The sequence below is a fragment of the Citrobacter sp. CK189 genome, assembly GCF_030333505.1.
Classification (GTDB): domain Bacteria; phylum Pseudomonadota; class Gammaproteobacteria; order Enterobacterales; family Enterobacteriaceae; genus Citrobacter_B; species Citrobacter_B koseri.
The window spans coordinates 612,576-670,246 of sequence record NZ_JAOWFV010000040.1 but is presented as its reverse complement, the minus strand read 5'-3'; the positions used below and the strand labels follow the sequence as shown (position 1 = coordinate 670,246).

The 57,671-nt window shown below is 54.9% G+C and carries 50 protein-coding genes and 1 pseudogene (1 of these 51 only partly in view); 29 read left to right on the top strand and 22 right to left on the bottom strand.

Translation table 11 applies throughout. The features are described from left to right. The 3 genes from pyrH to rpsB form a co-directional block, all read right to left on the bottom strand. A protein-coding gene (gene pyrH / locus OGV83_RS21405) for a UMP kinase (RefSeq protein ID WP_012133987.1) crosses the window boundary here: on the bottom strand, positions 1-496 show its 5' portion. The gene continues 230 nt to the left of window position 1, outside the view; 496 of the gene's 726 nt are visible here — the first part of the coding sequence; the start codon lies at positions 494-496; its stop codon lies beyond the left edge, outside the window. A gap of 147 nt (positions 497-643) precedes the next feature. Then, positions 644-1,495 carry a translation elongation factor Ts gene (gene tsf, locus OGV83_RS21400; protein ID WP_024130688.1) on the bottom strand — a complete coding sequence of 284 codons (852 nt, stop codon included), beginning with the start codon at positions 1,493-1,495 and terminating at the stop codon, positions 644-646. A gap of 134 nt (positions 1,496-1,629) precedes the next feature. After that, on the bottom strand, positions 1,630-2,355 hold the full coding sequence (gene rpsB / locus OGV83_RS21395) for a 30S ribosomal protein S2 (protein WP_012133990.1): 726 nt from the start codon (positions 2,353-2,355) through the stop codon (positions 1,630-1,632). Positions 2,356-2,679: 324 nt separating this feature from the next. Between rpsB and map the strand changes: the two genes are divergently transcribed. From map to OGV83_RS21375, 4 genes are all read left to right on the top strand, one after another. Continuing rightward, positions 2,680-3,474 carry a type I methionyl aminopeptidase gene (gene map / locus OGV83_RS21390; RefSeq protein ID WP_012133991.1) on the top strand — a complete coding sequence of 265 codons (795 nt, stop codon included), beginning with the start codon at positions 2,680-2,682 and terminating at the stop codon, positions 3,472-3,474. Positions 3,475-3,580: 106 nt separating this feature from the next. Further along, the gene (glnD, locus tag OGV83_RS21385; protein ID WP_110494659.1) at positions 3,581-6,253 is read left to right on the top strand and encodes a bifunctional uridylyltransferase/uridylyl-removing protein GlnD; all 2,673 of its coding nucleotides are present in this window, start codon (positions 3,581-3,583) and stop codon (positions 6,251-6,253) included. Between the two features lie 30 nt (positions 6,254-6,283). Beyond that, positions 6,284-7,108 carry a 2,3,4,5-tetrahydropyridine-2,6-dicarboxylate N-succinyltransferase gene (gene dapD, locus OGV83_RS21380; protein ID WP_012133993.1) on the top strand — a complete coding sequence of 275 codons (825 nt, stop codon included), beginning with the start codon at positions 6,284-6,286 and terminating at the stop codon, positions 7,106-7,108. A gap of 109 nt (positions 7,109-7,217) precedes the next feature. After that, positions 7,218-7,604 (top strand): DUF3461 family protein, encoded by a 387-nt coding sequence (locus OGV83_RS21375; RefSeq protein ID WP_024130689.1) that lies wholly within the window; start codon positions 7,218-7,220, stop codon positions 7,602-7,604. A 90-nt stretch (positions 7,605-7,694) separates the two neighbouring features. Here the strand turns inward: OGV83_RS21375 and cdaR are convergent, their stop codons facing one another. From cdaR to dgt, 3 genes are all read right to left on the bottom strand, one after another. After that, entirely contained in the window at positions 7,695-8,852 is a 1,158-nt protein-coding gene (cdaR, locus tag OGV83_RS21370) for a DNA-binding transcriptional regulator CdaR (protein WP_049011619.1), read from the bottom strand. Between the two features lie 157 nt (positions 8,853-9,009). Beyond that, on the bottom strand, positions 9,010-10,431 hold the full coding sequence (gene degP, locus OGV83_RS21365) for a serine endoprotease DegP (protein WP_012133996.1): 1,422 nt from the start codon (positions 10,429-10,431) through the stop codon (positions 9,010-9,012). Between the two features lie 132 nt (positions 10,432-10,563). After that, the gene (gene dgt, locus OGV83_RS21360) at positions 10,564-12,078 is read right to left on the bottom strand and encodes a dGTPase (RefSeq protein WP_012133997.1); all 1,515 of its coding nucleotides are present in this window, start codon (positions 12,076-12,078) and stop codon (positions 10,564-10,566) included. An 83-nt stretch (positions 12,079-12,161) separates the two neighbouring features. Here dgt and mtnN point away from each other — a divergent pair, with 83 nt between their 5' ends. Genes mtnN through OGV83_RS21345 form a run of 3 tightly spaced genes read left to right on the top strand, consistent with a single transcriptional unit; the run spans position 12,162 to position 14,313 of the window. Next, positions 12,162-12,860: a 5'-methylthioadenosine/S-adenosylhomocysteine nucleosidase gene (gene mtnN / locus OGV83_RS21355; RefSeq protein ID WP_012133998.1), complete on the top strand. Its 699-nt coding sequence runs from the start codon at positions 12,162-12,164 to the stop codon at positions 12,858-12,860. Next, positions 12,853-13,653, top strand: coding sequence for a vitamin B12 ABC transporter substrate-binding protein BtuF (btuF, locus tag OGV83_RS21350; RefSeq protein WP_012133999.1), 801 nt, complete (start codon positions 12,853-12,855; stop codon positions 13,651-13,653). The genes mtnN and btuF overlap by 8 nt, the downstream gene beginning before the upstream one ends. A 36-nt stretch (positions 13,654-13,689) precedes the next feature. Beyond that, entirely contained in the window at positions 13,690-14,313 is a 624-nt protein-coding gene (locus tag OGV83_RS21345) for a TRIC cation channel family protein (RefSeq protein WP_012134000.1), read from the top strand. Positions 14,314-14,418: 105 nt separating this feature from the next. Here the strand turns inward: OGV83_RS21345 and erpA are convergent, their stop codons facing one another. The 3 genes and pseudogenes from erpA to clcA all read right to left on the bottom strand — a co-directional run bounded on the left by erpA (position 14,419) and on the right by clcA (position 16,265). Continuing rightward, positions 14,419-14,763 carry an iron-sulfur cluster insertion protein ErpA gene (erpA, locus tag OGV83_RS21340; protein WP_012134001.1) on the bottom strand — a complete coding sequence of 115 codons (345 nt, stop codon included), beginning with the start codon at positions 14,761-14,763 and terminating at the stop codon, positions 14,419-14,421. Continuing rightward, a pseudogene (gene yadW / locus OGV83_RS21335) lies at positions 14,756-14,815 on the bottom strand (small protein YadW). The gene erpA and the pseudogene yadW overlap by 8 nt, the downstream one beginning before the upstream one ends. 28 nt (positions 14,816-14,843) lie before the next feature. Then, positions 14,844-16,265: a H(+)/Cl(-) exchange transporter ClcA gene (gene clcA, locus OGV83_RS21330; RefSeq protein ID WP_047458831.1), complete on the bottom strand. Its 1,422-nt coding sequence runs from the start codon at positions 16,263-16,265 to the stop codon at positions 14,844-14,846. Between the two features lie 170 nt (positions 16,266-16,435). Here clcA and hemL point away from each other — a divergent pair, with 170 nt between their 5' ends. Beyond that, a complete protein-coding gene (hemL, locus tag OGV83_RS21325) occupies positions 16,436-17,716 on the top strand; it encodes a glutamate-1-semialdehyde 2,1-aminomutase (RefSeq protein WP_049011622.1) in 1,281 nt (426 codons plus the stop codon). 70 nt (positions 17,717-17,786) lie between these two features. Here the strand turns inward: hemL and fhuB are convergent, their stop codons facing one another. From fhuB to hrpB, 6 genes are all read right to left on the bottom strand, one after another. Next, the gene (fhuB, locus tag OGV83_RS21320) at positions 17,787-19,769 is read right to left on the bottom strand and encodes a Fe(3+)-hydroxamate ABC transporter permease FhuB (protein ID WP_286464559.1); all 1,983 of its coding nucleotides are present in this window, start codon (positions 19,767-19,769) and stop codon (positions 17,787-17,789) included. Then, the gene (fhuD, locus tag OGV83_RS21315) at positions 19,766-20,656 is read right to left on the bottom strand and encodes a Fe(3+)-hydroxamate ABC transporter substrate-binding protein FhuD (protein ID WP_024130692.1); all 891 of its coding nucleotides are present in this window, start codon (positions 20,654-20,656) and stop codon (positions 19,766-19,768) included. Before fhuD ends, fhuB begins: the two co-directional genes overlap by 4 nt. Next, positions 20,656-21,453, bottom strand: coding sequence for a Fe3+-hydroxamate ABC transporter ATP-binding protein FhuC (fhuC, locus tag OGV83_RS21310; RefSeq protein ID WP_012134007.1), 798 nt, complete (start codon positions 21,451-21,453; stop codon positions 20,656-20,658). The genes fhuD and fhuC overlap by 1 nt, the downstream gene beginning before the upstream one ends. A 48-nt stretch (positions 21,454-21,501) precedes the next feature. Then, a complete protein-coding gene (gene fhuA, locus OGV83_RS21305) occupies positions 21,502-23,676 on the bottom strand; it encodes a ferrichrome porin FhuA (RefSeq protein ID WP_071257599.1) in 2,175 nt (724 codons plus the stop codon). 350 nt (positions 23,677-24,026) lie between these two features. Next, positions 24,027-26,567 carry a bifunctional glycosyl transferase/transpeptidase gene (gene mrcB, locus OGV83_RS21300; RefSeq protein WP_012134009.1) on the bottom strand — a complete coding sequence of 847 codons (2,541 nt, stop codon included), beginning with the start codon at positions 26,565-26,567 and terminating at the stop codon, positions 24,027-24,029. A gap of 170 nt (positions 26,568-26,737) precedes the next feature. Beyond that, positions 26,738-29,167, bottom strand: a complete 2,430-nt coding sequence (gene hrpB / locus OGV83_RS21295) for an ATP-dependent helicase HrpB (RefSeq protein ID WP_286464557.1) — start codon at positions 29,165-29,167, stop codon at positions 26,738-26,740. Between the two features lie 73 nt (positions 29,168-29,240). Between hrpB and thpR the strand changes: the two genes are divergently transcribed. The 16 genes from thpR (at position 29,241) to OGV83_RS21215 (ending at position 43,989) form a co-directional block, all read left to right on the top strand. Next, positions 29,241-29,771, top strand: coding sequence for an RNA 2',3'-cyclic phosphodiesterase (gene thpR / locus OGV83_RS21290; RefSeq protein ID WP_012134012.1), 531 nt, complete (start codon positions 29,241-29,243; stop codon positions 29,769-29,771). A 33-nt stretch (positions 29,772-29,804) separates the two neighbouring features. Then, positions 29,805-30,509, top strand: coding sequence for a DNA/RNA nuclease SfsA (gene sfsA / locus OGV83_RS21285; protein WP_012134013.1), 705 nt, complete (start codon positions 29,805-29,807; stop codon positions 30,507-30,509). A gap of 177 nt (positions 30,510-30,686) precedes the next feature. Then, entirely contained in the window at positions 30,687-31,142 is a 456-nt protein-coding gene (gene dksA, locus OGV83_RS21280) for an RNA polymerase-binding protein DksA (protein WP_001155232.1), read from the top strand. Positions 31,143-31,287: 145 nt separating this feature from the next. Further along, complete coding sequence (gene gluQRS, locus OGV83_RS21275) at positions 31,288-32,184, top strand: tRNA glutamyl-Q(34) synthetase GluQRS (protein ID WP_012134014.1); 897 nt, start codon at positions 31,288-31,290, stop codon at positions 32,182-32,184. A 69-nt stretch (positions 32,185-32,253) separates the two neighbouring features. Further along, positions 32,254-33,651 (top strand): polynucleotide adenylyltransferase PcnB, encoded by a 1,398-nt coding sequence (gene pcnB, locus OGV83_RS21270; RefSeq protein ID WP_204267647.1) that lies wholly within the window; start codon positions 32,254-32,256, stop codon positions 33,649-33,651. Then, the gene (gene folK, locus OGV83_RS21265; protein ID WP_286464555.1) at positions 33,648-34,127 is read left to right on the top strand and encodes a 2-amino-4-hydroxy-6-hydroxymethyldihydropteridine diphosphokinase; all 480 of its coding nucleotides are present in this window, start codon (positions 33,648-33,650) and stop codon (positions 34,125-34,127) included. The genes pcnB and folK overlap by 4 nt, the downstream gene beginning before the upstream one ends. Before the next feature lie 120 nt (positions 34,128-34,247). Next, positions 34,248-35,039, top strand: coding sequence for a 3-methyl-2-oxobutanoate hydroxymethyltransferase (gene panB / locus OGV83_RS21260; RefSeq protein ID WP_012134017.1), 792 nt, complete (start codon positions 34,248-34,250; stop codon positions 35,037-35,039). A 118-nt stretch (positions 35,040-35,157) separates the two neighbouring features. Next, positions 35,158-36,012, top strand: a complete 855-nt coding sequence (gene panC, locus OGV83_RS21255; protein WP_286464553.1) for a pantoate--beta-alanine ligase — start codon at positions 35,158-35,160, stop codon at positions 36,010-36,012. A 92-nt stretch (positions 36,013-36,104) separates the two neighbouring features. Continuing rightward, entirely contained in the window at positions 36,105-36,485 is a 381-nt protein-coding gene (panD, locus tag OGV83_RS21250) for an aspartate 1-decarboxylase (protein ID WP_012134019.1), read from the top strand. A gap of 420 nt (positions 36,486-36,905) precedes the next feature. Further along, positions 36,906-37,496, top strand: a complete 591-nt coding sequence (locus OGV83_RS21245; RefSeq protein ID WP_024130696.1) for a fimbrial protein — start codon at positions 36,906-36,908, stop codon at positions 37,494-37,496. An 80-nt stretch (positions 37,497-37,576) separates the two neighbouring features. After that, the gene (locus tag OGV83_RS21240; RefSeq protein WP_047458866.1) at positions 37,577-38,320 is read left to right on the top strand and encodes a fimbrial chaperone; all 744 of its coding nucleotides are present in this window, start codon (positions 37,577-37,579) and stop codon (positions 38,318-38,320) included. A gap of 64 nt (positions 38,321-38,384) precedes the next feature. After that, positions 38,385-40,985 carry an outer membrane usher protein gene (locus OGV83_RS21235; protein ID WP_286464552.1) on the top strand — a complete coding sequence of 867 codons (2,601 nt, stop codon included), beginning with the start codon at positions 38,385-38,387 and terminating at the stop codon, positions 40,983-40,985. Between the two features lie 27 nt (positions 40,986-41,012). Then, positions 41,013-41,645: a fimbrial protein gene (locus tag OGV83_RS21230; RefSeq protein ID WP_071257592.1), complete on the top strand. Its 633-nt coding sequence runs from the start codon at positions 41,013-41,015 to the stop codon at positions 41,643-41,645. Between the two features lie 26 nt (positions 41,646-41,671). Next, on the top strand, positions 41,672-42,238 hold the full coding sequence (locus OGV83_RS21225) for a fimbrial protein (RefSeq protein ID WP_012134024.1): 567 nt from the start codon (positions 41,672-41,674) through the stop codon (positions 42,236-42,238). An 18-nt stretch (positions 42,239-42,256) separates the two neighbouring features. Next, entirely contained in the window at positions 42,257-42,865 is a 609-nt protein-coding gene (locus OGV83_RS21220) for a fimbrial-like protein (RefSeq protein WP_012134025.1), read from the top strand. 8 nt (positions 42,866-42,873) lie between these two features. Next, entirely contained in the window at positions 42,874-43,989 is a 1,116-nt protein-coding gene (locus tag OGV83_RS21215; RefSeq protein ID WP_200024024.1) for a fimbrial protein, read from the top strand. A gap of 55 nt (positions 43,990-44,044) precedes the next feature. Here the strand turns inward: OGV83_RS21215 and OGV83_RS21210 are convergent, their stop codons facing one another. The 3 genes from OGV83_RS21210 to OGV83_RS21200 all read right to left on the bottom strand — a co-directional run bounded on the left by OGV83_RS21210 (position 44,045) and on the right by OGV83_RS21200 (position 46,282). Then, on the bottom strand, positions 44,045-44,485 hold the full coding sequence (locus tag OGV83_RS21210; protein ID WP_248622833.1) for a PTS sugar transporter subunit IIA: 441 nt from the start codon (positions 44,483-44,485) through the stop codon (positions 44,045-44,047). 103 nt (positions 44,486-44,588) lie between these two features. After that, on the bottom strand, positions 44,589-45,359 hold the full coding sequence (locus OGV83_RS21205) for an ABC transporter permease (RefSeq protein WP_012134028.1): 771 nt from the start codon (positions 45,357-45,359) through the stop codon (positions 44,589-44,591). Further along, positions 45,356-46,282 (bottom strand): ABC transporter ATP-binding protein, encoded by a 927-nt coding sequence (locus OGV83_RS21200; RefSeq protein ID WP_012134029.1) that lies wholly within the window; start codon positions 46,280-46,282, stop codon positions 45,356-45,358. Before OGV83_RS21200 ends, OGV83_RS21205 begins: the two co-directional genes overlap by 4 nt. A 232-nt stretch (positions 46,283-46,514) precedes the next feature. Here OGV83_RS21200 and can point away from each other — a divergent pair, with 232 nt between their 5' ends. After that, entirely contained in the window at positions 46,515-47,177 is a 663-nt protein-coding gene (gene can, locus OGV83_RS21195; RefSeq protein ID WP_012134030.1) for a carbonate dehydratase, read from the top strand. 86 nt (positions 47,178-47,263) lie between these two features. Here the strand turns inward: can and hpt are convergent, their stop codons facing one another. Then, positions 47,264-47,800, bottom strand: a complete 537-nt coding sequence (gene hpt, locus OGV83_RS21190; RefSeq protein WP_024130701.1) for a hypoxanthine phosphoribosyltransferase — start codon at positions 47,798-47,800, stop codon at positions 47,264-47,266. Positions 47,801-48,005: 205 nt separating this feature from the next. On the opposite strand from hpt, the gene OGV83_RS21185 reads away from it, so the two are divergent. Further along, on the top strand, positions 48,006-50,396 hold the full coding sequence (locus tag OGV83_RS21185) for a glucose/quinate/shikimate family membrane-bound PQQ-dependent dehydrogenase (RefSeq protein ID WP_134769740.1): 2,391 nt from the start codon (positions 48,006-48,008) through the stop codon (positions 50,394-50,396). A 203-nt stretch (positions 50,397-50,599) separates the two neighbouring features. On the opposite strand, the gene cueO is transcribed toward OGV83_RS21185, so the two are convergent. Beyond that, positions 50,600-52,150, bottom strand: a complete 1,551-nt coding sequence (cueO, locus tag OGV83_RS21180; RefSeq protein ID WP_286460381.1) for a multicopper oxidase CueO — start codon at positions 52,148-52,150, stop codon at positions 50,600-50,602. 167 nt (positions 52,151-52,317) lie between these two features. Between cueO and OGV83_RS21175 the strand changes: the two genes are divergently transcribed. The 3 genes from OGV83_RS21175 (at position 52,318) to speD (ending at position 54,460) form a co-directional block, all read left to right on the top strand. Continuing rightward, positions 52,318-52,665, top strand: coding sequence for a YacC family pilotin-like protein (locus OGV83_RS21175; protein ID WP_012134034.1), 348 nt, complete (start codon positions 52,318-52,320; stop codon positions 52,663-52,665). A gap of 118 nt (positions 52,666-52,783) precedes the next feature. Continuing rightward, positions 52,784-53,650 carry a polyamine aminopropyltransferase gene (gene speE, locus OGV83_RS21170; protein ID WP_012134036.1) on the top strand — a complete coding sequence of 289 codons (867 nt, stop codon included), beginning with the start codon at positions 52,784-52,786 and terminating at the stop codon, positions 53,648-53,650. Between the two features lie 15 nt (positions 53,651-53,665). After that, positions 53,666-54,460 carry an adenosylmethionine decarboxylase gene (gene speD / locus OGV83_RS21165; protein ID WP_012134037.1) on the top strand — a complete coding sequence of 265 codons (795 nt, stop codon included), beginning with the start codon at positions 53,666-53,668 and terminating at the stop codon, positions 54,458-54,460. Positions 54,461-54,493: 33 nt separating this feature from the next. On the opposite strand, the gene yacL is transcribed toward speD, so the two are convergent. Together yacL and acnB are read right to left on the bottom strand one after the other, a co-directional pair. After that, complete coding sequence (yacL, locus tag OGV83_RS21160; RefSeq protein WP_012134038.1) at positions 54,494-54,856, bottom strand: protein YacL; 363 nt, start codon at positions 54,854-54,856, stop codon at positions 54,494-54,496. 176 nt (positions 54,857-55,032) lie between these two features. Then, positions 55,033-57,630, bottom strand: a complete 2,598-nt coding sequence (acnB, locus tag OGV83_RS21155) for a bifunctional aconitate hydratase 2/2-methylisocitrate dehydratase (protein WP_047458888.1) — start codon at positions 57,628-57,630, stop codon at positions 55,033-55,035. Positions 57,631-57,671 lie beyond the last annotated feature (41 nt).

Genomic DNA, 57,671 nt, shown 5'->3' with positions numbered 1-57,671 from the left:
TCGTGGCTTTCAGCACCACATCCGCTTCAATTTCGATACCGCGCAGGCAAGCCGCAGAGTCGGTGGTGAAGAAGGGGTTGCCGGTGCCCGCAGACAGGATAACCACACGGTTATTACGCAGCAGACTAATGGCTTCTGCCCAGCTGTAGTTGTCACACACGCCATTCAGCGGAATAGCGGACATCAGGCGGGCGTTCACATAGGCGCGGTGGAGCGCATCGCGCATCGCCAGACCGTTCATCACGGTGGCCAGCATGCCCATGTGGTCGCCCACAACGCGGTTCATACCCGCTTTCGCCAGACCAGCACCACGGAACAGGTTACCGCCACCAATCACCACACCAACCTGAATGCCCAGTTCCACCAGTTCTTTGATTTCCTGAGCCATACGATCCAGTATGCTTGCATCAATACCGAAGCCTTCCGAACCCTGCAAAGCTTCGCCACTCAATTTAAGCAGAATACGTTTATAGACGGGTTTTGCATTGGTAGCCATGTTTCTTTCCTGAGACTGTCAACGATTGAGATGAGTTAATTCCGGCGACATTGTATGTCGCTTTTCAGCGCAGCCACTATAGGGGTTGGCTGAATTTACAAGATGGACGCAAAAAGAAGCCGCCCTCAGGCGGCTCCTTTTCGACAATTAAGACTGCTTGGACATCGCAGCAACTTCTGCTGCAAAGTCAGTCTCAACTTTCTCGATGCCTTCGCCCACTTCAAAGCGGATGAAGCCAGTTACGTCGGCGTTGTGCTCTTTCAGCAGCTGACCAACAGATTTGCTCGGTTCCATAACGAAAGGCTGACCGGTCAGAGAAACTTCGCCGGTGAATTTCTTCATGCGGCCTTCAACCATTTTCTCTGCGATTTCTTTCGGCTTACCAGACTGCATCGCGATATCCAGCTGTACCTGGTATTCTTTCTCTACCACTTCAGCAGACACGTCTTCCGGCTTAACGAACTCAGGCTTGCTTGCAGCAACGTGCATTGCCAGCTGTTTAACCAGCTCTTCGTCAGCGCCTTTAGCCGCAACCAGAACACCGATGCGCGCACCGTGCTGGTAAGAACCCAGAACGTCGCCTTCCAGGGAAGCAACACGGCGAATGTTGATGTTTTCACCGATTTTTGCCACCAGAGCAACGCGCTCTTCTTCGAACTGTGCTTTCAGCACGTCAACGTCAGTGATTTTGCCAGCAACAGCGGCGTCCAGCACTTTGTCAGCAAATGCCTGGAAACCAGCATCTTTAGCAACGAAGTCAGTCTGGCAGTTAACTTCCAGAATGATGCCGTAGTTGCCGTCGATTTTGGTTTTGATCACGCCGTCAGCAGCAACGTTGCCTGCTTTTTTCGCTGCTTTGATCGCACCGGATTTACGCATGTTTTCGATTGCCAGCTCGATGTCGCCATTCGCTTCAGTCAGTGCTTTTTTGCAATCCATCATGCCTGCGCCAGTACGCTCACGCAGCTCTTTTACCAGGGATGCGGTAATTTCAGCCATTCTAAAATCCTCGGAAGATTTGATCTGCCCGGCATCAAACCGCACAGATTTAAAAGTGAAAAAGGGGCCTAAAGGGCCCCTAACCAAACGTGATACTACCTGGTTTATAAGGGGGCTCGAACGAGCGTGCCTTATTATTCAGCTTCTACGAAGCTTTCTTCCGCCTGAGAAGCCAGATCCTGAGAACGGCCTTCACGAACGGTTGCAGCTACAGCGCCCAGGTACAGGCTAACAGCACGGATTGCGTCGTCGTTACCCGGGATAACGAAGTCAACACCGTCCGGATCAGAGTTGGTATCAACGATAGCAAATACCGGGATACCCAGGTTGTTTGCTTCTTTGATAGCAATGTGCTCGTGGTCAGCATCGATAACGAACAGTGCGTCCGGCAGGCCGCCCATGTCTTTGATACCGCCCAGGCTGTTTTCCAGTTTCTCAAGCTCACGAGTGCGCATCAGCGCTTCTTTTTTGGTCAGCTTTTCGAAAGTACCGTCCTGAGACTGAGTTTCCAGGTCTTTCAGACGTTTGATGGACTGACGAACGGTTTTCCAGTTAGTCAGCATACCGCCCAGCCAGCGATGGTTCACGAAGAACTGGTCGCAGCTGTTAGCAGCGTCTTTCACCGCTTCGCTTGCAGCACGTTTAGTACCAACGAAAAGGATTTTACCTTTGCGAGAAGCAATCTTGTTCAGTTCAGCCAGCGCTTCGTTGAACATCGGTACCGTTTTCTCAAGGTTGATGATGTGAACTTTGTTACGCGCACCGAAGATGAACGGCTTCATTTTCGGGTTCCAGTAACGGGTCTGGTGACCGAAGTGAACACCAGCCTTGAGCATGTCGCGCATGGAAACAGTTGCCATGATTAAAACCTCTATATATAAAAGTTGGGGTTATGCCTCCACGTATCCCATATTACCGACCCCAAAGGGCACCCCGGAATATGTGCCGATACGTGTGTGTTGTTACACAAAGTGAGATTTGTCGCTTCAGTCCATCTTGTGTAGTCTTCGAATGGAACGGAAGTCCGGCGCGCTTTATACCACAAATACGCCGCAGACACCAATAATTGTTGGCTCGATGTGCTGTTAATGATTCTCAATTTGGCAGGCTACGCTTTGGACTGATACCATTGACAGCACTTACACAATTATTGTCGAAATAATCGACACCGATGGACAGAATTCATGGCTATCTCAATCAAGACCCCTGAAGAAATCGAAAAAATGCGCGTCGCTGGCCGCCTGGCCGCTGAAGTGCTGGAGATGATCGAACCGTATATCAAACCGGGCGTCAGCACCGGGGAACTGGATCGCATCTGCAACGACTACATCGTCAATGAACAACACGCGATCTCCGCTTGCCTCGGCTACCACGGTTATCCGAAATCCGTTTGCATCTCCATTAATGAAGTGGTGTGCCACGGTATCCCGGACGACGGCAAATTGCTGAAAGACGGCGATATCGTCAATATCGACGTAACCGTAATCAAAGATGAATACCACGGCGATACGTCGAAAATGTTTATCGTCGGCAAACCGACGATTCTGGGCGAGCGCCTGTGCCGTGTAACCCAGGAAAGCCTGTATCTGGCGCTGCGAATGGTCAAACCGGGCATCCGTCTGCGCACGCTGGGCGCGGCCATTCAGAAATACGCGGAAGGCGAAGGTTTCTCTGTCGTTCGCGAATATTGCGGTCACGGGATTGGTCGCGGCTTCCATGAAGAACCGCAGGTTCTGCACTACGATGCGGACGACGGCGGCGTGGTTCTGCAACCGGGAATGACGTTCACCGTTGAACCGATGCTGAACGCCGGTGATTACCGCATCCGCACCATGAAAGACGGCTGGACGGTAAAAACCAAAGACAGAAGCTTGTCTGCACAGTACGAGCATACTATTGTGGTAACCGAAAACGGCTGTGAAATTCTGACGTTACGCAAGGATGACACCATCCCGGCGATTATCACGCACGACGCATAAACTTTTGCCTGATGGCGCTACCGCTTATCAGGCCTACAATCAGCGTTTACCCGTAGGCCGGATAAGGCGTTAACGCCGCATCCGGCTTTTTAATGGGTGGCGCATAATGAATACTCTTCCTGAACAGCACGCGAATACGGCTCTCCCCACCCTACCCGGCCAACCGCAAAATCCGGGAGCCTGGTCGCGTGACGAGCTTACCGTCAGCGGAATTAAAGCCCACATTGATATTTTCCAGCAGTGGCTGGGAGACGCTTTTGACAGCGGGATTTCCGCAGAGCAATTGATTGAAGCCCGCACCGAATTTATCGACCAGTTGTTGCAACGACTGTGGATCGACGCCGGATTCGGGCAAATTGCCGATCTGGCCCTGGTGGCCGTCGGCGGCTATGGCCGGGGCGAGCTGCATCCGCTTTCCGACATTGACCTGCTCATCCTGAGCCGTAAAAAGCTGCCCGACGCTCAGGCGCAAAAAGTCGGGGAACTGCTGACCTTGCTGTGGGATGTGAAGCTGGAAGTTGGGCATAGCGTGCGCACACTGGAAGAGTGTCTGCTGGAAGGGCTGTCGGACTTAACCGTCGCCACCAATCTGATTGAAACACGTCTGCTGATCGGCGACGTGGCGCTTTTTCTGGAGCTGCAAAAGCATATTTTCAGTGAAGGTTTCTGGCCGTCGGAGAAATTTTTCGCCGCCAAAGTCGAAGAGCAAAACCAGCGCCACCAGCGCTATCACGGCACCAGCTATAACCTTGAACCCGATATTAAAAGCAGCCCCGGCGGCCTGCGTGACATCCACACCCTGCAATGGGTGGCTCGCCGTCACTTCGGCGCAACGTCTCTCAATGAGATGGTCGGCTTCGGCTTCTTAACCCAGGCAGAACGCGCCGAGCTAAACGAGTGCCTGCATATTTTGTGGCGCATTCGCTTCGCGCTGCACCTGGTGGTCAGCCGTTACGACAACCGCCTGCTGTTCGACAGGCAGCTCAGCGTTGCCCAGCGGCTCAACTACACTGGCGAAGGCAACGAGCCGGTTGAGCACATGATGAAAGACTATTTCCGGGTCACGCGTCGGGTCAGCGAACTGAACCAGATGCTATTGCAGCTGTTTGATGAAGCAATCCTCGCCCTACCCGCCGATGAAAAACCGCGCCCGATTGATGACGATTTTCAACTGCGCGGCACGCTGATCGACCTGCGCGATGACGATCTGTTTATCCGTTCGCCGGAAGCGATCCTGCGGATGTTTTATACGATGGTGCGCAATAGCACCATCACTGGCATCTATTCCACCACGCTGCGCCATCTGCGCCATGCCCGCCGCCACCTGACCCAGCCGCTGTGCTACATCCCGGAAGCGCGCTCTCTGTTTCTCAGTATGCTGCGTCATCCGGGCGCCGTCAGCCGCGGTTTGCTGCCAATGCATCGCCACAGCGTGCTTTGGGCTTACATGCCGCAATGGTCGCATATCGTCGGCCAAATGCAGTTCGACCTGTTCCATGCCTACACGGTGGATGAGCACACTATTCGCGTGATGCTGAAGCTGGAAAGTTTCGCCAAAGAAGAGACCCGCCAGCGCCATCCGCTGTGCGTCGATCTCTGGCCGCGCCTGCGGCAACCGGAACTGATCCTGATCGCGGCGCTGTTCCATGATATCGCCAAAGGGCGCGGCGGCGACCACTCGGTACTCGGCGCGCAGGACGTGCTCAAATTTGCCGAACTGCACGGCCTGAACTCACGCGAAACGCAACTGGTCGCCTGGCTGGTACGCCAGCACCTGCTGATGTCGGTTACCGCCCAGCGGCGCGATATCCAGGACCCTGAGGTCATCAAACAGTTCGCCGAAGAGGTGCAAACGGAACACCGTCTGCGCTTCCTGGTATGCCTGACGGTCGCTGACATTTGCGCCACTAACGAAACGCTGTGGAACAGCTGGAAGCAAAGCCTGTTGCGCGAACTGTACTTCGCCACCGAAAAACAGCTACGTCGCGGCATGCAAAACACGCCGGATATGCGCGAACGCGTGCGCCATCATCAGCTTCAGGCGCTGGCGCTGCTGCGAATGGACAATATAAACGAAGAGGCGCTGCATCAAATCTGGACACGCTGCCGCGCTAACTATTTCGTGCGCCATAGCCCGAATCAGCTGGCCTGGCATGCGCGTCATCTGTTACAGCACGATCTGACCCGACCGCTGATTCTGGTCAGCCCACAGGCCACGCGCGGCGGAACGGAGATCTTCATCTGGAGTCCTGACCGCCCTTATCTGTTTGCCGCCGTTTGCGCAGAACTGGACAGGCGCAATCTGAGCGTTCATGACGCGCAAATCTTCACCACCCGCGACGGCATGGCGATGGATACTTTTATTGTGCTGGAGCCGGACGGCAGCCCTCTCTCCGCCGACCGTCACGAAGCCATCCGTTTTGGACTGGAGCAGGCGATTACCCAGAGCAGCTGGCAGCCTCCGCAGCCGCGTCGCCAGCCGGCCAAACTGCGCCACTTTACCGTCGATACCGAGGTCACTTTTCTGCCTACTCACACCGACAGAAAATCGTTCCTTGAACTTATCGCTCTCGATCAGCCGGGCCTGCTGGCGCGGGTCGGGCAAATTTTTGCCGATCTGGGAATTTCGCTTCATGGCGCCCGAATTACAACCATTGGCGAGCGAGTAGAAGATTTATTCATAATCGCGACAGCCGACCGGCGTGCCCTTAATAATGAGCTACAGCAGGAAGTGCATCAACGGTTGACAGCGGCCCTCAATCCAAACGATAAAGGGTAGTGTGTTTATTCATATGGAAAGAGTTTAACAATGCAGCAGTTACAGAACGTTATTGAGTCCGCTTTCGAGCGCCGTGCCGACATCACTCCGGCGAATGTAGATACCGTGACCCGCGAAGCGGTTAACCAGGTCATTTCTCTGCTGGATTCCGGTGCGCTGCGTGTGGCAGAAAAGATTGATGGCCAGTGGGTGACTCACCAGTGGCTGAAGAAAGCGGTTCTGCTCTCTTTCCGTATTAACGATAACCAGGTTATCGACGGTGCGGAAAGCCGCTACTTCGATAAAGTACCGATGAAATTCGCCGACTATGACGAAGCGCGCTTCCAGAAAGAAGGCTTCCGCGTAGTGCCGCCTGCCGCTGTGCGTCAGGGCGCGTTTATCGCACGCAACACCGTGCTGATGCCATCCTACGTAAACATCGGCGCATTCGTTGATGAAGGCACGATGGTAGATACCTGGGCGACCGTAGGTTCCTGCGCGCAGATTGGTAAAAACGTACACCTGTCCGGCGGCGTCGGCATCGGCGGCGTACTGGAACCGCTACAGGCGAACCCGACAATCATCGAAGATAACTGCTTCATCGGCGCGCGTTCTGAAGTGGTTGAAGGGGTGATCGTTGAGGAAGGTTCCGTCATCTCTATGGGCGTGTACATCGGTCAAAGCACCCGTATTTACGATCGCGAAACGGGCGAAATCCATTATGGCCGCGTACCGGCAGGCTCCGTTGTGGTTTCCGGCAACCTGCCGTCGAAAGACGGTAAGTACAGCCTGTACTGTGCGGTCATCGTGAAAAAAGTCGACGCGAAGACGCGCGGCAAAGTCGGGATCAACGAGCTGTTACGTACCATCGACTAACAATGATTTGAAAAAGCGGGCTGAGCCCGCTTTTTTTACATCTGTGGCTGGCGGAAAGAGAACTTTTCGTTAATTATTCATAGGTTATGTTGAGATGAAGGGTACCGCTATGTATGACAATCTGAAAAGTCTGGGCATTACCAATCCTGAAGAAATCGATCGTTACAGCCTGCGGCAAGAAGCCAACAACGATATCCTGAAAATCTATTTCCAGAAGGATAGAGGCGAGTTCTTTGCCAAAAGCGTAAAGTTCAAATATCCCCGCCAGCGTAAAACCGTCGTCGCCGATGGTATCGGACAAGGTTACAAAGAGGTGCAGGAGATCAGTCCTAACCTGCGCTATGTGATCGATGAGCTGGATCAGATCTGCCAGCGTGATCGCACGGAAGTCGATCTCAAACGTAAGATCCTGGATGATTTACGTCATCTGGAAAGCGTGGTCGCCAACAAGATCAACGAAATCGAAGCGGATCTGGAAAAACTAACGCGTAAGTAATCTGTGTGTTGCCGGATGGCGGCGTGTTACGCCTTATCCGGCCTACAGGTAACTCCCGGTAGGCCTGATAAGCGTCGCGCCATCAGGCAATCAATGCTGCTCGTCCAGTTGCAACGCGACATACAGCAACAGCCGATCGTCAAAATTGCCCAAATCCAGCCCCGTCAACTCAGAGATGCGGTTCAGACGGTATTCCAGCGTATTACGGTGAATAAAGAGCGCCTTCGACGTTGCCAGCGGCTGCACGTTATGGCGAAACCACGCGGCCAGCGTCCGGCGTAACAGCCCGTTATTATCCATCGCTTTCAGCTTTGAGAGCGGGCGCGCCAGCTCATTGGCCTGCCAGCCACCACGCAGGCTGTCCAGCAGCACTGGCAGCATCAAATCCTGGTAAAAGTAGCTGCGTTGCTCCGGCATACGCTGCTTGCCCACCATCATGGTAGTACGCGCAGTGCGCCAGGAACGGGCGATACTGCCCGGGCCGGTAAAATAGTTCCCCAGCGCGACCCGAAAGCGCAATTGCCCGTTCTCTTTCATCCGGGCAATCAACTGCTCAATACGCTTGCGATGGTCGTCCGCATCCCAGCGCCCAAACTGATTCAGCGCCGGTTTCAGCACAACCATTTCCGTCAAAGAAACGATAGCAATCAAATTGTTGCGTTCAGGCGTCGTTAACGCATTTTGCAACTGCTGCAACTCCTCCATCGCGCTGTCAACGCCAAGCTGCCCGCTGTCCACTTCAACCACGGCAGCCACACGCGGTTGGTTCAGGTCGATACCCAGCCGCTGCGCCCACTCCGTCAACGCTGGCGTATTTTCCTCAGCCTGAATCAGGTTCATCACCAGTTCTTCACGCAGACGGCTATCCTGGGCCAGCAGATGCATCAGCCGCGACTGCTCCAGCATCATTTCGGCAGTCATACAGACCAGCTCACCGTATTTTCGCAGGTGTTGCGGCTCACCGGTTAAACCAATAACGCCGACGATCTCCCCTTCCAGGCGCAACGGCAGGTTGATCCCCTGGCGCACGCCGTGAAGATGCCGCGCCACCGCATCATCAATATCGACCACGCGCCCCTGCGACAGCACCAACAGCGCGCCTTCGTGCAATTCACCAATGCGCTCCCGATCGCCGCTACCAATAATACGCCCACGGGCATCCATTACGTTGATATTGGTATCGATGATGCGCATTGTGCGCGCCACAATATCCTGTGCCATTTTGGTATCAAGATGCCAGCCAGCCATAATCCCCTCCTGTGAGCAGAGCTCAAGCATAGGGAAGATGCTAACCTGCATCATTGTGCATCTGCACAAACTAAAGCAGAGAAGTATGGAGTTGTGGGGGGCCTCACAGAATGTGAGAAATGCCCTTTTCCCGGACAGGAAAAGGGCAAGAGAGGAATTACTGCATCAGCAGATAGATGGTGCTATCGCCGCGCTGAATATTCAGCGCCAGAACAGAAGGTTTGCTGTCGAGGATTTTACGCAGCTCAGCGATGTTCTTAATCGCCTGCTGGTTGGCCCCCACAATCACATCCCCTTTCTTCAGGCCAATCTGCGCAGCCGGCGTATTCGGCTTCACGTTGCTGACAACAACGCCTTTATCCTGGCCTTTGTTGCTCATTTCCGCGCCTTCAATACCATTGAAGATGGAGCTGGAATCAACCTGATTCTGGCTGCTCTGTTGCAGTTCCAGGTTGACAGTCACCGGCTTGCCATCACGCAGCAGACCAAGGCTGATTTTGCTGCCTACCGGCATCGTACCCACCTGGGCGCGCAGCGCGGCAAAGCTGCTGATCGGCTTACCATTCAGGGACGTGATCACATCCCCGGCTTTAATACCGGCTTTCGCCGCAGAAGAGTTCGCCATCACCTGGCTGACAAACGCGCCGCGCTGGGCATCGACTTTCATCGCCTTCGCCAGTTCCGAGTTTAGCTCCGTCCCCATGATACCCAGCTCACCGCGTTTAACCTGGCCATACTCCACCATCTGGGAGGTCAGGTTTTTCACCATGTTGCTGGGGATAGCAAAACCAATACCGATGTTGCCGCCGTCCGGCGCAAGAATCGCGGTGTTAATCCCGATCAGTTCGCCGTTCAGGTTCACCAGCGCGCCACCGGAGTTACCACGGTTGATGGCGGCATCCGTCTGGATAAAGTTTTCGTAGTTTTCCGCGTTCAGACCGCTACGGCCCAGTGCGGAGACGATACCGGAAGTCACCGTTTCGCCCAGACCAAACGGGTTGCCGATAGCGACGGTATAATCCCCCACGCGCAGCGCGTCGGAATCCGCCAGCTTAATGGCCGTCAGATTTTTCGGGTCCTGAATTTGAACCAGCGCGATATCAGAGCGCGGATCTTTACCGACGACCTTGGCGTCAAATTTACGGCCATCGCTCAGTTGAACTTTGATGACCGTCGCGTTATCCACCACATGGTTGTTGGTGACGACATAACCTTTTGCGGCATCAATAATGACGCCGGAGCCCAGCGCCATAAATTTCTGTTGCTGACCGCCGCCCTGACCCCCGCCCTGGCAGAACGGAGAACTCTGGAACGGCGAACCGTCCTGGCAGAATGGCGAATCATCGCCAAAGAACTGCTGGAAATTACGCGGCATGCGCGGCGTGTTGACGGTTGTGCTACCTTCCACGTTGATACTCACCACCGATGGCATCACTTTTTCGAGCATCGGTGCCAGACTTGGCATCTGCTGGGCAGTCGTTGCCGAAGACGCCGTCTCAGCCGCCGTTGCAGACAGGGGGGACAGCGCCAAACCTAAACTCAGAGCCAGTGCACTCATTGCTAATGTGGTTTTTTTCATGTGTTTCAATCTCGATTAACAGATAACGCAAAATTGCTGTGTACGTCAGATTCGTTTTATAGCGCGAAGTTCCAGAATAAAGTTTCTGGAAAAAGTAAAAATTTATTGTCCATCTTTACAAAAGCGTATTTATTATTCAACCGCCATCAGACGCCGGTATTCATCCCAGGCGTACAGATCCGTCATCCCGCTGATATAATCCTGGATCAAACGGCAGCGATAATAATATTCCAGCGTGGGATACTCCGGCGCCTCCGGCGATAATTTACTGACGGCCTCCACGTAAGCCAGGCGATGGCGCGTAGAGAGCTTCTGGAATAAACGAGATTCTATTGGAAAACGCTTCACCCGCTCTTTTTCAACCAGTTCCCTGAAATCGACCAGGGACATACGTAATAACGGTTGGTAAATTTCTAATAACCCGCTGATGACGCGGTAGCCCTGTAATTCCAGTTGTTCAACATCCGGGTGGCTAAACACATGTTTTATCGCCACATTTTTATATAACTCAAGCAACTGGCTGAAGCTGCTGGCGTCTTCCAGCAGCGCATGATTGAAACTGCCGTCAAAGATTTGCGGCAGATTATCAATAAAACGCTGAGCGGCGTAGGGCACCAGTTTATTTAGCGTATTCACGCGCAAATACATAAAGAACTGATCTTCCGTACTGCGACTTAGCGAATTTGAGCGAGATTTTTCCCAGGCATTCTCAACAACCTGAGTAAACAGCGATCCTTTTTCATGGTGGCCCCATGCTTCGTAAAGATGGTGATATAACTGCTCAACGCTGAAGATTCTTTTCTCGACGGCATCTTCCAGATCGGCCACGCAATAAGAGATATCATCGGCGGCCTCCATAATCCATGTTAATGGGAAGCGGCTGTAAGGCGCTAACGCAAGTTCTTTACGTAACCTCTCAATATACGGCGCTTCAGAGAGATAATACCCCGGCTTCTTCATTAAATAACGGTGCGTCGCGGGCGTTTCTCCTCGCCACCATGCCGGGCGAGTGTATTTTAAAATGCCGCCCACCTGCGCCCAGGTCAGATTCATGCGCATTAATGTATGCACCAGGCGGATGCCCTGCGCGTTGCCCTCGAAATGACATAAATCCTGGCGCACCTTGCGACGAATATCATTCAAAGACTCCTCGCCTTCACGCAGACGCAGCGCCGCCACCGCGCAGCGGTCGTCGCTAAGCGGCTGGCTTTCCGCATCCGCCGGGTGCAGGCGCTGGCGAAACCAGTCATTGATCGCCGCCTCGCCGAAATGACCAAACGGCGGATTGCCAATGTCATGCATCAGACAGGACATTTCCACAATGCTCTCAAAGGGGCCGGTCAGTTCATCCAGACCGTATTGTTCCAGCAGCTTTAACTCTTTTAACCGGCTCAGGATCTCTTTCGCGATATAACGCCCGACCTGCTGCACTTCCATAGAATGCGTCAACCGCGTCCGAACGGCGGCGTTACGCTCCAGTGGAAAGACCTGCGTTTTTTGCTGAAGCCGACGGATCGCCGGGGAATTGATGATGCGTCCACGATCGCTTTCAAAGATCCGCAGGATCTCATGTTCGGTCTTCACACCCTGCGGTGAACGATAACGACGATGCCAGTTAATTTTATTTCGGAAATCGATCTGTGCCATGTCCTCTCCCGCCTGAGAAATGCGCTTCCCCTTAAGCGCATGATAGACTATGCCCTCAAATCTGGCTTATCGCGAGTAAATCTATGAAAATCGGCATCATTGGTGCAATGGAAGAAGAAGTTACGCTGCTGCGTGACAAAATCGAAAACCGTCAGACGATCACCCTGGGCGGTTGTGAAATTTACACCGGCCAACTGAACGGGACCGAGATTGCGCTGCTGAAATCCGGCATCGGTAAAGTCGCGGCGGCGCTGGGCGCAACGTTGCTGCTGGAACGTTGCAAGCCGGATGTCATTATTAATACCGGTTCCGCTGGCGGTCTGGCCCCGACGCTGACAGTCGGCGATATCGTCGTTTCCGATGAAGCGCGTTATCACGACGCCGACGTTACCGCGTTTGGTTATGAATTTGGTCAACTCCCTGGCTGCCCGGCAGGTTTTAAAGCCGACGACGCGCTGATCGCGGCGGCGGAATCCTGCATCGCAAAACTCAACCTGAATGCGGTTCGCGGACTGATCGTCAGCGGCGACGCTTTCATTAACGGCTCCGTGGGCCTGGCGAAAATCCGCCACAATTTCCCGCAGGCGATTGCCGTGGAAATGGAAGCGACTGCGATCGCGCATGTCTGCCATAACTTCAACGTGCCTTTCGTGGTAGTTCGCGCCATCTCTGATGTGGCCGATCAGCAATCCCACCTCAGCTTTGACGAATTCCTGGCCGTAGCCGCGAAGCAGTCCAGTCTGATGGTTGAAACACTGGTGCAGAAACTGGCACATGGCTAAATTATTCTCCAGGGCGCTGGCCGCCCTGCTTTTAGCCCTTCCGCTGTGGCTTTGCGCCGCACCGCGCGTCGTTTCCCTCTCCCCTTCCAACACCGAACTTGCCTTTGCCGCAGGGATCACGCCCGTTGGCGTCAGCAGTTATTCCGACTATCCCCCGCAAGCGAAAAACATCGAAGAAGTCTCCACCTGGCAAGGGATGAATCTGGAACGTATTGTGGCGCTCAAACCCGACCTGGTCATCGCCTGGCGAGGGGGCAATGCTGAACGGCAGGTTAACCAGCTGGCGTCCCTGGGCATTAAAATCATGTGGGTGGATGCCGTAACCATTGAGCAGGTCGCCGACGCACTGCGCCAGCTTGCCGCATGGAGTCCTGAGCCAGAAAAAGCCAGACGCGCGGCGCAAACGCTGCTGGACGAGTATGCTGCGCTAAAGTCGCAGTACGCTGATAAACCGAAAAAACGCGTTTTTCTCCAGTTTGGCGCGAATCCGTTATTCACCAGCGGAAAAGGCTCCATCCAGCACCAGGTTCTTGAGGTCTGCGGCGGAGAAAATATTTTTGCGGGCAGTCGCGTCCCCTGGCCGCAGGTCAGCCGCGAGCAGGTGCTGGCCCGACATCCGCAGGCGATTGTCGTTACCGGCGATGCGGGCGAAATTCCTAAAATCGAACAATACTGGCAAAACCAGCTAAAAATCCCGGTTATACCGCTGAATGGTGACTGGTTTGAACGCGCGAGCCCGCGTATCATCCTCGCCGCAAAACAACTCTGTAATGCGCTTTCACAAGTAGAATAGAACCTGCGCAGTCAGGTTCTCAGTGGGGATTCGATAATGCTCGTCTATTGGCTGGATATTGTAGGCACAGCTGTCTTTGCTATCTCTGGCGTATTGCTGGCCGGAAAGTTGCGTATGGACCCGTTTGGCGTACTGGTGTTGGGCGTCGTGACCGCAGTGGGCGGCGGGACGATCCGCGATATGGCGCTGGATAACGGGCCCGTCTTTTGGGTCAAAGATCCGACCGACCTGGTGGTGGCGATGGTCACCAGCATGCTCACCATTTTGCTGGTGCGCCAGCCGAGACGATTGCCTAAATGGATGCTTCCCGTGCTGGATGCCGTCGGCCTCGCGGTGTTCGTCGGTATCGGCGTCAATAAGGCGTTCCTTGCTGAAACAGGCCCGCTGGTCGCCATCTGTATGGGCGTGATTACCGGCGTCGGCGGCGGGATTATCCGCGACGTGCTGGCGCGTGAAGTGCCGATGATCTTGCGCACGGAGATTTATGCCACGGCCTGTATTATCGGCGGCATCGTGCATGCGACGGCGTTTTATACCTTTTCCGTGCCGCTGGAAAGCGCCAGTATGATGGGGATGGTTGTGACGTTAATGATTCGTCTGGCCGCAATTCGTTGGCATTTAAAATTACCGACGTTTGCTCTGGATGAGAACGGGCGTTGATTTCACTGCCCGATGGCGCTGACGCTTATCGGGCCTACATTCAGGAACGCAGCAACACGCACCGTAGGCCGGATAAGACGCCCTGCGTCGCCATCCGGCAATACATCAGATACTAAAGGACGAACCACACCCGCAGGTGCTTTTCGCATTCGGGTTGGTGACCACAAAGCGGGAACCTTCCAGACCTTCGGTGTAATCGACAGCGCCGCCTACCAGATATTGCAGGCTCATCGGGTCAACCACCAGGCCAACACCCTGCTTCTCGATGGTCATATCACCTTCGTTCACCTGATCATCAAAGGTAAAACCGTACTGGAAACCGCTGCAACCACCGCCGGTGATATACACGCGCAGTTTCAGATTCGGGTTATCTTCGTCAGCGATCAGGCTTTTTACTTTCTTGGCTGCTGCTTCAGTAAATTGCAGTGGCAGCGCTACGTCATCACTCATTTTTTGCTCCAAACGACATTGGCAATTGGGCAAATTATAACCCAATCGTTATGGCATTATCTAATACCCTGGTATTTCATTCAAGTATTCTCACCAGCGGCCGACCGCTGGCTTTTTGCCGCCTGCTCCGCATCCTGTTTCGCCAGCGTGCGCGCAAGGATGGTGGAGTATAGCGGTTTTCCGCCCATAAATTGTGCTAATAGTGTTGCGCCAAGACAGGTAATAATCATTGGCAAAATGAGCTGATAGTTATCGGTCATCTCCAGCACTAACACGATTCCCGTTAAAGGCGCACGCACCGACGCCGCCAGCAACGCGCCCATTCCGGCAATCGCAAATGTTCCGGCCTCCAGATGGTACTGCGGAAAACACGCCGCAGCCGCCATACCAAATGCGGTGCCGAGCAACGTCCCCAGCGCTAGCATTGGCGCAAAAATTCCGCCGGGCGCACCGGATGAGAAACAAAGCAGCGTGGTAAGGACGCGGGCGATAAAAATAAACAGCAGCAGGCCTACGCTGTAATTCCCCGCCGCCGCAATGGGGATCAAATTAAATCCACCGCCCGCCGCTTCCGGCTCAATTAAGCCGAGAATGCCGCACAGGCCGCCGATCGCGCCGCCCATCAGAACCCACTTTTTGATTTCACCGCCGTGAAAACGCTGGAACATATCCTGAGTGCGCAATACCAGGTGATTGAACAGCGGCCCGACGCAGCCAAAAATCATACCGAGGATTAAATATAACCATAGCGTATTAACCGGTGCGTTTGAGAGCTTCCCGACCTCAATAATCGGCGCTTCACCGTTAAAAATACGAAACACAATGCTCGACATGATCACGCCCGTAAACACGGCTTTGATCGAAATTAAATTGTAGCGAAACTGCGGGCGCATCTCTTCGATGATAAATAAGATCCCCGCCAGCGGCGCGTTAAAGGCTGCCGATAACCCTGCGGCCGCACCGGTTGCCAGTAAGGTGTGACGCGCCTCGGCGCTACGCATACGGAAGAGGTCCAGCACCATCCGCCCGATATTGCCCCCGATTTGTACCGTCGGCCCTTCCCGCCCCAGCACCATGCCAGCGCCCAGCGTTCCCATACCGCCCACAAATTTCACCGGCAGCACGCGCCACCAGCGAACAGGACGCAACTCTTCCAGCGCGCCTTCTATTTCCGGGATGCCCGACCCACCGGCTTCTGGCGCAAACTTACGCACCAGAAAATAACCGACCATCGCCAGCAGCGCAGAGAGGATAAAGGCCAGCGGCCAGACCAGAATCGCGTAATCGGCCGTCTGAACGAGCGCGCCGATACGTAAGTTCTGCACCCAGGTCACGGCTTTCTCAAACGCAACGCCAATAAGACCCGTGACGGTGCCGACCACCGCCGCCGTTAATAAGATGGCCAGCGGCGTTTTATCCCGCTGAAGTAGTCTGCGGATCAGATCCCCGCGCCGTAAGCGCACAACTTGCTGTGCTTCGAAAGTGGGAGTGTCTGTGTTCATCAGATGATCATTAATTGGTAATACAAATACAGAAGCGGCATTGTACCCGCCTGTTTCGGGAAAATCCCCTGTAAATCGTCATGTTTCAAATGCGCAAAATGTTCATAACCTTCTGTGAATAACTTAGAATAAAGGGCATTCACTTTTTCTACGAACCAGGAACCCCATCCATGAGCAAGTCTGAAAACCTCTACAGCGCAGCGCGCGAGCTTATCCCCGGCGGCGTCAACTCCCCTGTTCGCGCCTTCACTGGCGTGGGCGGCACCCCGCTGTTTATCGAAAAAGCAGACGGCGCGTATCTGTATGATGTCGATGGCAAAGCGTACATCGATTACGTCGGCTCCTGGGGTCCGATGGTGCTGGGCCATAACCACCCCGCCATCCGTAATGCAGTGATTGAAGCCGCTGCGCGCGGGCTGAGCTTCGGCGCGCCGACCGAGATGGAAGTTAAAATGGCGGAGCTGGTCACCGAACTGGTGCCGACTATGGACATGGTGCGGATGGTGAACTCCGGCACCGAAGCCACAATGAGTGCGATTCGCCTGGCGCGCGGCTTCACCGGTCGCGACAAGATCATCAAATTTGAAGGCTGCTACCACGGCCACGCCGACTGCCTGCTGGTGAAAGCGGGTTCCGGCGCACTGACGCTGGGCCAGCCGAACTCACCGGGCGTTCCGGCTGATTTCGCCAGACATACCCTGACCTGCACCTATAACGATCTGGCTTCTGTACGCGCGGCGTTCGAACAATATCCGCAAGAGATTGCCTGTATTATCGTCGAGCCGGTGGCGGGCAATATGAACTGCATCCCTCCGCTGCCGGAATTCCTGCCGGGCCTGCGCGCCCTGTGCGACGAATTCGGCGCGCTGCTGATCATCGACGAAGTGATGACCGGTTTCCGCGTGGCGCTGGCGGGCGCACAGGATTATTACGGCGTAGTGCCGGATCTGACCTGTCTGGGCAAAATCATCGGCGGCGGTATGCCGGTAGGCGCATTTGGCGGACGCCGCGATGTGATGGACGCACTGGCGCCGACTGGCCCGGTTTACCAGGCGGGAACGCTTTCCGGCAACCCGATTGCCATGGCGGCGGGTTTCGCCTGCCTGACCGAAGTCGCCCAGCCGGGGATTCACGAGACGCTGGACGAACTGACGACCCGACTGGCAGAAGGCCTGCTGGATGCCGCGCAGGAAGCCAATATTCCACTGGTGGTGAATCACGTCGGCGGTATGTTCGGCATCTTCTTTACCGACGCGGAATCCGTAAACTGCTATCAGGATGTAATGGCATGCGACGTTGAGCGCTTCAAACGTTTCTTCCACATGATGCTGGATGAAGGCGTTTACCTGGCGCCGTCCGCCTTCGAGGCAGGTTTTATGTCCGTGGCGCACAGCATGGACGATATCAACAACACCATCGATGCCGCGCGTCGGGTATTTGCGAAGCTGTAAATCATCATTGCCGGGTGGCGCTTACGCTTACCCGGCCTACATATGGCGCCGTAGGCCGGATAAGGCACCATTACCGGCTCTGCTTGCGTAACAGATAAATAAAATACGGCGCGCCGATAAACGTCGAGAGCAATCCCGCCGGGATTTGATACGGGAACAACACCATTCTGCCGCACCAGTCAGCGAAAACCAGCAGTATTCCCCCCGCCAGCGCCGACATAATCATATGCGGCATCGTGCGGCGAAAACCGAGCATCCGCGCGATATGCGGCGCCATCAGCCCAACGAAGCTCAGCGGCCCAATGGTCATCGTCGCGGTCGCCGTCAGACAGGCCGCCAGCAACAACAGCCCAACACGCGATGGCGTCAACGCGATACCCACCGCCCGCGCCGTCTCGCCGCCCAGCGGTAAAATGGTTAACCAGCGACGACACAGCGGCGTAATCGCCAGCAGAATCACCATCACAATGCCGGTGCGTACCACCTGTTCTTCCGACGCGTTGTAGGTCGAACCGGAGATCCAGGTCAGCACTCCCGCCATGCGCGGATCGCCGCTCGCCTGTAACATCATCAACAGCATCGTAAACGCCGTACTGAGCGCCATCCCCGCCAGCAGCATACGGTGCGGAGAAAAGCCCCCGCGTCCTGCCGCGACCATGATGATCAGCAACGTCGTCGCCGCGCCGATGCTCCCGGCAGGCAGCAGCCAGCCAAAGGCGTTACCCGGCACCAGGAACAGCATCAGCACCACGCCGAACGCCGCGCCGGAGCTGATCCCCAGCACTTCCGGGCTGGCCATCGGGTTTCCGGTCAGGCGTTGAATAATGCACCCCGCCACCGCCAGCATCACGCCCGCAATCAATGCCGCCAGAATACGCGGCCAGCGCCAGGGCATCAGTTCATCCAGCAGCGCGCCGCTCGCCCAGTTCCAGCCGTGCGCGTCACGGCCAAAAGAGAGCGCCACGAACACCGCTAACAGCAGCACGACACCGCCTGCCAGCGCAAAACTCAGCACATGCTGGCGTTCCGCCGCTACGCGGTCATTGGCGTTCATTGCCGGCGCGCTCATGCTGCGCAGACGCGGCAGCAGCCACAGCAACAGCGGCGCGCCAATCAGCGCTGTCACGGAACCCGTGGAGACCTCCATCCAGACGCGGGTCAGCCACAAAATGGTCTGATCGGAAAGCCAGAGGATCAGCGCGCCAATCAACGGCGCCAGCATCAGGCGCGCCAGTAAGCGACGCGCGCCAAGCATTTTCGCCAGCAGTGGGGCGAACAGGCCGATAAAGCCGATAATCCCAACGGCGTTAACCAGCATCGCGCTGAGCACGATCGCCAGCGATAAAGCCGCCAGACGCGCCAGCGACAAGGCCAGCCCCAGATTGCGCGCCACGCCGTCATCCAGCCCCATCAGGGTCATCGGACGCAGCAATAGCAAAGTGAGCATCACACCGCCCAGCAGCTGCGGCCACAGCCTCTGCACCCCGCTCCAGTCGGTTTGCGTCAGCGTTCCGGTGCTCCACAGGAACATGCTTTGCAACTGGTCGTGGTGGAAAATCACCATCAGCTGGTTAATCGCCCCGCAATACAGGCTCACCACCAGACCGGCGAGAATCAGCGTAACCGGTGACAGGCGTTTTCCCCAGGCGACGCCAAACACCAGCGCCCCCACCACGCACGCGCCTGCCAGCGCCGCAAATTGCGTGGCCATCGCGCCGGGAATCGCCCATAGCGTCGTTACAGTAATCCCGAGCTGCGCCCCTGTCGCCACGCCGAGCGTCGTTGGCTCCGCCAGCGGGTTACGCAGCACCTGCTGGAACAATACGCCCACCAGCCCAAGTCCGGCCCCGACCAGCAAGGCGATCGCCAGGCGTGGTAGCAGGCTATAGTGGAAAATCATTTGCTCAATGCTGTCGATATCCGGCGACCAGAACGCTTGCTGCCACTGGCTGCGCGGCAATGCGATGGAGAAGTTAAACCAGGTCAGCCAGGCAGCGGCGATAAATAACACCGCCAGCAGCAACGCCGGAAATAGCGCAATACGTCGGCTCACGCTTTACCTCCCAGCGCATTATCCAGAATGCGCACGAAACGCATGCTCGACAGCGTCGCGCCATAAAACCAGACGGCAGGCACGCGCTGAAAACGTCCGGCGCGCACAAACGGCATCGCCTGCCACAGCGGCGTCGCCATCAGCGCAGCCATATCCGGGTTATTGCCGTGATCAAAACAGAGGACGTCAGCGTCTTTATAGGCCGCCAGCCGGTCGATACCAACCGCAGTGCTGCCCCAGAAATTGGTTTCCCCCTGCCAGGCATTGCGAATGCCGAACGCGTCCAGCGTCTCCTGGAATAAGCAGTTCGGGCCGAAAACCAGCATATGGCGCGGATCGAGCAACGTCATCAGCAGCAGAGGCCGGTCGCCACGCCGGGCAAAGCGCGGTTTCTGGCTGTCGATAAAGCTATCGTATTCCGCCAGATGGCGGCTGGCCGCAGACTCAAGATTAAGCAGTTGCGCCATTTCAATTAACGACTGACGCGCTACCGCTAACGGTTTTTTGCCGTCGCTGAAGCTAAAACCGCGCCCCGGCGCGATACGCGCCAGCTTTTCAGGCGAAGGGCCATAGCCTGCCGACCAGACCATAAATGAGGGCTTCATTTCGGTCAGCAGTTCCAGATTAGGTTCGGTACGCAGCCCAACGTCAATGACCGACTCCGGCAATGCGGGCTCGTTAACCCACAGGCGATAATTGGGAATATCCGCCACACCGTAAGGCATGATGCCGAGCGCTAACAGCAACTCTACCGGCAACCATTCCAGGGCGACAATACGATGAGGATCGACGGTTGCGGCCCGGGCTTGCCCCATTTGCCAGAGCAGAGGAGAAAGCGCCATCGCCGTTAACAATCGACGTCGGGTAATAGAATGTAAGCCGCTCATTAATAGACAAAACTCACGGGTGCGGCGCCAGCCGGATGCGGCAAAATGCCCATCGGGATGCCATAAATCAGCTCCAGCGTTTCACCACGCATCAACTCTGCTGGCGTTCCCTGGGCAATCATTTCGCCACCGCGCAGCGCCACCAGATAATCACAGTAGCGGGCCGCCATGTTGATATCGTGCAAAACGGCAATCACCGTCAGCCCACGCTGCTGGCTTAAGCGGTGCACCAGCGCCAGCACATCAACCTGATGCGCGATATCCAGCGCGGAGGTGGGTTCATCGAGTAGCAGACAGCGGCTATCCTGAGCCACCAGCATGGCGATCCACGCCCGCTGACGTTCCCCACCGGAGAGGCTGTCCACCAGACGGTGCGCCAGTGGTTTTAGTCCCACCAGCGTAATCGCCTCTTCCACTTTTTCTCTGTCGGTTACGCCAAAACGACCCAGCGCGCCGTGCCACGGATAACGCCCAATCGCCACTAGCTCGCGCACCGTCATCCCTTCCGCCTGCGGAAGCTGCTGCGGCAGATAGGCGACCTTGCGGGCAAACGCTTTACTGTTCCAGCTGTTCAACGGCTGATCGTCGAGCAACACGTCGCCTTCCGACGGCGGTTGATGCCGCCCCAGCATTTTCAGTAAGGTTGATTTACCTGAACCGTTGTGACCAATAAGCCCGGTAACTTTACCCACCGGAAAGGTCAGCGAAAGAGGATGCAGAAGCGTGCGGCCAGGCACACGAAAGGAGACATTACGTAGGGCGAAAGTCGTGTCGGGACGGGTTATGTTTTCCTGCATAGCGGCCAACTTGTAAAGCGGGCACGGCGAACCGTGCCCAGAGAGAAATTAGAAACGGAAGGTTGCGGTTGCAACGACCTGACGCTCCGCGCCCCAGAAGCAGCCATAGGTAGCAAAACAGCTGGAGACATATTCACGATCAAGCAAGTTTGTTACATTTACTGCAACACTGGAACCCGCCATCCCCAAACGAGCCAGATCGTATTTCACAACTGCATCCATCACAGTTGAACTACCGACCTTAAAGGAGTTCTCCGGATCGCCATAGCTGGAGCCAACTAAACGGCCACCAGTCCCCAGCGTTAAGCCAGAAAGGTAACCTTCGTAAAAGGTATAGTCGCCCCAAAGCGAAGCCATATGTTTCGGCACCTGAACAGGGGTTTTGCCTTTCAGCGTTGTGTCTTCCGTATATTCAGCATCCGTATACGTATAAGACGCTGTCATATTAATGTTCGCATTAACTGCCGCTTTCGCTTCTAACTCAACGCCACGTGAACGCACTTCACCTGCCGGAACCTGAGCAAACGGATTACTTGGATCAGAAGTCAGATTGTTCGTTTTGGTCAGTTCATAGACAGCAGCAGTGACTACAACAGGCAGATCTTTCGGCACATATTTCACACCAGCTTCATATTGCTTACCTTTAGAGGGAGCATAAGCAACGTTGTCCGCAGGTGTAGCAGCCCAGGCTTTAGACGGGTTCGGTTCGAAAGACTCGCTGTAACTGAAATATGGCGTAATGCCATTATCGAAGAGATAATTTATCCCGGCACGCCAGGTAAATTGCTCATCGTTACGTTCAACTTTCTGGTTGCTGGAACGAATTGTTGTTGCCTGCTCAGACCAATCATAACGCCCTCCCAGAGTTGCAACCCATTTATCCCATTCCAGTTGATCCTGAACATACAGGCCAGTCTGATGTTGAGTATTTAACTGGAAAGGTTTCGCATCCGGGAACACGACATCCTCATATACAGGATTATTCATATCTAACGGAGGCGCTGTACCATAAGCGTTGTCGATATCGTTACGCAGACGAGAATAGTCAACACCCGTCAGCAGAGTATGCGCCACATCACCTGTAGCAAACTTGCTTTCCAACTGTGTATCTACGCCAAAATCATTATAGTTTTCATTCGCGACAATACTCTGTCGGGTCAGTTGGTTGCCAACAGCACCAAAACCGTACACTGTTTGCTGAGATGTCTTAATTTGGCTATAACGTAAATTTTGGCGCACGGTAAATGTGTCATCGAAACTGTGCTCAAAGCTATACCCGACCATTCTTTGGTAGCGAGAATAGGTATTGTTAGGAGCAGCATCGGTAAAACTTACTGGAATACGAGAACCGTCAGGTAAGGGTTCTACCGTCCCCTCTTTCGGCAACCAGCCATAAAAACCCGTTGAAGGTTCATTCTGGATATTTGCACGCAGTGTCAGGTTTGTTTTCTCATCCGGTTTCCAGCTAAACACGGGAGCAATGGCATAACGCTTCTGCTTCGCAAAATCCTGTTGCTCATCGTTTGAGCGAGCAAGCCCTGTTAAGCGATAAGAATAGACGCCATCATCATCCAGAGAATCGCTGAAATCAAAACCAGTCTGGAACAGATTGTCTGTTCCCATTTTAAATTGAATTTCTTTTAAAGGCTCTGACGTCGGGCTTTTGCTTACCATAGAGATCAAGCCGCCCGGATTACTTTTTCCATAAAGAACGGACGTCGGTCCACGCATCAATTCCACACGTTCAAGCATATAGGGATCAACAACAGCAGAACTGTAGTAGTCACCCTGTAATTTGATGCCATCCAGGTAATTGTTCGGGGTTGGGCCTGGCGTGTAAAAACCACGAATAATAACAAAATCATAGGTGGTAGAAGCGCCGCGTGTTGAAGCGGCAGCCCCTGGAGTATATGCCAAAGCCTCTTTTACTGAGCCTGGCTGATGAATATCCATCTCTTCACGAGTCACCACCGAAACAGACTGTGGTGTTTTCTCAATCGGGGTATCGGTCTTGGTGGTGGTTGCGGATCGTTTGGCCGCAATCGTTGGTGATGGTCCCCAGGCACTTTCCTGCTGGGCAGGTGCAGCGGTTACGGTGATAGTTTCTTCTTTCGGTTCAACCGCCGCCTGTGCATAGACAGACATGCCGCTAACCGCTGTGGCTACTACGACTGCGATTTTACGCAGCGAAGAGTTTGGCTGAGCAGTTTTAAGACGCGCCATTGGTATATCTCTAATGAAAAGTGAATGATAACGTAAACGAGAATTATTCTTATGACCGCAGCATAATATTCGAAACGTTGGCGCGATAGCAAGCAATACGCGCCCCTATCAAAACTAAGGGGTTAAGAAATAACCAGATGAAAAGGAAGGGTTAATGATTTAGGCTGGAATGTTATTCTGCGGAAATTTGCCGGATGGCGGCGCTAGCGCGCCTTATCCGGCCTACGGTTCGCGCCTGTTTTTGCCATCTTGCCGGATGGCGACGCTGGCGCGTCTTATCCGGCCTACAAGATCCAATGCGTTTATTGGTTCTGTAGGCCTGATAAGCGCAGCGCCATCAGGCGCAACGGTTAGTTACTACCAAACATATCCTTGATCCACCCCGCCACGCCGTCGCTGTCTTTCTTCTCCTGCTGCGCCGGTTGCTGCTGTTGAGGCTGCTGTTGCTGCGAAGAAGACTGATCGAACGGATTCCCGGTCGGCTGCTGCTGTTGCATCATTTCGCCCTGCTGGCACAGCGCGTCCGGGTCGGTCGTCCAGACCGGCAGCGCACGCATTCCACCGCTACAGACGAAATTACCGTCGTAATCGACGCCCATATCCACCACATCTTCCGGCGGCGTCAGCGTCAGCGGCGTTGGCGTTTGGTTCGCCAGATAACGCTGATAAATCGACATCGCGCCGCTGGCGCCGTACAGTTTCGTCGGCTGGTTATTATCGCGCCCCACCCAGGTAATCGTCACCTGACTGCCATCAATCCCTGCAAACCAGGTATCGACATTGTTGTTGGTGGTCCCGGTTTTACCCGCCAGATGCAGACCCGGATATTTCGCGCCCAGCTGACGCCCGGTGCCGCGCTGCACAACCTGCTGCATCGTCCACAACGTCATATACGCCGCCTGCGCCGGAACCGCGCGCTCAGCCTGCGGGAAGCTCTGATACAGCACCGTACCATCTTCCGCAATCACCGAACGCAATGCTGACAACGGCGCCCGGTTGCCGCCGCTGGCGATGGTCTGGAACGCTTGCGCCACTTCGATTGGCGTCAGGTTCAGCGCCCCCAGCAGCATGGCCGGAACCGGATGCAGCTGATCTTTCGGCACGCCCAGCTTCATCCAGGTATCGGTGACGGCAGGAAGCCCCAGCGCCATCCCCAGATTCACCGTCGGTACGTTCATGGAGCGCGTCAGCGCGTCCACCAGCATCACTTTGCCACTTTCGCTGTAACGACGGTCATCGTTCTGCGGAGACCAGACCTGCCCGTTCGGCTGACGAAGCGCGATCGGCGCGTCGGCAATCCAGGTGTTCAGGCGATACAGCTTCGGCTGGCTTAACGCCGTCAGATAGGTCGCCGGTTTTGCCAGAGAGCCGATAGAACGGCGCGCCTGCATCGCACGGTTGTACCCGGCGAACTGCGGCTCCGCCCCGCCGACCATCGCACGCACCTCGCCGCTGAAGCGGTCTACCACCACAATCGCGGTTTCCAGATCGCTCAGATTGCGCTGTTTCTTCAGCGCCGGAATGCCCTCAACGGCCGCTTTTTCAGCCGCATCCTGCGCCACGGAATCGAAGGTGGTGAAGATCTTCACGCCAGAAAGGTCTTTCACTTTGTCGCCGAGCTTCGCCTGCAACTCCTGACGCACCATCTGCATAAAGGCTGGCTGTGGCGAGATCACCCCGCCGCGCGGCTGCACGCCCAGCGGACGCGCGCTCAGCATGTCGTACAGCTCCTGGTCGATCACCTGCTGTTGTTGCAGCAGACGCAGCACCAGATTACGACGCTCCAGCGCCAGTTTCGGGTTACGCCACGGGTTGTAGATTGACGCCCCTTTCACCATCCCCACCAGCAGCGCCTGCTGATCGAGACTCAACTCTTCAACCGGGCGGCCAAAGTAGTACAGGCTCGCCAGCGGGAAGCCGCGAATCTCGTTATCGCCGCTCTGGCCGAGATAGACTTCGTTCATGTACAGCTCAAGGATCCTGTCCTTGCTGTAGCGCGCATCCATCAGCAGCGCCATGTAAGCTTCGTTCGCTTTACGCCAGTAGGAGCGTTCGCTGGTGAGGAACAGGTTTTTCACCAGCTGTTGCGTCAGCGTACTCGCCCCCTGAACCGTGCGCCCGGCGGTAAGGTTCGCCAGCACCGCACGACCGATGGAATACAGGCTAACGCCATCGTGCTCATAGAAATGACGGTCTTCCGTCGCCAGCAGCGTATCCACCAGCAGATCCGGGAAACCGCTGCGCGGCACGAACAGGCGCTGTTCGCCGTTCGGCGAAGAGAGCATGGTGATCAGGCGCGGATCGAGACGGAAGAAACCAAACTGGCGGTTGTTATCCATATTCACGATCGTATCCAGGTGGCCACCGTCAAAGGTCAGACGCGCACGCACCTGCCCTTCTTTGCTGTCCGGGAAGTCAAACGGACGGCGGATCATCTCGATGCTGTTCGCCTGCACGGTAAACTCGCCGGGACGCGTCATTTTCGTCACCTGACGGTACTGGGTGGCCTCCAGCAATTTCACCATTTCATTCTTGCTGACGGGCATTTCCGGCTCAAGGTTAACCATCCGGCCATATACCGCCGCAGGAAGCTGCCAGACTTTGCCATCAATACGGCTACGGATTTTTTGATCCAGATAGACGCCGTAGATCGCAATCAGCACGACAAAAACAATCGACAGTTTTAGCAGTAGCCAGAGCCAGCCACGCTTGCCACGAGGCTTACGCCCTTTGCCCTTACCGTTACGCGGCATCGGTTCTTCATCCTCATAGTCATCATCATAATCGTCGTCGTACTCTTCATCTCTGAGTCGACGACGGCTTACCTTTTGTTTCACCGGACGCGGTGGTTTCCCTTTGCGTCCAATTGGCTCGCGGTCATTCCCGGCCATGCTTTTTCTCCGCAACATACAGGCGCAAAGGCCCGATTCTCTGTTCTTCCGTCAGTCGACAGAAGAAGAAATCTCTCAATTTTCTGCCATGTTTATGCCGGATGGCGGCTTCGCCTTATCCGGCCTACATTTGAGCGAGCAGGCCTGATAAGCACAGCGCCATCCGGCAGTCATGAATACTTCTTCGTGCGCCGCGTCGGCGCGGTATTCGCCGGATCGTCCGGCCAGACATGTTTGGGATAACGCCCTTTCATCTCTTTTTGTACCTCGCGGTACGCTCCCTGCCAGAACGCACTTAAATCGCGCGTAATCTGTAGCGGGCGTTGAGCCGGTGAGAGCAACTCCAGCACCAGCGGCACGCGCCCCTGCGCGATAGCAGGCGTATTTGCTTCGCCAAACATCTCCTGCATTCTGACCGCCAGAGCTGGCGGGTTATCTTCGTGATAACGAATGGCTATCCGGCTTCCCGTCGGCACAGTGTAATGCGCGGGCAGCTCACTATCCAGACGTTGCAGCATAGACCAGTCCAGCAGGCCGCGTAACGCCTGGGTAATATTCAGGGCTTTCAGGGCGCGCAGCGTATGAACGCCCGTCATGTGCGGCAGCAGCCAGCTTTCCAGCGTCGCCAGAAGAGAAGCGTCATCAACGGCGGGCCAGTCGTATTCCGGCAACCATTGCGCCGCGCGCAGCAGACGCAGGCGGAACTGTTCAGCCTCCGGCGTCCAGTTGAGCACACTTAGCCCTTTATCGCGAATGCCATTGAGCATCGCCTGGTGCAGTTCCTCTTCCGAAGGCTTAGCCAGCGGCTGAACTTTTACCGTCAGTTGCCCGATACGCATTCGGCGCAGCGCCTTTAATGTTCCCTGCGCGTCGTCCCACTCTACCGTGTCGGACTGCTGCAACAGCGCCGGACATGCCTGAATAAGCGCCTCGATATCCAGCGGTAAAGCCAGCAGAATACGGGCATCCGGCGACGCACTCCCCTGCAACAGCAACGGTGCGATAAGCCACTCATGGCGACCCAGCGCGTCATCGGCGTCGAGCACCGCGCCCATGCCATTCGCCAGTTGATAGCGCCCTTCCTGACCGCGTCGACGCGCGATACGATCGGCAAACGCCTGCGCAAGCAGCGGCGCCAGCATCGTGCCGTCCACTTCGCCGCCTCGCCCGTTGAGCCGTTTCAGGAGCTGCTGGCTACGCTGCTGCCAGCCCGGTTGCTGGCGCGAAAACGCCACGCTGAGGTCGGTATTGCCCGCGCGCGGCGGTTCCTCCAGAATCGCCGCCAGTTTCGCCGCTGTCGCCTTTTCGCTGTCATTACCGGCGCTGACCAGCATCGCCGCCAGACGGGGGTCGTTGCCAAGCCGCGCCATTTTCTGCCCCGTCGCGCTCAGCCGCTCGCCATCCAGCGCATTCAGCATCTGCAACAGCCGCCGGGCTGCCTGCACGTTGGCAGACGGGGGAAGGTCCAGCCAGTTGAGCTGCGCGGGATCGCTGCATCCCCATTGCAACAGCTCCAGCAATAAACCGGACAGATCGCTTTGTAAAATCTCCGGCTCGCTTTGCGCCGCCGCCCTTTCCGCCTGCTCTTTCGCCAGCAGGTGAACACACACGCCCGGTTCCAGACGCCCGGCGCGTCCGGCTCGCTGCGTCATGGAGGCCTGACTGACGCGCTGGGTAATCAGCCGCGTCAGGCCGGTTCGCACGTCATAGCGCGCCACGCGCTCCTGCGCGCTGTCCACCACCAGACGGATACCCTCGATGGTTAAACTGGTTTCGGCAATATTGGTCGCCAGCACGACTTTGCGCATCCCGCGCGGCGCAGGCAGTATCGCTTTACGCTGCGCCTCCAGAGACAACGCGCCATACAGCGGGCATAACAGCACATCATCCGCCACGCGCGCGGCCAGGTATTCCTGTACGCGCAGAATTTCCCCAACGCCCGGTAAAAACAGCAGCAGAGAGCCGGTTTCGTGACGCAGCAAATCTGCCGTGGCGATGGCCACCGCCTCATCAAAACGCAGTTGGGCCGGAAGTGACTGGTAGCGACGCTCAACGGGCCAGGCACGCCCCTCAGACACCACCTGCGGCGCATCAGGAAGCCGCTGTTGCAGCTTCCCGTTGTCCAGCGTCGCAGACATGATCAGCAGTTTCAGATCGTCACGCAGCCCTTGCTGCACGTCCAGCAGCAGGGCCAGCGCCAGATCCGCCTGCACACTACGCTCATGAAATTCATCGAGGATCACCAGCCCGACGCCGCTCAGCTCGGGATCGCGCTGGATCATTCTTGTCAACACCCCTTCCGTCACCACTTCAAGCCGCGTCTGCGGGCCAACACAGCTTTGCGCGCGCATCCGATAACCGACCGTTTCGCCAGGCTTCTCGTTCAGGAGTTCCGCCAGCCGCTGCGCCACATTGCGTGCCGCCAGGCGGCGCGGCTCCAGCAGGATAATTCGCCCCTGAATGCCTTTATGCGTCAGAAACTGCAACGGCAGCCAGGTCGATTTCCCCGCGCCGGTTGGGGCGGTGAGCAAAACCTGGGGCGCGCTTTCAAGCGCGGCAAGTAATTCGGGCAGTACGGCGGCAACGGGCAACGACGTCACAAATGGCTCCAGAGGGTTAACATTCTTCGCGCTGCATTGTAGCATCGCGTTAATTCATAACCGAGTACCCATCATGTCTGAGCCGAAAAGGCTGTTCTTTGCCATTGAATTGCCCGACGAGGTTCGTGAGCAGATCATCGCCTGGCGCGCCGGTCATTTTTCCCCGGACGACGGCAGGCCGGTCGCCGCAGCGAATTTGCACCTGACGCTGGCGTTTTTAGGCGAGGTGAGCGCGAGCAAGCAACAGGCGTTATCACAGCTTGCCGGACGCATCCGTCAGCCGAGCTTTACGCTCAGGCTGGATGACGCGGGCCAGTGGCTACGTTCGCGGGTCGTCTGGCTGGGGATGCGACAGCCGCCGCGCGGGCTGCTGCAACTGGCGAACATGTTACGTGCCCAGGCGGCGCGTAGCGGTTGTTATCAAAGCCCGCAGCCTTTTCATCCGCATATTACGCTGCTGCGCGACGCCAGCCATGCGGTCGCCATTCCAGCGCCGGGTTTTTGCTGGTCGTTTCCGGTCAATGAATTTGCGCTTTATGCCTCGTCGTTCGAACGCGGCCGCACACGTTACACACAACTACAGCGCTGGACGCTTGCCGAATAAAATAGTCTGCAAAGCAGGCTTTAAGGAAATCACATGCAGTTCTCTCCGCCATTGCAGCGCGCCACCTTAATTCAGCGCTACAAACGTTTTTTAGCCGATGTCATTACGCCGGACGGCACGGAATTAACGTTACACTGCCCAAATACCGGTGCGATGACCGGATGCGCCACGCCGGGCGATACCGTCTGGTATTCGACATCAGAAAATACTAAACGCAAATATCCGCACACCTGGGAATTAACGCAAACCCGGACAGGCGCACTTATCTGCGTTAACACCCTGTGGGCAAACAGATTAACGAAGGAAGCGATTCAGAATGAGCAGCTTTCAGAACTTTCAGGCTACAGCCTGTTAAAAAGCGAAGTAAAATACGGCGCGGAACGCAGCCGTATTGATTTCATGTTACAGGCAGATTCCCGACCCGACTGCTATATTGAAGTGAAATCGGTCACATTAGCGGAACAAGAGTATGGTTATTTTCCCGATGCCGTCACCTTACGGGGACAAAAACACCTTCGGGAACTGATGAGCGTAGCGGCTGAAGGCCATCGCGCCGTGGTGTTATTCGCGGTGCTGCATTCAGCCATTACACGGTTTTCACCCGCGCGGCATATCGATGCAAAATATGCGCAACTATTGATTGAAGCACAGCTAAAGGGGGTAGAAATTCTGGTTTATAAAGCCGAACTTTCTGCCGAAGGTATGACTCTAAAAGAACCGTTACCCATGACTTTATAATGGCGTAAACAATCGGTTAATTAGTATTCTGGTCGCGTACGCAAATACGCTTTTCCTCACAGGGTTGTCAAGTGTTACGTTTAGATAATTGCTATCCTGAAAAGCATCTGCTATTTATAGCGACCTGATTTTTCCCCCGACAATGGGGATCGATAGTGCGTGTTAAGGAGAAGCAACATGCAAGAAGGGCAAAACCGTAAAACATCGTCCCTGAGTATTCTCGCCATCGCTGGGGTGGAGCCGTACCAGGAGAAACCGGGCGAAGAGTATATGAACGAAGCCCAGCTGTCGCACTTCAAGCGTATTCTTGAAGCATGGCGTAATCAACTCAGGGATGAAGTCGATCGCACTGTGACTCATATGCAGGACGAAGCGGCTAACTTCCCTGATCCGGTTGACCGTGCCGCGCAGGAAGAAGAATTTAGCCTTGAGCTGCGTAACCGCGACCGTGAGCGCAAACTGATCAAAAAGATCGAGAAAACGCTGAAGAAAGTGGAAGACGAAGATTTTGGCTACTGCGAATCCTGCGGTGTCGAAATTGGTATTCGCCGTCTGGAAGCGCGTCCAACAGCCGATCTGTGCATCGACTGCAAAACGCTGGCTGAGATCCGCGAAAAACAAATGGCGGGCTAATCCCGTCAGACCGTAGAACGCCGGATGGCGCTACGCTTATCCTGCCTGGCAACAATTCGTAGGCCGGATGAAGGGTTTGCGCCGCCATCCGGCAAAATCCGGGCGGGGTTATCTCCCGCCTTATTCTTTTATATTGTCCACCGGTATGACCAACGCACACTATATTGGCCGCTTCGCCCCGTCCCCCTCTGGCGAGCTGCACTTTGGTTCACTGATCGCCGCCCTCGGTAGTTACCTGCGAGCCCGCTCTCAGCATGGGATCTGGCGAGTACGCATTGAAGATATCGATCCCCCTCGTGAAGTTCCCGGTGCCGCAGAGACAATTCTGCGTCAGCTGGAACATTACGGCCTGCACTGGGATGGCGATATATTGTGGCAGTCCCAACGCCATGACGCCTACCGCGACGCGCTCGCCTGGCTGCGCCAGCAGAATTTAAGCTATTACTGCACCTGCCCACGCGCGCGTATTCAACGCATCGGCGGCGTTTACGACGGCCATTGCCGAACCTTGCAGCATGGGCCGGAAAATGCCGCCGTGCGGATTAAACAGTTCAGTCCGGTGATGCAATTTCATGACGTGCTGCGCGGCGATATCCAGGCCGACCCGCTGCTGGCGCGCGAGGATTTTATTATTCATCGCCGCGATGGTCTGTTCGCCTATAACCTGGCGGTGGTCGTGGACGATCATTTTCAGGGCGTCACGGAAATCGTGCGCGGCGCGGATTTAATCGAACCCACGGTACGGCAAATTTCGTTGTACCAGCAGTTCGGCTGGCGCGCGCCGGACTATATTCATCTGCCGTTGGCGCTCAACGAACAAGGCGCTAAACTTTCCAAACAGAATCATGCCCCAGCCTTGCCGGAGGGCGATCCACGCCCCGTACTCATTGCCGCGCTGCGCTTTCTGGGCCAGAACGCCACGGCACAATGGCAGGATATGCATACCGACGAATTATTGCAGTATGCGGTGGATAACTGGACGCTTACGACGGTGCCGGAATCGGCAAGTGTAAATCCAGCATTCTCAAATGCGTCTTGCTGAGCTATGATTAGCCGCTATTTTTACGCAGTAACTTGTCCTGATTGATGTTTGACACTACCGAGGTGCACTATTTTTACCCGAGTCGCTAATTTTTGCCGCAAGGTGCTAAACCGCGAGGAGAGCGAGGCTGAGCTGGCCGTCGCCCGTCCACATATGACGGTAATCCCGCGTGAGCAGCACGCTATTTCCCGCAAAGATATCAGTGAAAATGCTCTGAAAGTAATGTACAGGCTCAATAAAGCGGGATATGAGGCCTGGCTGGTTGGCGGCGGCGTGCGCGATCTTCTGCTCGGCAAAAAACCGAAAGATTTCGATGTCACCACCAATGCAACGCCGGATCAGGTGCGGAAGTTGTTCCGTAACTGTCGTCTGGTGGGTCGCCGTTTCCGTCTGGCGCACGTCATGTTCGGCCCGGAGATTATCGAAGTGGCGACATTCCGTGGTCACCATGAAGGCAACGACAGCGACCGCGCCACCTCCCAGCGCGGGCAAAACGGCATGCTGCTGCGCGATAACATCTTCGGCTCCATTGAAGAGGACGCCCAGCGTCGCGACTTCACCATTAACAGCCTCTATTACAGCGTGGCGGATTTCACCGTGCGCGATTACGTCGGCGGTATGCAGGATCTGAAAGACGGCGTGATTCGCCTGATCGGCAACCCTGAAACGCGTTACCGCGAAGATCCGGTGCGAATGCTGCGTGCAGTCCGTTTCGCCGCAAAACTCGATATGCGCATCAGCCCGGAAACCGCAGAGCCGATTCCGCGCCTGGCGACCTTACTCAACGATATTCCGCCCGCGCGTCTGTTTGAAGAGTCTCTGAAACTTCTGCAAGCGGGCTATGGTTTCGAAACCTACAAAAAGCTGCGTGAATACAGCCTGTTCCAGCCCCTGTTCCCCACCATTACGCGTTATTTCACCGAAAACGGCGACAGCGCGATGGAGCGCATCATTGCGCAGGTGCTGAAAAATACCGATAACCGCATTCATAACGACATGCGCGTTAACCCGGCGTTCTTGTTTGCCGCCATGTTCTGGTATCCGTTGCTGGAAATGGCGCAGAAAATCGCTCAGGAGAGCGGCCTGGCCTATTACGACGCCTTTGCGCTGGCCATGAACGAGGTGCTGGACGAAGCGTGCCGTTCGCTGGCGATCCCGAAACGCCTCACCACGTTAACCCGTGATATCTGGCAACTCCAGTTGCGGATGTCCCGCCGCCAGGGCAAACGCGCCTGGAAGCTGCTGGAGCACCCGAAATTCCGCGCCGCATACGATCTGCTGGCGTTGCGCGCCGAGGTGGAAAACAACGCTGAACTGCAACGTCTGGCGCAGTGGTGGGGCGAGTTCCAGGTTTCAGCGCCGCCCGATCAGAAAGGCATGCTGAATGAGCTGGATGAAGACCCCGCGCCGCGCCGCCGCCATCGTCGTCCGCGTAAACGCGCGCCACGCCGCGAGGGAACCGCGTGACGGTTGCCTATATCGCGCTCGGCAGCAACTTAGCCTCTCCGCTGGAGCAGGTTAATGCTGCCGTGAAGGCTATCGGCGACATCCCGGACAGCCGCATTGTTGCCGTTTCCTCGTTTTACCGCACTCCCCCGCTAGGCCCGCAGGATCAGCCCGACTACCTGAACGCCGCCGTTGCGCTGGAAACCCAACTGGCGCCGGAAGAACTGCTCAACCACACGCAGCGTATTGAGTTACAACAGGGTCGCGTTCGCAAAGCCGAACGCTGGGGGCCGCGCACGCTCGATCTCGACATCATGCTGTTTGGTGATGACGTAATAAACACGCCCCGCCTGACGATACCGCACTACGACATGAAAAATCGCGGTTTTATGCTGTGGCCGCTCTTTGAAATCGCCCCCGACCTGGTGTTCCCGGGCAGCGTCACGCTGCATCATTACCTCACGCGTCTCGCAGCAGAAAAACCTGCCCACTGGTAAATTGCCCGCCCCTCTTTAGCGTTTACTGCTTTCGGGTTAATCGATTGCTTAAATCCATTGCCCCCATCAATGCTGCTGTTAAAATGCCGGTTAATATGACCTCCACCATCAGGAAACGTTATGAAACCGACGACTATCGCCTTGCTGCAAAAATGTAAGCAAGAGAAAAAGCGCTTCGCGACTATCACCGCCTACGATTACAGCTTTGCCAGACTCTTCGCTGACGAGGGTATCAACGTGATGCTGGTAGGCGACTCGCTGGGCATGACGGTTCAGGGACACGATTCCACCCTGCCTGTTACCGTAGAAGATATCGCTTACCACACGCGTGCGGTGCGCCGTGGCGCGCCTAACTGTCTCCTGCTCTCCGACCTGCCGTTTATGGCCTATGCCACCCCGGAGCAGGCGTTTGAAAACGCCGCCGTGGTGATGCGCGCGGGGGCGAATATGGTCAAAATCGAAGGCGGCGCCTGGCTGGTCGATACGGTAAAAATGCTCACCGAACGCGCGGTGCCGGTGTGCGGCCATCTGGGACTGACGCCGCAATCCGTCAACATCTTTGGCGGCTATAAGATCCAGGGACGCGGCGATGCGGGGCAGGTACTGCTGGATGATGCGCTGGCGCTGGAAGCGGCAGGCGCGCAGTTGCTGGTGCTGGAATGCGTACCGGTTGAGCTTGCTAAACGCGTCACCGAAGCGCTCTCCATTCCAGTCATCGGCATTGGCGCAGGCAACGTAACCGACGGTCAGATCCTGGTGATGCACGACGCCTTCGGCATTACCGGCGGCCACATTCCGAAATTTGCTAAAAATTTCCTGGCGGAAGCAGGCGACATGCGCGCCGCCGTGCGGCAGTATATTGCCGAGGTTGAGTCCAGCGTCTATCCGGGCGAAGAACACAGCTTCCATTAATGGGGTGCTTGTAGGCCGGATAAAACGCCCTGTGTCGCCATCCGGCAAAATGCCTGATGGCGCTACGCTTATCAGGCCTACAAACCACGGTCCATCAGGCAACTTAAGGAGTCTTGTTGTGCTAATTATTGAAACCCTGCCGCTGCTGCGACAGCATATTCGCCGCCTGCGCCAGGACGGTAAACGCATTGCGCTGGTGCCAACGATGGGCAACCTGCACGATGGTCATATAAAACTGGTTGAGGAAGCGAAAGCGCGCGCTGACGTCGTGGTGGTCAGTATTTTCGTGAACCCAATGCAGTTTGACCGCCCGGACGATCTGGTACGCTACCCACGAACGTTGCAGGAAGATTGCGAAAAGCTGAACAAACGCAAAGTGGATTTCGTGTTCGCGCCGGCGCCAGCGGAAATTTACCCGCAAGGCACCGACGGCCAGACTTACGTTGATGTTCCCGGGCTGTCCACCATGCTGGAAGGCGCCAGCCGTCCGGGCCATTTCCGTGGTGTTTCCACCATCGTCAGCAAACTCTTCAATCTCGTCCAGCCGGACATCGCCTGCTTTGGCGAAAAGGACTTCCAGCAACTGGCTTTAATCCGCAAGATGGTGGCCGATATGGGCTACGACATCGAGATCGTCGGCGTACCGATTATTCGCGCCAAAGATGGTTTAGCGCTGAGTTCGCGTAACGGTTACCTGACCGCCGAACAGCGCAAAATTGCTCCCGGCTTAAATAAGGTGATGAACAGCGTCGCCGAGAAATTGCTGGCGGGTAATCGCGATCTGGAAGAGATGATCGCCGTCGCCGAGCAGGAGCTGAATGAAAAAGGCTTCCGCGCCGATGACATTCAGATTCGCGACGCGGACACGCTGCTGGAACTCACCGATAGCAGCAAACGCGCGGTGATCCTGATGGCAGCATGGCTGGGTCAGGCTCGCCTGATCGACAATCAGTCCGTTACATTAACCCAGTAGACAGGGGCTAAAAATCAGGCAATACTGCCTGAGAATTTCCTCAAAGCAGGCGACGCCTGCTTCGTTATCGCTAAGATTTAAAGGTAGAAGTTATGATTCGCACTATGTTGCAGGGCAAACTCCACCGCGTGAAAGTGACTCAGGCGGACCTGCACTACGAAGGTTCCTGCGCCATTGATCAAGATTTTCTGGACGCAGCCGGTATTCTTGAAAACGAAGCCATTGATATCTGGAACGTGACTAACGGCAAGCGCTTCTCAACCTATGCGATTGCCGCCGAACGTGGTTCCAGAATCATCTCCGTGAACGGCGCAGCGGCGCACTGCGCTGCGGTGGGCGATATCGTGATCATCGCAAGTTTCGTTACCATGTCAGATGAAGAAGCGCGTCGCTGGCAGCCCAACGTCGCCTATTTTGAAGGCGATAATGAAATGAAGCGCACCGCGAAAGCGATCCCGGTACAGGTTGCCTGATATTTCCAAAATATATTATTATATTAATAAAAGGAGCCGAAAAACTTCAGCTCCTTTTATTTTAAATAATTCCAGCCTTTCTTATCAGGACAACTAATAATATTAGTTGAGGCGTTATCAGAAAATTTAAACAAACGTCCAACAATCCATCGTTATATTTATTTATATCATTAAATTCTTTTCCTCACAAATTCATCAGATGAATAACCAAAAATAAAAACACTTACCTTTCAACGAAATAACCATCAGTTAAGTTTACTTAAACACCATTTAAGTAAAGATAATTACAATTATCAATAAATATTTTCCTATACTCCGCAAAGTTAATGTAATTCCCGGCCGGCCTTTACGCTTAACAGACGAAGTACTTTTTCTAAAAACGTAAAGTACACTTATTATCTAATACGGATGTTTACCAAAATGGCATTGAAAAAATACGCATTAGCTGCGGCAGTTCTGGCAACTATTTCCAGTTCAGCATTCGCAGCAGACGCGGATCGTGGCACCATCACCTTCCACGGCCTGGTCACCCCGAATACCTGTAACATCACGCTGAAAGATGATCCACTGAGCTCCCAGACAACTAAAGACTTCAACGTCACTCTGCCGACCGTGTCAGTAGAAGACTTCACCCCAGGTACTGCTGCCGACGTTAACAGCACCCTGGGCCAGGCTAAGTTCGCGCTGTCTATTTCCTGTGCGGATACTGAGTTGCAGTCTGCTGATGCGCAGTTTGATTCCTGGGGCGGTTCTTCCGCAAACAACGAAGGCGCACTGGTTCCACCAACTGGCCTGCAAGGTTCAGCAACCAACGTAAGCCTGGTTCTGCACAACGATGGCAACACGAAGACCGATCTGATCAAAATCGATCATCCTAACAACACTCAGTCAACCACGCTGACTGATGGCAAAGGCGAACTGAACTACACCGTCGCTTATATGGGCCCGGCTACTGGCGTAACCAGCGGTTCCGTGCAGGCACAGGTTGCCTTCACCATGAACTACCAATAAGCAACAGGACTGTTGTTCTTCATCCTCTGGCTTAAGCCAGAGGATGTTTTCGTTACATCCAACAGGGAGTGGGTAGCATTATGTTCAGCCTGACGTTAAAAACCGGATTAAAAACCCTCACCGCCGCCATGATCGGCATCGCCTCTTTTCAGGCATGCGCCGACGTGGTTATCTCCGGCACACGCATCGTATATCAACAATCCATGAAAGATGTGATTGTGAACCTGGATAACCGAGGCAAAAACCCGCTGTTACTTCAGATCTGGCTGGATGACGGGAGCCCGAACGTTAACCCGCAGGAATTAAAACTGCCTTTTGTCATTACCCCGCCCATTTCACGCATCGATCCAGGGAAAGGCCAGTCTGTGCGTGTGACATATTTACAGCAGCCGCTGCCGCAGGATCGGGAATCCTTATTCTGGTTTAACGTGCTGGAAATTCCCAAAAAAGCAACGGCGAAAGACGGCGAAAGCCAGAACCAACTGCAACTCGCTTTCCGTACCCGTATTAAGCTATTTTTCCGCCCGGACGGCTTAAAAGGCACCCCAGGTGAGGCGATGAAGCAGGTTAAATGGTCGCAAACGCGCCAGGGCAACACCCTGTCTTTAGTTGGCCGTAACGACTCGCCCTATAACGTTTCACTCTCCAGCGCAACGTTTAAGGTCGGCGCCAAAGAGTATGAAATTGACAGTAAGTCGATTAAGCCATTCTCCAGCGAAACCATGACGGTTAAAGGATTAACGAATAGCGCCAGCGGAGAAGTGGTGTATATCGCTATCAATGATTTTGGCGGAACGGAAAAACTCACCGCCAACGTTAATTAATAAATTAAAAATATATTTTTTCTTCTTATATAACGGCAACCCGCTTTAATCGACTGGACTTGTTATGATTTTTCGACGATCTCTATTATGTCTCGCCATTAGTGCGGCATTGCCGTTCTCTGTTCATGCGACGGGAAATACGCCTGCACAGTCCTCTGCTCCCGACTCAGAGGAAATGGTAGAGTTTAACGATCAATTCCTGCTGAATATGGGGAGTACAGTCGATGTAAGCCGTTATGCTCAGGGTAATCCAATATTACCGGGAACCTACCGGGCGAAAATAAGCCTGAACGGTGAAAATAAATCGACGCAAAACATCGAATTTAAAGATAACGGAACGCCACGCGCCACGCCGTGTATTACCGCATTGTTGCTGAAACAAGCGGGCGTTGATAGTAGCGTGCTGGGGAATACTATTTCTGACGATGATACAACCTGTATTGATATCAAAAAATATTATCCCCACTCGTCGGTGAATTTCGATACCTCAAAACTCACCCTGGAATTGACGATGCCGCAGCTTTACGTTCTCAAGCGCCCGGCGGGATATGTCGATCCATCATTATGGGATGCAGGTATTCCGGCGGCGTTGCTGTCGTACAACCTCAACGCCTGGCATAGCGAAAGCGATGGCAATAATTCCGACACGGCTTATGCCGGTCTGCAATATGGGCTGAATTTGGGCGCATGGCGGCTGCGCTCCCGTGGCACCTACAACTGGGATAAAGACAACGGTTCGGATTACTCCAGCCAGGACATTTACCTCCAGCGCGACATTCCGGCGTTAACCGCGCAGGTTGTGGCGGGCGAAACCTACACCAACGGCGATACCTTCGACTCCGTCAGCCTGCGCGGGATGCGCCTGTACAGCGACGATCGCATGCGCCCGGAAGGCCGTACCAACTACTCACCGGTCATTCGTGGCGTCGCTAACAGCAACGCCAAAGTCACCGTCATGCAAAGCGGCAGCAAAATTTATGAAACCACCGTACCGCCAGGCCCGTTTGAACTGAGCGATCTCAGCACCACCGGCTACGGTAACGATCTACAGGTGACTGTAGAAGAGTCTGACGGCAGCAAGAGAACCTTCACGGTTCCTTTTTCCTCGGTTACGCAGATGATGCGTCCGGGAACCTCACGCTGGGAGTTTGGCGCGGGCGAACTGAACGACGATTCGCTGCATGACAGACCGAACATTGGTTACGCCACCTGGTATTACGGTCTCAACAACACCTTTACCGGCTACGCGGGCGTACAGTACAGCGACATGGATTTTTACGCCGGTTTGCTTGGCGTGGCGATGAACACCGCGATCGGCGCCTTCGCGTTAGACGTCACGCAGTCACATGCACAAATTGACGAGCTGGGGACGCTGACCGGCCAAAGCTATCGCCTGACGTACAGCAAAGTCATCGAAACCACCGACACCTCATTCAATGTGGCGGCATACCGTTTCTCGACGGAAGACTACCTCAGCTTACGGGACGCCGCCGCGCTGCACGACGACGTGAAATACGGCAGCTATAAGAATCAGTCATATGAGTCCAGCGACGAACTCTATTCTGACTATCAGCGTATGAAAAACCAGTTTCAGATTAGCGTCAGTCAACCGCTGGCGTTCAATGGTGAAAACTACGGCTCGCTCTATGTCACCGGCACCTGGGAAGACTACTGGAATGAGAGTGGTTCCACCTCAAACTACAGCGCAGGTTACAGCAATGACTTCCGCTATGGCAGCTACAGCATCTCGCTCCAGCGTACCTATGATGAAGATGGCGAAAAAGATGACAGCGTTTATCTCAACGTCAGCATTCCGTTAAGCACGTTCTCCAGTGAACGTAAAAATATTGCCGGTTTTAACAACGTCAATATGAGCGCACGTACGGATATGGAAGGCAGCGCCAACTTTAACAACACCGCCAGCGGTAATACTGAAGACGGTAAGATTAACTACTCCATCAGTACGGCAAGCAATACCGGTGATTATGGCGATTTGAATCAGATCAGCGGTTACGGCTCGTGGAGCAGTCCGTATGGCCCCCTGTCAGTCTCTACCTCTTTTAGCGATGACAGCAGCAAACAATATTCCGCCAACTATAGCGGCGGCATGGTGGTTCACACTGGCGGCCTGACGATGGCGCCAGGAACGTTAAGTGACACCGGCCCCATCATTCTGGTTCATGCCAGCGGCGCAAAAGGCGCGCAGCTCGGTTACGGCAAAGGTGAAATAGGTCGTTCAGGATACGCGATTATGCCGTATGCCTCGGCTTACCGTGAGAACCGCGTTGGGCTGAATATCAGTTCTCTGGACGCCGACGTCGAGGTCAAAAACACCAGTGAAACCATCGTCCCGCGTGATGGCGCCGTGGTGCTGGTCAACTTCGAAACCGACGAAGGTCGTTCTCTCATCCTTGAACTTCTACGCAACGATAAAGGCTTTATTCCACTCGGCGCAGACGTCCTGACCGATAAAGGCGAGCTGGTCGGCGCCGTCGGTCAGGCCGGGCAGGCTTATGTGCGCGGCGTAGAAGATCAGGGCACCCTGCGAGTTGTCTGGGGTAAAGAAGCAGGTAGCGCCTGTACGGTGAATTATCACATTACCGACAGCGCACAAAAGGCAGGATTAACCACAATCCTGAACAATCAACTCTGTTATATGCAATAAGTTATTTTTCTACAGGGAGTTCCCTTAATGACTTTAAAAAGTAATAAATATCTCCGCAGTTTACCTGTCGCTATGTTAGCGCTGGCGGTGTGTTCATCCGTTCATGCAGACAACGGCGACAGCATCGACATTACCTTCCGAGCCAATATCCGGGACACAACCTGTGATATGACGATTAATGACTCGGACAGTAGCTCCACCATCATCATCGGCGCCGACGGCAAAGTGTCGCTGGGCGATATCATTAAATACCAGACCAGCGAGGCAGCGTCAGGGCCAACGATGGCGCAATTCGCCCTGAAAATTAAAAACTGCCCGGAATCCGTAACCGGAATTAAAGCCTCCATCAGCGGCACGACCTCCGGTTACGACAGCGGTACGCCGAAAACCATCCTCCTCCCCGGTACGGGTGAGACAGGCCCCACCGGGGTTGGCCTGAAATTCTCTCGTGTCAGTGCGCCAACCAGCTATTTTGCTATTTTTGCCAACGAAACGGAGACCTCAGATAACGATGCCGAGGTGATTAAATGGAGTCCTGCTGAAATAGACAGCAAACAGGTCGACCTTGTGGCGCGTCTGGTGACGACAAGGATCTCCGGTACAACCCCGGCGGTTGGCGCCTTCCAGGCAACAGCAACCTTTAACTTTAGCTATGAATAATTCCTGCGATATAACGGAGCATCATAATGAAATCTAATTCTCTTTTTCTCGCGCTGGCAGTAGCTGGTGGATTATTCAGCGGCCTGACCCATGCCGCCCCGGTGACAGGCACCAATCAGTTGCAGGCTATCTTTACCACTGAGATCCTCCCCGGCACCTGTAACACCCAGGTGACGGATGCAGATGGCCCGACCAGCACGATTGACTTCGGCGATCTGTATAAGAACGAAGTCGGTACGCGTACCGAATCCTTTAATATCGCACTGACCGAATGCGCGGGCGTGTTAACCACAACCGTGGCGGCTCAGCCAGGGGCGGGCAATACCTGTTCCGGCGACTCCTACGCGACAACAGGCGCCACGAATACCGCCGTTGAGATCTGGGAAACCGCCGCAGACTCAGGCACCCAGTTAGCCTGCCAGACGGGCAACCCTTCGAATGTACTGACGCATTCGTTTGGTTCGAAGAATATGAACCAAAGCTACACCTATCCTCTGGTGGCTCGCTGGGTCGTTGCGAATGGTAAAACAGCCGCTGATATCACAACAGGTGAAGCGACGTCGCTTATCACCTTTTTAGTCACCTACCAGTAATGTAGCCAGCGGGCAACTATGCGACAGACACTATTTTTTATGCGATTTACTTTCGCCCTGCTGGTGGGCCTGGCAGGACTGTGGCCTGTCGTCAGTCAGGCTGACGACAGCGGAATGGACGTCAATTTTAAGGCGAAGATTCTGGCCAATACCTGCCAAGTAAGCCTGGAAAATGGCGGTAATGTCGAGTTGCCAACCGTCACGCGCAGTTGGTTTTACAATACGGACAACAGCGATCGCCTGCGGCCGGAAACGGACGCTGGCGGTACAACGTTTACCATTCAGGTTGTCAACTGCGACGTGCCGCCAGCAGGAAGCGAAGGAAGCCAGCAGCTTCATTTTCGATTTGAACCGCAATTCGGTATAAACCCCGACAACAGCCAGGTATTTATCAATAACGCGGTCAGCGATCAGGCCAGAAATGTCGGTGTGGTTGTTTTTTCCGCCACACACCACACGAACGTATTGAATAGCGATGGCAGTTCCGACGTAGCGTATGACCTTAGCGGGCAAGCGGCACCGCTCTTTCCAGCAGATTATGTGTTTTACGCCCGCTACCAGAACACGGGCGATGTCGGCAACGGACTGGTGACCAGCAATGTGGTGGTCAATGTAACCTATCAGTAAAGGGATTTATGATGAAATTACGCTATTTACTGCCGCTATTATTTTGCGTGCTCTCCATTTTCGCCAGGCAAGCGTTAGCAGACACCGCATGTCATTTTACGACACAGCAGGCCAGTATCCCTGCTTTCTGGACTGCCAGAACGCTCATTGGCCCCATCGGAGGCATCGATACGCCGCTCATCATTATGAACCCTCAGTCTATGGAGGGTGATTTCCCTTTATTCCAGGGAGCGGCGCCCATCACATGCGGAGGTAATGGGAGCAATGCCGTAACGTTGACCGGCCCTACCGACGCCAATTTGTGGGATCAATATACCACTCAGGGGTCAGATGGCCCTACCGGGCTGCTCAAAACCTCGATTCCCGGCATTGTTTACACCTATTCCGTGAGGTGTATCGGGAACTGCCACAACGGCAACAACACTAACGATCTGGATTTAAACCTGCCGCTGCCCGGAGGAACGTCAACCTTCCCAAGCCATGGCGATGCCCCCTGGACGGGGCCGAGCGCAACACGCAACTGGGATATCTTCGTCACGATGTATCAGACGCCAGACTACCACCCCCGAAATGGTCAGACGGACGGGAACGCGCTGCCAGGGAAAATAGGTACTCTGCACATAGGAGATGCCGGGCAAAACGATCTCGACCTTATGATGAGTGGAGCATCGATGGCGTTTTCCGTCATGGAGCCGACCTGCCAGGGGATGGGGATAAATAATGACGAATACGATCGGGACGTGGATTTTGGCGACTTTTACCGTTCCGATTTCGAAAAAACGGGCGAGTCGGTAGAAAAGCCGTTTACGTTTAACTTATTCCGCTGCTCATTGACGACCGTTACCGTCACCCTGACCGGCAATCATGGCGCAGACAATACGATTCTCACCAACTCTTCAGGGAGCGCCGAGGGCGTGGGCGTAAAAATTCGTTCCATTATCAATAACAACACACAAACAATGAAGGTAGACGGTTCGGAGCATGTCGGTATCACCTACAGCGGAAATCGTGAGTGGTATCATGAATCTATTGGTCTGGATTTCACCGGGCAGTTAATCAAAATCGGTACAATTAAAGCCGGCACTTTTGAAACCGTCGGTACTTTCACCCTCAGCTACGAATAACGTTCCCTGCGGCTGACTGCCTGTCAGCCGCATCATCGCTTCCACGAATTGACCGTCAGTACGCGTACAAATCATGCTTCAGCACAAAAGGCGGATTTTTTTGCTGTTGATGCCAGAGACTGGTGACATCGGGCGCGCCGAGGGAAACAATGGTGTCACGGAACGCCGCGCTGCTCATGGATTCCCGCGCGGTAAGCATTTCTTCAAGCAATGAATACGTCACACCAGCAATCACTTCGCAGCCGGAATGTTTATGGCTCATCAGCGACGCCACACGATAAGGCGCGGCGCCGGACGTGTCCGTTAAAAAGATCACCCCATCGCCGGAATCCGCCTGGTGTAATGCTTCACACATCATACGGCTGAGCATATTGGTACTCAGACCGCGCCAGAAGTTCACCGCCCGGCACTGCGCCAGCGGGCCATGTTTTTCTTCCAGACGATCCTGTAGCTCCTGCGCGCGATCGTCATGACAGGTAATCACCCAACCCAACATAGCCTACCTCCTTAGCAAGCAAGTAGTTTATCAGTGTGATAAATGAGTAAGGGTGATAAACGTCAAAGTCTGCCTCTCCCCCCGGCGGAGGAGAGGAAAAACATTACGTGCGCAAGCCACGTCCGCGCTGAATTAAGTACCAGCACAGCAGGTAAAACGCCAGGATAAACACGGCCAGCACGCCGAACGTAGTGACCAGCGGTACGTCGTGAATGCCCAGGAAACCATAGCGGAAGCCGCTGATCATGTAGACAATCGGGTTCAGATGCGACAATCCTTGCCAGAACGGCGGTAGCAGCGTCAGGGAATAAAACACCCCACCCAGGTAGGTGAGCGGCGTCAGCACGAACGTCGGGATCAGGCTGATATCATCAAAGGTTTTCGCAAAGACCGAGTTCAGCAGCCCTGCCAGCGAAAACAGCACCGCCGTCAGCACCAGCGTTAACGCCACGAACACCCAGGAGTGTACCTGGAACGGCACAAAGAACAGCGAAATCACCGTAACCAAAACCCCTACGCACAGCCCGCGCGCCACGCCGCCACCAATATATCCGACGATAATGACGTGCGTCGGGACAGGCGCCACCAGCAGTTCTTCAATGTTGCGCTGGAATTTGGCGCTAAAGAAGGATGAGGCCACATTGGCATATGCGTTGGTGATCACCGCCATCATGATTAAGCCCGGCACGATAAACTGCATATAGCTAAAACCGTGCATCTCGCCAATGCGTGAGCCAATCAGATTACCGAAGATAATAAAATAGAGCGTCATGGTGATGACCGGCGGCACCAGCGTCTGCACCCAGATACGCATAAAGCGGTTAATCTCTTTCGCCCAGATGCTTTTCAGCGCGACCCAATACAGCTGCATCATCCGCGATCTCCTTTTTTATCATGCACCAGAGAGACAAACAGTTCTTCCAGGCGGTTTGCCTTGTTACGCATACTGAGAACCTGAACGCCCTGGCTGCTCAGTTGCGAAAAGACGCTATTGATGCCCTGTTCCCGCAATACTTCGACCTCCAGCGTCGAGGTATCCACCAGACGGTACTGATAGCCTTCCAGCCTCGGCAGCGGGCTTTTCGCCGCCAGATCGAGAATAAACGTCTCGGATTTCAGCTTAGAGAGCAGATTTTTCATCGAGGTGTTTTCCACCAGCGCGCCGTGCTGAATGATACCGATGTTACGACACAGCATTTCCGCTTCTTCAAGATAGTGCGTCGTCAGGATAATCGTGGTGCCTTTGTCGTTTAAATCCTTCAAAAAGCCCCACATTGAGCGGCGAAGTTCAATATCCACCCCTGCGGTGGGTTCATCCAGAATCAACAGTTTCGGCTCATGCATCAGCGCCCTGGCGATCATCAAACGACGCTTCATCCCGCCGGAGAGCATACGCGCGCGTTCGTTACGTTTTTCCCACAGATCGAGTTGTTTCAGGTACTTTTCGCTGCGCGCAACGGCTTCTTTACGCTCAACGCCGTAGTACCCCGCCTGATTGACGACGATCTGCTGGACGGTTTCAAACGGGTTGAAGTTAAATTCCTGCGGCACCAGGCCAAGCTGGCGTTTGGCGTTGACCACATCTTTTTCAAGGTCGTAACCAAAGACGCAGACGCGCCCGGAGGTTTTGTTAACCAGCGAGCTGATAATGCCAATGGTGGTTGATTTCCCCGCCCCGTTTGGCCCCAGAAGCGCATAAAAATCACCCGCCTCAACCTGCAAATCGATCCCACGGAGCGCCTGAACGCCGCCCGGATACGTTTTTTTAAGTTGCTGAAGTTCCAGTGCAATGGTCATGAATTTTTACTTACCTTACGTTCTTACACTTTATTTACACTCTAAATAATTCGAGTTGCAGGAAGGCGGCAACGCAGTGAATCCCCGGAAGCTTACACCAGTAAGTGACCGGGGTGAGCGAGGAAGCCAACGCACCTGCAACGTGAAGAATGACGAGTATATGGTTTAAATAATCCCGGAGTTGCCCTATATTAGCCCAACGCACTTATTTGGTTACAGGTCGTTAACCTCCATGAAAGACATAGATACACTCATCAGCAACAATGCACTATGGTCAAAAATGCTGGTGGAAGAGGATCCCGGATTTTTTGAGAAACTGGCGCAAGCGCAGAAACCGCGCTTTCTATGGATTGGATGTTCCGACAGCCGCGTTCCCGCAGAACGTTTAACCGGCCTTGAGCCGGGCGAATTATTTGTTCACCGCAATGTTGCCAACCTGGTCATTCACACCGATCTCAACTGCCTCTCCGTGGTGCAGTATGCCGTCGATGTACTGGAAGTTGAACACATTATTATTTGTGGTCACTACGGTTGTGGCGGCGTCCAGGCGGCTGTTGAAAACCCGGAACTGGGGTTAATTAACAACTGGTTGCTGCACATTCGCGATATCTGGTTCAAACATAGCTCATTACTCGGAGAAATGCCGCAGGAGCGTCGAATCGATACCCTGTGCGAGCTGAACGTGATGGAACAGGTATATAACCTGGGCCACTCAACCATCATGCAGTCCGCGTGGAAACGCGGTCAGAAAGTGACGATTCACGGCTGGGCCTACGGTATTCACGACGGCCTGCTGCGCGATCTGGAAGTCACGGCGACCAACCGTGAAACGCTGGAACAGCGCTATCGTCGGGGGGTTTCAAACCTCAGCAAAAAGCATATTAACCACAAGTAAACGTGTATTGCCGGGTGGCGGCTACGCCTTACCCGGCCTACATTTCTACGGACATAGCACCTGTAGCGCCATCCGGCACAACGTTCTTACTCGTCCAGCAGCACCACTTTACCAACATACGGCAGATGGCGATAACGCTGAGCATAGTCAATGCCGTAACCCACAACGAACTCATCCGGGATCGAGAAACCGATAAACTCAACCGGGACGTCAACCTCACGGCGAGACGGCTTATCCAGCAGCGTACAAATCGCCAGAGACTTTGGCTCACGCAGGCTCAGGATTTCCCGTACTTTCGACAGCGTATTCCCGGAATCGATAATATCTTCGACAATCAGCACATCCTTGCCACGGATATCTTCATCCAGGTCCTTGAGAATTTTCACATCGCGAGTGGTGGACATGCCGCTACCGTAGCTGGAGGCGGTCATAAAATCGACTTCATGAGACACCTGTACCTCGCGGCACAGATCCGCCATAAACATAAATGAGCCACGCAGCAGACCTACCAGCACCATGTCACTGCCGCTGTCTTTATAACGTTCAGTAATCTGACGACCCAGTTCGGCAATGCGCGCTTTGATCTCCGCTTCGGGGATCATTACTTCTACAGTATGTTTCATATCTCTAACCATATGATTTAAAAACAAATCACTTCATGCCTGCTCTTGATAAGACAGCATCGAAGCGCAAGGCACGCAGTATACCAGCAAAAGTATTTATTCGCGGCATCTGTTAATAAAGCTCATTTTGTGATGACGGTCACACTTGTTAAATCCTATAATTAATTGCTACTAAAAAATTAACAAATTGAGATGGTATCTTTTTATGGCAAATAACAACGCAAAAGCGCCACGGCTTCTCGTGACGCTGACAGCCCTCTTCGCTGCACTCTGCGGGCTGTATCTGCTGATCGGCGGCGGCTGGCTGGTCGCCATCGGCGGCTCCTGGTACTACCCGATTGCGGGCATCGTCATGCTTGGCGTCGCCGGGCTATTGTGGCGCAGCAAGCGTTCCGCGCTGTGGCTGTATGCCGCCCTGCTCCTCGCCACTATGATCTGGGGCGTATGGGAAGTCGGCTTCGACTTCTGGGCGCTGACCCCGCGTAGCGACATTCTGGTCTTCTTCGGCATCTGGCTGATTTTACCGTTTGTCTGGCATCGCCTGAGCGTCCCTTCCAGCGGCGCTGTCAGCGCGCTGGTGGTTGCCCTGCTGATAAGCGGCGGCATCCTCACCTGGGCTGGCTTCAACGACCCGCAAGAGATCAACGGTACGCTAAGCGCGGACGCGGTGCCTGCCGAACCGATCTCTCCGGTAGCGGACCAGGACTGGCCTGCCTATGGCCGCAATCAGGAAGGACAGCGCTACTCCCCGCTGAAGCAGATCACTGCTGATAACGTCCACAACCTGAAAGAGGCATGGGTGTTCCGTACCGGCGATCTGAAGCAGCCGAACGATCCGGGTGAAATCACCAACGAAGTGACCCCGATTAAAGTCGGCGATACGCTGTATCTGTGTACCGCCCACCAGCGTCTGTTTGCGCTGGACGCGGCGAGCGGGAAAGAGAAGTGGCATTTCGACCCGCAGCTCAATACCGATCCCAGCTTCCAGCATGTCACCTGTCGTGGCGTCTCCTATCATGAAGCCACGACCGATAATGCCTCGCCGGATGTCGTTTCAGACTGCCCACGCCGCATTATTCTGCCGGTGAACGATGGCCGTATTTTCGCCCTCAACGCGGACAACGGCAAGCTGTGCGAATCCTTTGCCAACAACGGCATTCTGAACCTGCAAACCAATATGCCGGTCACTACGCCGGGCATGTATGAACCCACATCACCGCCGGTCGTGACCGACAAGGTGATCGTCATTGCAGGCGCCGTCACCGATAACTTCTCTACCCGCGAGCCGTCCGGGGTTATTCGCGGCTTTGACGTGAACAGCGGTAAACTGCTGTGGGCATTCGATCCCGGTGCGAAAGACCCGAACGCGATCCCGTCGGATGAGCACCACTTCACGCCAAACTCGCCAAACTCCTGGGCGCCAGCCGCGTATGACGCGAAGCTGGATTTGGTCTATCTGCCGATGGGCGTCACCACCCCGGATATCTGGGGCGGCAACCGTACGCCGGAGCAGGAGCGCTATGCCAGCTCGATCCTGGCGCTCAATGCAACGACCGGTAAACTGGCCTGGAGCTATCAGACCGTTCATCACGATCTGTGGGATATGGATATGCCGTCCCAGCCGACGCTGGCGGATATCACTGTGAAAGGGCAAACCGTTCCGGTCATCTACGCTCCGGCAAAAACCGGTAATATTTTCGTGCTGGACCGTCGCAATGGTCAGCTTGTGGTGCCTGCCCCGGAAAAACCGGTGCCGCAGGGCGCGGCCAAAGGGGATTACGTCACCAAAACGCAGCCGTTCTCTGATTTGAGCTTCCGTCCGACGAAAGACCTGACCGGTGCGGATATGTGGGGCGCCACCATGTTCGATCAGCTGGTGTGCCGCGTGATGTTCCATCAGATGCGTTATGAAGGGATCTTTACTCCGCCATCAGAGAAAGGCACGCTGGTCTTCCCGGGCAACCTTGGTATGTTCGAATGGGGCGGCATTTCCGTCGATCCGAACCGTCAGGTGGCGATTGCCAACCCGATGGCGCTGCCGTTTGTCTCTAAACTGATCCCACGCGGCCCGGGTAATCCGATGGAGCCGCCGGAAGATGCCAAAGGCACCGGTTCGGAATCGGGTATTCAGCCGCAGTATGGCGTACCGTATGGCGTGACGCTGAATCCGTTCCTGTCGCCGTTTGGTCTACCGTGTAAACAGCCTGCCTGGGGTTACATCTCCGCGCTGGATCTGAAAACCAACGAAGTTGTCTGGAAAAAACGTATTGGTACGCCGCAGGACAGCATGCCGTTCCCGATGCCGTTTAAAGTGCCGTTCAATATGGGGATGCCAATGCTGGGCGGCCCAATCTCTACCGCTGGCAACGTGCTGTTTATTGCCGCGACCGCAGATAACTACCTGCGCGCTTACAACATGAGCAATGGTGAAAAACTGTGGGAAGGCCGTCTGCCCGCAGGCGGTCAGGCAACGCCGATGACGTATGAAGTCAACGGTAAGCAGTACGTCGTGATTTCCGCCGGGGGTCACGGTTCGTTCGGGACGAAGATGGGCGACTATATTGTCGCGTACGCTCTGCCTGACGACGCGCAGTAACGTTTATGCCGGATGGCGGCTTCGCCTTATCCGGCCTACAGGATGCTCATTTTACTGTAGGCCGGATAAGCGTCAGTGCCATCCGGCATGTTTATACCGTAAAACCGAAACTGTAGGCCGGATAAGCGTCAGCGCTATCCGGCATGTTTATACCGTAAAACCGAGACTGTAGGCCGGATAAGCGCCAGCGCCATCCGGCATGTTTATACCGTAAAGCCAAGCATCATGCCTGTATCTTCATGCTCCAGCAGATGGCAGTGCGCCATGTAAGCATGTTCTTGCGATGCCTCGTGATCAAACTTCACCAGCACCTCGCTGATCCCGCCTTCAACCCGCACCGTATCCTTCCAGCCTGCGCGATGCGCCGCCGGAGCGCTGCCGTTTTCCGACAGGATGCGGAACTGCGTACCATGAATATGGAACGGATGCAGCATCATGTCGCCTTCGCCGGAAATAACCCAGCGCTCATACTGCTCTTTGGCGGCGGCAAACATCGGTGTCGTCATATCAAACGCCTGGCCGTTGATCTTATTGGCATTGTGGAAATCGAACTTCCCGCCGTGGTTCATATGCCCACCACTACCGTGATTCATATGCCCCATCATCTGCCCATGATCCATTCCCGCCATCGCCCGATCGCCATACTTTTGCATCAGCATCTGCATACCCATCATGTCGAGCATCGGGTCCATCGACAGTTGCAGTTTTCGCTGCGTCAGGCCATCAAGAGAAGGCAATGCAGGCATCGTGGTCAGCGTATCCGGCAAAGTGCCGGAGGCCGTGACCGCCAGCGGCTGAATATGCATAACCGGGTGCGGTTTATCAAACGGCGCGATCGTCATCCCCATCTGGCTGACGGGCAGCGTCATCAACTCAAACGCTTTGCCGTCGCTGATGTCGATAAGCACTTCGAAACGCTCCCCCATTAACATGGGCAGTGCGTTTACCTTCACCGGCTCCGCCAGCAGGCCGCCATCGCTGGCGATAACATACAGCGGGCGGTTGTCGCTGGTGGCGATGTTCAGTGAACGCGCGTTGCAGCCATTCAGCAGGCGCAGACGCAGCCAGCCTTTTGGCGCAGCATGTTGCGGATAAATCGCCCCGTTGGTCAGCAGCGTGTCGCCAAACCACCCGACGGCGGCGGTCATCATATCCAGCTGATAATTGATTTGTCCGTCAGGGGAAAACTGTTTGTCCTGAATAATCACCGGCACATCGTCTATCCCCCACTGTTTCGGCAGGAGCAGTTTGCCAATGTCTTCATCTTCAATCAGTACCAGGCCCGCCAGTCCCATCGCCACCTGACGACCGGTTTTCCCATGCTGATGAGGGTGGAACCAGCAGGTTGCCGCACGCTGTTCAGGCGTGAAGGTGACGGAGCGCTTGCCGCCCGCCGCAATCACCCCCTGCGGGCCGCCGTCCACCTCGCCGGGAACTTCCAGCCCATGCCAGTGCAGCGTCGTCTCCTCGGCAAGCTGGTTATGAATATCCACGGTAATACGCTGACCTTTGCGCAGCTTAAGCGCCGGCCCGAGTAGCGTGCCGTTGTAACCCCAGGTCGTTGCCGTTTTACCCGCGAAGGTCGACTGTCCGGCTTTGACAATCAGCGAAATGTGATTGCGTGCGTCGGCGGTTAAAAGATCGGGAATGGGTAACGCGGGACGTTCCGCAGCAAACACGGCGCGGCTCCACAACGGCAGTGCCGATGCGACCCCAAGCGCCACAGAATATTTTAAGAAATCACGACGTTGCATAATCACTTCCTTATTTTCAACCGGCGGGACGCAGTCTGACCTTTGAGCATAGACCCTCCCCTTACGGGAAGGTCAAGTCACAGACGCCCGTCGGATACAATAATAAATGTCGTCGCCTCGCCCGCAGTGTGCTAACGTTTAATTTCCGTGATGCAGTGGTAGAAGCAATGAAGACGTTTTTCAGAACAGTGTTGTTCGGCAGCCTGATGGCCGTATGCGCAAACAGCTATGCGCTCAGTGAATCCGAAGCCGAAGATATGGCAGATTTAACGGCGGTGTTCGTCTTTCTGAAAAATGACTGCGGCTACCAGAATCTCCCGAACGGTCAGATTCGTCGCGCACTGGTCTTTTTTGCCCAGCAAAACCAGTGGGACCTCAGCAATTACGACTCCTTCGACATGAAATCCCTCGGTGAAGACAGCTACCGCGATCTGAGCGGCATCGGTATTCCCGTCGCCAAAAAATGCAAAGCGCTGGCGCGCGATTCCCTGAGTTTGCTGGCCTACGTAAAATAACTCGCGTTATACCCAACGGATACCTTATTGCTGAAATAATGACCGTGCATCATCGGTCATTGTTAGCTATTATGTTGCGCCCATTTTTTACGGGTGTTAACAATGGAGGTATCAGCCAATGGCCGAAAATACGAAGTGGCATGAAACGCTACACGACCAGTTTGGTCAGTACTTTGCCGTGGACAACGTGCTGTATCACGAGAAAACCGATCACCAGGATCTGATTATTTTCGAGAACGCCGCGTTTGGCCGCGTAATGGCGCTGGACGGCGTGGTGCAAACCACCGAGCGCGATGAGTTTATCTATCACGAGATGATGACCCACGTTCCGCTGCTGGCGCACGGCCACGCGAAACATGTGCTGATCATCGGCGGCGGCGACGGCGCAATGCTGCGTGAAGTGACACGGCATAAAAATGTCGAAACCATCACGATGGTGGAGATCGACGCAGGCGTGGTCTCTTTCTGCCGTCAGTATCTGCCGAATCACAACGCAGGCAGCTATGACGATCCGCGTTTTAATCTGGTGATCGACGATGGCGTTAACTTCGTGAATCAGACCAGCCAGACCTTTGATGTGATCATCTCCGACTGTACCGATCCGATCGGCCCCGGCGAGAGTCTGTTCACCTCAACCTTCTATGAAGGTTGCAAGCGCTGTCTGAATCCTGGCGGGATCTTTGTCGCACAGAACGGCGTCTGCTTCCTGCAACAGGATGAAGCCATTGACAGCCACCGCAAGCTCAGCCATTACTTTGGCGATGTCAGCTTCTACCAGGCAGCCATTCCGACCTACTACGGCGGCATTATGACCTTCGCGTGGGCGACGGACAATGACGCGCTGCGCCACCTGTCGACCGAGATTATTCAGGCGCGTTTCCATACCTCCGGCCTGAAATGCCGTTACTACAATCCGTCTGTTCACACGGCAGCTTTTGCCTTACCTCAGTATTTGCAAGACGCGCTCGCAACACCGTCGTCCTAAGGAGAAGATAAGAAATTGAAAAAACTGAAACTGCATGGCTTTAATAATCTGACCAAAAGTCTGAGTTTTTGTATTTACGATATCTGCTACGCCAAAACCGCAGAAGAGCGCGATGGTTACATTGCCTATATCGATGAACTCTATAACGCCAATCGCCTGACGGAAATTCTGTCAGAGACGTGCTCCATCATCGGCGCGAATATCCTGAATATCGCCCGCCAGGATTATGAACCCCAGGGCGCCAGCGTCACTATTCTGGTAAGCGAAGAGCCGGTCGACCCGCAGCTTATCGACAAAACAGAGCATCCCGGCCCGCTGCCCGAGGCCGTCGTCGCCCATCTGGATAAGAGCCATATCTGCGTGCATACCTACCCGGAAAGCCACCCGGAAGGCGGATTGTGCACCTTCCGCGCCGACATTGAAGTTTCGACCTGCGGCGTGATTTCCCCGCTGAAGGCGCTGAATTACCTGATCCACCAGTTAGAGTCCGATATCGTCACCATCGACTACCGCGTGCGTGGGTTTACCCGCGACGTCAACGGCATGAAACACTTTATCGATCATGAGATTAATTCCATTCAGAACTTTATGTCCGACGACATGAAGTCGCTGTATGACATGGTGGATGTGAACGTGTATCAGGAAAATATCTTCCATACCAAGATGCTGCTTAAAGAGTTCGATCTTAAGCACTACATGTTCCACACTAAACCGGAAGATCTGACGGAAACCGAGCGCAAAGAGATTACCGCTGCGCTGTGGAAAGAGATGCGCGAGATTTACTACGGCCGCAATATCCCTGCGGTATAAGCGTAACGGCGGAGCACGGAGGCTCCACCGTATTTAGCGTTGTTGAATGAAATGACGGTAAGCCGCAACAACCTGAAGAAAGTCCTCCACGCCGCAGAGCGATAAGCTCTCTTCGTCGTAGTAGTTCATCCCCTCTTCCATTTCGTCGCCGGTAAACTCCAGTTGATTAGCGCGAACCATCACCTCTTCGCCATCCATCCAGAGCGTATATTCATGTCCCGCCCGTTGCCAGGAACGCTCACTGCCCTTTAGCGCACGCGCCGCTTGTTCCACTTCATCAAGCAAGGCCAGGTTCTCTTTCACTTCTTCGTTAAACCAGTGCCCCACCACCTCGTGGCCCATGGACATTCGCACTTTTACCACTCCGGTAATATCGCGCAGAAATTCGTAATCCATAATGTGTTCCTCTGCTCCCGGCAATGCGCCATTACCGCATTGCGCCCATGCTGTAATTATCGCAGCACAACGGAAGAAAAAAAGCGGAACGGGCGGAAGGAATAGAAATAAAAATGCCCGGTGACGCAAGGTTCACCGGGCATTGATGCGTTTTTACGCAGAACAGGTCGGAGCCGTTACACCGCGGTCTGGAAAATCACGCCGTCGGCTTTCTCGGTGTACTGGGAAAGCTGATCGAAGTTCAGATAACGGTAGGTATCCACGGCGGTTTTATCCACCTGCGCAACGTAGGTCTGGTACTCTTCCGGCGTCGGCAGTTTGCCGATCAGCGCCGCAACCGCCGCCAGTTCCGCAGAAGCCAGATAGACGTTCGCCCCGGTTCCCAGACGGTTCGGGAAGTTACGGGTTGAGGTAGAAACAACCGTCGCCCCGTCAGCCACACGCGCCTGGTTCCCCATGCACAGTGAACAGCCTGGAATTTCAATCCGCGCGCCGCTCTTACCAAAGACGCTATAGTAGCCCTCTTCGGTCAACTGCGCGGCATCCATACGGGTTGGCGGCGCCACCCACAGGCGGGTCGGCAGCTGGCCTTTGTGCGCATCCAGCAGTTTACCTGCCGCACGGAAGTGACCGATGTTGGTCATACAGGAACCGATAAAGACTTCGTCAATCTTCTCGCCCTGCACATCAGACAGCAGACGCGCATCGTCAGGATCGTTCGGCGCGCAGAGGATCGGCTCTTTGATATCAGCCAGATCGATCTCGATCACCGCCGCATAATCGGCATCCGCGTCCGCTTCCAGCAACTGCGGGTCCGCCAGCCATTTTTCCATGCCCTGAATACGGCGCTCCAGGGTGCGGCGATCGCCGTAACCTTCCGCGATCATCCACTTCAGCAGAACGATGTTGGAGTTCAGGTACTCGATGATCGGCTCTTTGTTGAGCTTAATGGTACAGCCTGCCGCAGAACGCTCCGCAGAGGCATCGGTCAGCTCAAACGCCTGTTCCACTTTCAGGTCCGGCAACCCTTCGATTTCCAGAATGCGGCCAGAGAAGATGTTTTTCTTACCTTTCTTCTCAACGGTCAGCAGACCCTGTTTGATCGCGTACAGCGGGATCGCGTGTACCAGATCGCGCAGGGTGATACCCGGCTGCATTTTGCCTTTGAAGCGCACCAGCACTGATTCCGGCATATCCAGCGGCATGACGCCGGTCGCCGCCGCAAATGCCACCAGGCCAGAACCCGCCGGGAAGGAGATGCCAATCGGGAAACGGGTATGGGAGTCGCCGCCGGTACCAACGGTATCCGGCAGCAGCATACGGTTCAGCCAGGAGTGGATTACGCCATCGCCCGGACGCAGAGAGACGCCGCCACGGTTCATGATGAAATCCGGCAGCGTGTGGTGCGTAGTTACGTCAACCGGCTTCGGATACGCCGCAGTATGGCAGAAAGACTGCATCACCAGGTCAGACGAGAAGCCCAGGCACGCCAGGTCTTTCAGTTCGTCACGGGTCATTGGGCCAGTGGTATCCTGAGAGCCTACGGAGGTCATTTTCGGTTCGCAGTAAGCGCCCGGACGGATACCGGCAACGCCGCAGGCGCGGCCCACCATCTTCTGCGCCAGCGAGTAGCCGCGAGCGCTTTCCGCCACGTCTTTCGCCTGACGGAACACATCGCTGTGCGGCAGACCCAGCGCTTCACGCGCTTTGGTGGTCAGGCCGCGACCGATGATCAACGGAATACGACCGCCCGCGCGCACTTCGTCGATCAGCACGTCGGTTTTCAGTTCAAAGCTCGCCAGCAGTTCGCCGGTTTCGTGATGGCGGACTTCACCTTTGTACGGGTAAACGTCAATCACATCGCCCATGTTCAGGTTATTCACGTCCACTTCAATGGGCAGCGCGCCCGCATCTTCCATCGTGTTAAAGAAGATAGGCGCAATTTTGCCGCCAAGACACAGACCGCCGCCGCGTTTGTTCGGCACATTCGGGATGTCATCGCCCATGAACCACAACACGGAGTTGGTAGCGGATTTACGCGAAGAACCGGTGCCGACAACGTCGCCCACGTAGGCTAACGGATAGCCTTTTTGCTGCAACGCTTCGATCTGTTTGATCGGCCCCACCACGCCAGGCTGATCCGGCTCAATGCCTTCACGGGCGTTTTTCAGCATCGCCAGCGCGTGCAGCGGAATGTCCGGGCGAGACCAGGCATCTGGCGCCGGAGAGAGGTCGTCGGTGTTGGTTTCACCGGTCACTTTAAAGACGGTAACGGTGATTTTTTCAGCCAGAGCAGGACGGTTCAGGAACCATTCGGCATCGGCCCAGGACTGCATCACCTGCTTCGCATATTCGTTGCCCGCTTTGGCTTTTTCTTCTACATCGTAGAAGTTGTCGAACATCAGCAGAGTATGAGACAGCGCTTTGGCGGCAATCGGCGCCAGTTTGGCATCGTCCAGCGCGTCAATCAGCGGATGAATGTTGTAACCACCCTGCATGGTGCCCAGCAGTTCAATGGCTTTTTCTGGAGTAACCAGCGGGGAGGTGGTGTCGCCTTTCGCGACGGCAGCGAGAAAGCCCGCTTTTACATAGGCGGCTTCATCGACGCCAGGGGGAACGCGGTTGATTAACAGGTCTAACAGGAATTCTTCTTCGCCCACAGGCGGGGTCTTCAGCAGCTCGACAAGTGCGGCCATTTGGGTTGCATCTAAGGGTTTGGGCACAATCCCAAGGGCGGCACGCTCAGCTACGTGCTTACGGTATTCTTCTAGCACGACGGTTCTCCTCGCTCTCATTGTCATAGTGCGGCGCTTTT

Coding starts and splice junctions, on each gene's coding strand:
- OGV83_RS21235 (WP_286464552.1), top strand. CDS start 38,385: ATGATTTTTCGACGATCTCTATTATGTCTCGCCATTAGTGCGGCATTG.
- OGV83_RS21205 (WP_012134028.1), bottom strand. CDS start 45,359: ATGATGCAGCTGTATTGGGTCGCGCTGAAAAGCATCTGGGCGAAAGAG.
- dksA (WP_001155232.1), top strand. CDS start 30,687: ATGCAAGAAGGGCAAAACCGTAAAACATCGTCCCTGAGTATTCTCGCC.
- fhuD (WP_024130692.1), bottom strand. CDS start 20,656: ATGAGCGGCTTACATTCTATTACCCGACGTCGATTGTTAACGGCGATG.
- fhuC (WP_012134007.1), bottom strand. CDS start 21,453: ATGCAGGAAAACATAACCCGTCCCGACACGACTTTCGCCCTACGTAAT.
- degP (WP_012133996.1), bottom strand. CDS start 10,431: ATGAAAAAAACCACATTAGCAATGAGTGCACTGGCTCTGAGTTTAGGT.
- clcA (WP_047458831.1), bottom strand. CDS start 16,265: ATGAACACAGACACTCCCACTTTCGAAGCACAGCAAGTTGTGCGCTTA.
- can (WP_012134030.1), top strand. CDS start 46,515: ATGAAAGACATAGATACACTCATCAGCAACAATGCACTATGGTCAAAA.
- OGV83_RS21215 (WP_200024024.1), top strand. CDS start 42,874: ATGATGAAATTACGCTATTTACTGCCGCTATTATTTTGCGTGCTCTCC.
- mrcB (WP_012134009.1), bottom strand. CDS start 26,567: ATGGCCGGGAATGACCGCGAGCCAATTGGACGCAAAGGGAAACCACCG.
- cdaR (WP_049011619.1), bottom strand. CDS start 8,852: ATGGCTGGCTGGCATCTTGATACCAAAATGGCACAGGATATTGTGGCG.
- OGV83_RS21345 (WP_012134000.1), top strand. CDS start 13,690: ATGCTCGTCTATTGGCTGGATATTGTAGGCACAGCTGTCTTTGCTATC.
- OGV83_RS21240 (WP_047458866.1), top strand. CDS start 37,577: ATGTTCAGCCTGACGTTAAAAACCGGATTAAAAACCCTCACCGCCGCC.
- mtnN (WP_012133998.1), top strand. CDS start 12,162: ATGAAAATCGGCATCATTGGTGCAATGGAAGAAGAAGTTACGCTGCTG.
- glnD (WP_110494659.1), top strand. CDS start 3,581: ATGAATACTCTTCCTGAACAGCACGCGAATACGGCTCTCCCCACCCTA.
- btuF (WP_012133999.1), top strand. CDS start 12,853: ATGGCTAAATTATTCTCCAGGGCGCTGGCCGCCCTGCTTTTAGCCCTT.
- sfsA (WP_012134013.1), top strand. CDS start 29,805: ATGCAGTTCTCTCCGCCATTGCAGCGCGCCACCTTAATTCAGCGCTAC.
- panD (WP_012134019.1), top strand. CDS start 36,105: ATGATTCGCACTATGTTGCAGGGCAAACTCCACCGCGTGAAAGTGACT.
- OGV83_RS21245 (WP_024130696.1), top strand. CDS start 36,906: ATGGCATTGAAAAAATACGCATTAGCTGCGGCAGTTCTGGCAACTATT.
- erpA (WP_012134001.1), bottom strand. CDS start 14,763: ATGAGTGATGACGTAGCGCTGCCACTGCAATTTACTGAAGCAGCAGCC.
- hemL (WP_049011622.1), top strand. CDS start 16,436: ATGAGCAAGTCTGAAAACCTCTACAGCGCAGCGCGCGAGCTTATCCCC.
- fhuA (WP_071257599.1), bottom strand. CDS start 23,676: ATGGCGCGTCTTAAAACTGCTCAGCCAAACTCTTCGCTGCGTAAAATC.
- panB (WP_012134017.1), top strand. CDS start 34,248: ATGAAACCGACGACTATCGCCTTGCTGCAAAAATGTAAGCAAGAGAAA.
- dapD (WP_012133993.1), top strand. CDS start 6,284: ATGCAGCAGTTACAGAACGTTATTGAGTCCGCTTTCGAGCGCCGTGCC.
- map (WP_012133991.1), top strand. CDS start 2,680: ATGGCTATCTCAATCAAGACCCCTGAAGAAATCGAAAAAATGCGCGTC.
- rpsB (WP_012133990.1), bottom strand. CDS start 2,355: ATGGCAACTGTTTCCATGCGCGACATGCTCAAGGCTGGTGTTCACTTC.
- OGV83_RS21375 (WP_024130689.1), top strand. CDS start 7,218: ATGTATGACAATCTGAAAAGTCTGGGCATTACCAATCCTGAAGAAATC.
- hpt (WP_024130701.1), bottom strand. CDS start 47,800: ATGAAACATACTGTAGAAGTAATGATCCCCGAAGCGGAGATCAAAGCG.
- speE (WP_012134036.1), top strand. CDS start 52,784: ATGGCCGAAAATACGAAGTGGCATGAAACGCTACACGACCAGTTTGGT.
- gluQRS (WP_012134014.1), top strand. CDS start 31,288: ATGACCAACGCACACTATATTGGCCGCTTCGCCCCGTCCCCCTCTGGC.
- OGV83_RS21175 (WP_012134034.1), top strand. CDS start 52,318: ATGAAGACGTTTTTCAGAACAGTGTTGTTCGGCAGCCTGATGGCCGTA.
- OGV83_RS21225 (WP_012134024.1), top strand. CDS start 41,672: ATGAAATCTAATTCTCTTTTTCTCGCGCTGGCAGTAGCTGGTGGATTA.
- yacL (WP_012134038.1), bottom strand. CDS start 54,856: ATGGATTACGAATTTCTGCGCGATATTACCGGAGTGGTAAAAGTGCGA.
- OGV83_RS21210 (WP_248622833.1), bottom strand. CDS start 44,485: ATGTTGGGTTGGGTGATTACCTGTCATGACGATCGCGCGCAGGAGCTA.
- tsf (WP_024130688.1), bottom strand. CDS start 1,495: ATGGCTGAAATTACCGCATCCCTGGTAAAAGAGCTGCGTGAGCGTACT.
- cueO (WP_286460381.1), bottom strand. CDS start 52,150: ATGCAACGTCGTGATTTCTTAAAATATTCTGTGGCGCTTGGGGTCGCA.
- thpR (WP_012134012.1), top strand. CDS start 29,241: ATGTCTGAGCCGAAAAGGCTGTTCTTTGCCATTGAATTGCCCGACGAG.
- OGV83_RS21185 (WP_134769740.1), top strand. CDS start 48,006: ATGGCAAATAACAACGCAAAAGCGCCACGGCTTCTCGTGACGCTGACA.
- OGV83_RS21230 (WP_071257592.1), top strand. CDS start 41,013: ATGACTTTAAAAAGTAATAAATATCTCCGCAGTTTACCTGTCGCTATG.
- OGV83_RS21200 (WP_012134029.1), bottom strand. CDS start 46,282: ATGACCATTGCACTGGAACTTCAGCAACTTAAAAAAACGTATCCGGGC.
- dgt (WP_012133997.1), bottom strand. CDS start 12,078: ATGGCACAGATCGATTTCCGAAATAAAATTAACTGGCATCGTCGTTAT.
- OGV83_RS21220 (WP_012134025.1), top strand. CDS start 42,257: ATGCGACAGACACTATTTTTTATGCGATTTACTTTCGCCCTGCTGGTG.